56 protein-coding genes and 2 pseudogenes (2 of these 58 running past the window's edge) are annotated in these 55,762 nt (G+C 63.0%); 28 read left to right on the top strand and 30 right to left on the bottom strand.

Features of this window, described 5'->3' with window-relative positions:
- Together QF031_RS10450 and QF031_RS10445 are read right to left on the bottom strand one after the other, a co-directional pair.
- Window positions 1-151, bottom strand: the 5' portion of a protein-coding gene (locus QF031_RS10450; protein ID WP_307427560.1) for an alpha/beta fold hydrolase. 674 nt of this gene lie to the left of the window's left edge; only the first 151 of its 825 coding nucleotides appear in the window; the start codon lies at window positions 149-151; its stop codon lies off the left edge, out of view.
- A gap of 241 nt (window positions 152-392) precedes the next feature.
- Window positions 393-920, bottom strand: coding sequence for a hypothetical protein (locus tag QF031_RS10445; protein WP_307427558.1), 528 nt, complete (start codon window positions 918-920; stop codon window positions 393-395).
- Window positions 921-1,238: 318 nt separating this feature from the next.
- Between QF031_RS10445 and QF031_RS10440 the strand changes: the two genes are divergently transcribed.
- Window positions 1,239-2,447, top strand: coding sequence for an aspartate transaminase (locus QF031_RS10440; RefSeq protein ID WP_307427556.1), 1,209 nt, complete (start codon window positions 1,239-1,241; stop codon window positions 2,445-2,447).
- A gap of 36 nt (window positions 2,448-2,483) precedes the next feature.
- Entirely contained in the window at window positions 2,484-3,179 is a 696-nt protein-coding gene (locus QF031_RS10435) for a 4-carboxy-4-hydroxy-2-oxoadipate aldolase/oxaloacetate decarboxylase (protein WP_307427554.1), read from the top strand.
- A 205-nt stretch (window positions 3,180-3,384) separates the two neighbouring features.
- Here the strand turns inward: QF031_RS10435 and QF031_RS10430 are convergent, their stop codons facing one another.
- Both QF031_RS10430 and QF031_RS10425 read right to left on the bottom strand, forming a co-directional pair.
- A complete protein-coding gene (locus QF031_RS10430; protein ID WP_307427552.1) occupies window positions 3,385-3,627 on the bottom strand; it encodes a hypothetical protein in 243 nt (80 codons plus the stop codon).
- Window positions 3,628-3,769: 142 nt separating this feature from the next.
- Window positions 3,770-4,705 carry a LysR substrate-binding domain-containing protein gene (locus QF031_RS10425; RefSeq protein ID WP_307427550.1) on the bottom strand — a complete coding sequence of 312 codons (936 nt, stop codon included), beginning with the start codon at window positions 4,703-4,705 and terminating at the stop codon, window positions 3,770-3,772.
- A gap of 388 nt (window positions 4,706-5,093) precedes the next feature.
- On the opposite strand from QF031_RS10425, the gene QF031_RS10420 reads away from it, so the two are divergent.
- The 8 genes from QF031_RS10420 (at window position 5,094) to QF031_RS10385 (ending at window position 11,895) form a co-directional block, all read left to right on the top strand.
- The gene (locus QF031_RS10420) at window positions 5,094-5,885 is read left to right on the top strand and encodes a LamB/YcsF family protein (protein ID WP_307427548.1); all 792 of its coding nucleotides are present in this window, start codon (window positions 5,094-5,096) and stop codon (window positions 5,883-5,885) included.
- Window positions 5,882-6,613 carry a 5-oxoprolinase subunit B family protein gene (locus QF031_RS10415; protein ID WP_307427546.1) on the top strand — a complete coding sequence of 244 codons (732 nt, stop codon included), beginning with the start codon at window positions 5,882-5,884 and terminating at the stop codon, window positions 6,611-6,613. Before QF031_RS10420 ends, QF031_RS10415 begins: the two co-directional genes overlap by 4 nt.
- Window positions 6,610-7,623 (top strand): biotin-dependent carboxyltransferase family protein, encoded by a 1,014-nt coding sequence (locus QF031_RS10410; protein ID WP_307427544.1) that lies wholly within the window; start codon window positions 6,610-6,612, stop codon window positions 7,621-7,623. The genes QF031_RS10415 and QF031_RS10410 overlap by 4 nt, the downstream gene beginning before the upstream one ends.
- 143 nt (window positions 7,624-7,766) lie before the next feature.
- Entirely contained in the window at window positions 7,767-8,528 is a 762-nt protein-coding gene (locus QF031_RS10405) for an SDR family oxidoreductase (protein ID WP_307427542.1), read from the top strand.
- 49 nt (window positions 8,529-8,577) lie between these two features.
- The gene (locus tag QF031_RS10400; RefSeq protein WP_307427540.1) at window positions 8,578-9,519 is read left to right on the top strand and encodes a 2-hydroxyacid dehydrogenase; all 942 of its coding nucleotides are present in this window, start codon (window positions 8,578-8,580) and stop codon (window positions 9,517-9,519) included.
- Window positions 9,516-10,286 carry an SDR family oxidoreductase gene (locus tag QF031_RS10395; protein WP_307427538.1) on the top strand — a complete coding sequence of 257 codons (771 nt, stop codon included), beginning with the start codon at window positions 9,516-9,518 and terminating at the stop codon, window positions 10,284-10,286. Before QF031_RS10400 ends, QF031_RS10395 begins: the two co-directional genes overlap by 4 nt.
- Window positions 10,286-11,359, top strand: coding sequence for an L-idonate 5-dehydrogenase (locus QF031_RS10390; RefSeq protein ID WP_307427536.1), 1,074 nt, complete (start codon window positions 10,286-10,288; stop codon window positions 11,357-11,359). The genes QF031_RS10395 and QF031_RS10390 overlap by 1 nt, the downstream gene beginning before the upstream one ends.
- Window positions 11,356-11,895, top strand: a complete 540-nt coding sequence (locus QF031_RS10385; RefSeq protein WP_307427534.1) for a gluconokinase — start codon at window positions 11,356-11,358, stop codon at window positions 11,893-11,895. Before QF031_RS10390 ends, QF031_RS10385 begins: the two co-directional genes overlap by 4 nt.
- 19 nt (window positions 11,896-11,914) lie before the next feature.
- Here QF031_RS10385 and QF031_RS10380 read toward each other — a convergent pair whose 3' ends face one another.
- The 3 genes from QF031_RS10380 to QF031_RS10370 form a co-directional block, all read right to left on the bottom strand.
- Window positions 11,915-12,460 carry an AAA family ATPase gene (locus QF031_RS10380; RefSeq protein WP_307427532.1) on the bottom strand — a complete coding sequence of 182 codons (546 nt, stop codon included), beginning with the start codon at window positions 12,458-12,460 and terminating at the stop codon, window positions 11,915-11,917.
- A 127-nt stretch (window positions 12,461-12,587) separates the two neighbouring features.
- Window positions 12,588-13,298, bottom strand: coding sequence for an SDR family oxidoreductase (locus QF031_RS10375; protein ID WP_307427530.1), 711 nt, complete (start codon window positions 13,296-13,298; stop codon window positions 12,588-12,590).
- A gap of 177 nt (window positions 13,299-13,475) precedes the next feature.
- Window positions 13,476-14,873, bottom strand: coding sequence for an MFS transporter (locus QF031_RS10370; protein WP_307427529.1), 1,398 nt, complete (start codon window positions 14,871-14,873; stop codon window positions 13,476-13,478).
- 2,246 nt (window positions 14,874-17,119) lie between these two features.
- On the opposite strand from QF031_RS10370, the gene QF031_RS10365 reads away from it, so the two are divergent.
- Entirely contained in the window at window positions 17,120-17,326 is a 207-nt protein-coding gene (locus tag QF031_RS10365) for a hypothetical protein (RefSeq protein ID WP_307427527.1), read from the top strand.
- Between the two features lie 64 nt (window positions 17,327-17,390).
- A complete protein-coding gene (locus QF031_RS10360; protein WP_307427525.1) occupies window positions 17,391-18,128 on the top strand; it encodes a GAF and ANTAR domain-containing protein in 738 nt (245 codons plus the stop codon).
- Between the two features lie 181 nt (window positions 18,129-18,309).
- Here QF031_RS10360 and QF031_RS10355 read toward each other — a convergent pair whose 3' ends face one another.
- The 3 genes from QF031_RS10355 to QF031_RS10345 all read right to left on the bottom strand — a co-directional run bounded on the left by QF031_RS10355 (window position 18,310) and on the right by QF031_RS10345 (window position 19,640).
- Window positions 18,310-18,615, bottom strand: a complete 306-nt coding sequence (locus QF031_RS10355) for a hypothetical protein (RefSeq protein WP_307427523.1) — start codon at window positions 18,613-18,615, stop codon at window positions 18,310-18,312.
- 8 nt (window positions 18,616-18,623) lie between these two features.
- Window positions 18,624-19,340 carry a GAF and ANTAR domain-containing protein gene (locus QF031_RS10350; protein ID WP_307427521.1) on the bottom strand — a complete coding sequence of 239 codons (717 nt, stop codon included), beginning with the start codon at window positions 19,338-19,340 and terminating at the stop codon, window positions 18,624-18,626.
- Window positions 19,341-19,427: 87 nt separating this feature from the next.
- On the bottom strand, window positions 19,428-19,640 hold the full coding sequence (locus tag QF031_RS10345) for an ANTAR domain-containing protein (protein WP_307427519.1): 213 nt from the start codon (window positions 19,638-19,640) through the stop codon (window positions 19,428-19,430).
- Window positions 19,641-20,612: 972 nt separating this feature from the next.
- Between QF031_RS10345 and QF031_RS10340 the strand changes: the two genes are divergently transcribed.
- The 4 genes from QF031_RS10340 to QF031_RS10325 all read left to right on the top strand — a co-directional run bounded on the left by QF031_RS10340 (window position 20,613) and on the right by QF031_RS10325 (window position 22,783).
- Window positions 20,613-20,870: a hypothetical protein gene (locus QF031_RS10340; RefSeq protein WP_307427517.1), complete on the top strand. Its 258-nt coding sequence runs from the start codon at window positions 20,613-20,615 to the stop codon at window positions 20,868-20,870.
- Window positions 20,871-20,929: 59 nt separating this feature from the next.
- Window positions 20,930-21,304, top strand: a complete 375-nt coding sequence (locus QF031_RS10335) for a hypothetical protein (RefSeq protein WP_307427515.1) — start codon at window positions 20,930-20,932, stop codon at window positions 21,302-21,304.
- Between the two features lie 136 nt (window positions 21,305-21,440).
- Complete coding sequence (locus QF031_RS10330; RefSeq protein ID WP_307427511.1) at window positions 21,441-22,187, top strand: GAF and ANTAR domain-containing protein; 747 nt, start codon at window positions 21,441-21,443, stop codon at window positions 22,185-22,187.
- A gap of 242 nt (window positions 22,188-22,429) precedes the next feature.
- Window positions 22,430-22,783 carry a hypothetical protein gene (locus QF031_RS10325; protein WP_307427508.1) on the top strand — a complete coding sequence of 118 codons (354 nt, stop codon included), beginning with the start codon at window positions 22,430-22,432 and terminating at the stop codon, window positions 22,781-22,783.
- Window positions 22,784-22,949: 166 nt separating this feature from the next.
- Here the strand turns inward: QF031_RS10325 and QF031_RS10320 are convergent, their stop codons facing one another.
- The gene (locus QF031_RS10320) at window positions 22,950-23,801 is read right to left on the bottom strand and encodes an SAM-dependent methyltransferase (protein ID WP_307427504.1); all 852 of its coding nucleotides are present in this window, start codon (window positions 23,799-23,801) and stop codon (window positions 22,950-22,952) included.
- A 233-nt stretch (window positions 23,802-24,034) separates the two neighbouring features.
- On the opposite strand from QF031_RS10320, the gene QF031_RS10315 reads away from it, so the two are divergent.
- A complete protein-coding gene (locus QF031_RS10315; protein ID WP_307427501.1) occupies window positions 24,035-24,373 on the top strand; it encodes a hypothetical protein in 339 nt (112 codons plus the stop codon).
- Between the two features lie 252 nt (window positions 24,374-24,625).
- Here the strand turns inward: QF031_RS10315 and QF031_RS10310 are convergent, their stop codons facing one another.
- Complete coding sequence (locus tag QF031_RS10310; RefSeq protein ID WP_307427498.1) at window positions 24,626-25,144, bottom strand: IS30 family transposase; 519 nt, start codon at window positions 25,142-25,144, stop codon at window positions 24,626-24,628.
- Between the two features lie 188 nt (window positions 25,145-25,332).
- Here QF031_RS10310 and QF031_RS10305 point away from each other — a divergent pair, with 188 nt between their 5' ends.
- Window positions 25,333-26,535 carry an IS110 family transposase gene (locus QF031_RS10305; RefSeq protein WP_370874506.1) on the top strand — a complete coding sequence of 401 codons (1,203 nt, stop codon included), beginning with the start codon at window positions 25,333-25,335 and terminating at the stop codon, window positions 26,533-26,535.
- On the opposite strand, the gene QF031_RS10300 is transcribed toward QF031_RS10305, so the two are convergent.
- The 4 genes and pseudogenes from QF031_RS10300 to QF031_RS10285 all read right to left on the bottom strand — a co-directional run bounded on the left by QF031_RS10300 (window position 26,523) and on the right by QF031_RS10285 (window position 30,471).
- A complete protein-coding gene (locus QF031_RS10300; protein ID WP_307427495.1) occupies window positions 26,523-27,839 on the bottom strand; it encodes an IS30 family transposase in 1,317 nt (438 codons plus the stop codon). The genes QF031_RS10305 and QF031_RS10300 overlap by 13 nt on opposite strands.
- A 312-nt stretch (window positions 27,840-28,151) precedes the next feature.
- Window positions 28,152-29,135: an aldo/keto reductase gene (locus QF031_RS10295; RefSeq protein ID WP_307427492.1), complete on the bottom strand. Its 984-nt coding sequence runs from the start codon at window positions 29,133-29,135 to the stop codon at window positions 28,152-28,154.
- Window positions 29,136-29,204: 69 nt separating this feature from the next.
- The gene (locus QF031_RS10290; RefSeq protein WP_370874505.1) at window positions 29,205-29,543 is read right to left on the bottom strand and encodes a cupin domain-containing protein; all 339 of its coding nucleotides are present in this window, start codon (window positions 29,541-29,543) and stop codon (window positions 29,205-29,207) included.
- A pseudogene (locus QF031_RS10285) lies at window positions 29,543-30,471 on the bottom strand (helix-turn-helix transcriptional regulator). The gene QF031_RS10290 and the pseudogene QF031_RS10285 overlap by 1 nt, the downstream one beginning before the upstream one ends.
- A 6-nt stretch (window positions 30,472-30,477) precedes the next feature.
- Between QF031_RS10285 and QF031_RS10280 the strand changes: the two are divergent.
- The 5 genes from QF031_RS10280 to QF031_RS10260 all read left to right on the top strand — a co-directional run bounded on the left by QF031_RS10280 (window position 30,478) and on the right by QF031_RS10260 (window position 33,074).
- Window positions 30,478-30,786: a family 1 glycosylhydrolase gene (locus tag QF031_RS10280; RefSeq protein WP_370874504.1), complete on the top strand. Its 309-nt coding sequence runs from the start codon at window positions 30,478-30,480 to the stop codon at window positions 30,784-30,786.
- Between the two features lie 90 nt (window positions 30,787-30,876).
- Window positions 30,877-31,725 carry a PRD domain-containing protein gene (locus QF031_RS10275; protein ID WP_307427489.1) on the top strand — a complete coding sequence of 283 codons (849 nt, stop codon included), beginning with the start codon at window positions 30,877-30,879 and terminating at the stop codon, window positions 31,723-31,725.
- A gap of 74 nt (window positions 31,726-31,799) precedes the next feature.
- The gene (locus QF031_RS10270; protein ID WP_307427486.1) at window positions 31,800-32,078 is read left to right on the top strand and encodes an HPr family phosphocarrier protein; all 279 of its coding nucleotides are present in this window, start codon (window positions 31,800-31,802) and stop codon (window positions 32,076-32,078) included.
- A 424-nt stretch (window positions 32,079-32,502) separates the two neighbouring features.
- Window positions 32,503-32,709 carry a ribbon-helix-helix protein, CopG family gene (locus QF031_RS10265; RefSeq protein WP_229666519.1) on the top strand — a complete coding sequence of 69 codons (207 nt, stop codon included), beginning with the start codon at window positions 32,503-32,505 and terminating at the stop codon, window positions 32,707-32,709.
- A complete protein-coding gene (locus QF031_RS10260; RefSeq protein WP_307427482.1) occupies window positions 32,706-33,074 on the top strand; it encodes a type II toxin-antitoxin system death-on-curing family toxin in 369 nt (122 codons plus the stop codon). The genes QF031_RS10265 and QF031_RS10260 overlap by 4 nt, the downstream gene beginning before the upstream one ends.
- Window positions 33,075-33,658: 584 nt before the next feature.
- Here QF031_RS10260 and glnQ read toward each other — a convergent pair.
- Window positions 33,659-33,882, bottom strand: a pseudogene (gene glnQ, locus QF031_RS10255) (glutamine ABC transporter ATP-binding protein GlnQ); the annotation flags it as partial.
- A 398-nt stretch (window positions 33,883-34,280) separates the two neighbouring features.
- On the opposite strand from glnQ, the gene QF031_RS10250 reads away from it, so the two are divergent.
- Entirely contained in the window at window positions 34,281-35,204 is a 924-nt protein-coding gene (locus QF031_RS10250; protein WP_307427478.1) for an acetamidase/formamidase family protein, read from the top strand.
- A gap of 853 nt (window positions 35,205-36,057) precedes the next feature.
- Here QF031_RS10250 and QF031_RS10245 read toward each other — a convergent pair.
- A complete protein-coding gene (locus QF031_RS10245) occupies window positions 36,058-38,466 on the bottom strand; it encodes an alpha/beta fold hydrolase (protein ID WP_307427474.1) in 2,409 nt (802 codons plus the stop codon).
- 93 nt (window positions 38,467-38,559) lie between these two features.
- Here QF031_RS10245 and QF031_RS10240 point away from each other — a divergent pair, with 93 nt between their 5' ends.
- On the top strand, window positions 38,560-39,168 hold the full coding sequence (locus QF031_RS10240; protein ID WP_307427472.1) for a TetR/AcrR family transcriptional regulator: 609 nt from the start codon (window positions 38,560-38,562) through the stop codon (window positions 39,166-39,168).
- 24 nt (window positions 39,169-39,192) lie between these two features.
- Complete coding sequence (locus QF031_RS10235; protein ID WP_307427470.1) at window positions 39,193-40,047, top strand: 3-hydroxyacyl-CoA dehydrogenase; 855 nt, start codon at window positions 39,193-39,195, stop codon at window positions 40,045-40,047.
- Between the two features lie 217 nt (window positions 40,048-40,264).
- Here QF031_RS10235 and QF031_RS10230 read toward each other — a convergent pair whose 3' ends face one another.
- From QF031_RS10230 to QF031_RS21470, 5 genes are all read right to left on the bottom strand, one after another.
- Window positions 40,265-40,999 carry an SDR family oxidoreductase gene (locus QF031_RS10230; protein WP_307427467.1) on the bottom strand — a complete coding sequence of 245 codons (735 nt, stop codon included), beginning with the start codon at window positions 40,997-40,999 and terminating at the stop codon, window positions 40,265-40,267.
- Between the two features lie 480 nt (window positions 41,000-41,479).
- A complete protein-coding gene (locus tag QF031_RS10225) occupies window positions 41,480-42,178 on the bottom strand; it encodes an NAD(P)H-dependent oxidoreductase (RefSeq protein WP_307427465.1) in 699 nt (232 codons plus the stop codon).
- A gap of 90 nt (window positions 42,179-42,268) precedes the next feature.
- Entirely contained in the window at window positions 42,269-43,102 is an 834-nt protein-coding gene (locus tag QF031_RS10220) for an alpha/beta fold hydrolase (RefSeq protein ID WP_307427462.1), read from the bottom strand.
- 149 nt (window positions 43,103-43,251) lie between these two features.
- Window positions 43,252-43,554: a tautomerase family protein gene (locus QF031_RS10215; RefSeq protein ID WP_307427458.1), complete on the bottom strand. Its 303-nt coding sequence runs from the start codon at window positions 43,552-43,554 to the stop codon at window positions 43,252-43,254.
- 123 nt (window positions 43,555-43,677) lie between these two features.
- Window positions 43,678-44,304 (bottom strand): GlxA family transcriptional regulator, encoded by a 627-nt coding sequence (locus QF031_RS21470; RefSeq protein ID WP_370874503.1) that lies wholly within the window; start codon window positions 44,302-44,304, stop codon window positions 43,678-43,680.
- Between the two features lie 108 nt (window positions 44,305-44,412).
- Here QF031_RS21470 and QF031_RS10200 point away from each other — a divergent pair.
- Window positions 44,413-45,557 (top strand): IS3 family transposase gene (locus QF031_RS10200; RefSeq protein WP_307427455.1). Its coding sequence is split into 2 segments (ribosomal slippage): window positions 44,413-44,689 and window positions 44,689-45,557, totalling 1,146 coding nucleotides; the frame shifts between segments, so codons are not numbered across the junction.
- On the opposite strand, the gene QF031_RS10195 is transcribed toward QF031_RS10200, so the two are convergent.
- From QF031_RS10195 to QF031_RS10185, 3 genes are all read right to left on the bottom strand, one after another.
- Window positions 45,554-45,907 (bottom strand): DJ-1/PfpI family protein, encoded by a 354-nt coding sequence (locus tag QF031_RS10195; RefSeq protein ID WP_307427452.1) that lies wholly within the window; start codon window positions 45,905-45,907, stop codon window positions 45,554-45,556. The two genes, QF031_RS10200 and QF031_RS10195, sit on opposite strands and share 4 nt — an antisense overlap.
- Before the next feature lie 111 nt (window positions 45,908-46,018).
- The gene (locus tag QF031_RS10190; protein ID WP_307427449.1) at window positions 46,019-46,612 is read right to left on the bottom strand and encodes an HD domain-containing protein; all 594 of its coding nucleotides are present in this window, start codon (window positions 46,610-46,612) and stop codon (window positions 46,019-46,021) included.
- 317 nt (window positions 46,613-46,929) lie between these two features.
- The gene (locus tag QF031_RS10185) at window positions 46,930-49,338 is read right to left on the bottom strand and encodes a PKD domain-containing protein (RefSeq protein WP_307427446.1); all 2,409 of its coding nucleotides are present in this window, start codon (window positions 49,336-49,338) and stop codon (window positions 46,930-46,932) included.
- Window positions 49,339-50,459: 1,121 nt separating this feature from the next.
- Here QF031_RS10185 and QF031_RS10180 point away from each other — a divergent pair.
- Window positions 50,460-51,005 carry a glycoside hydrolase family 16 protein gene (locus tag QF031_RS10180; protein ID WP_307427443.1) on the top strand — a complete coding sequence of 182 codons (546 nt, stop codon included), beginning with the start codon at window positions 50,460-50,462 and terminating at the stop codon, window positions 51,003-51,005.
- 98 nt (window positions 51,006-51,103) lie between these two features.
- Here QF031_RS10180 and QF031_RS21465 read toward each other — a convergent pair whose 3' ends face one another.
- From QF031_RS21465 to QF031_RS10155, 4 genes are all read right to left on the bottom strand, one after another.
- Entirely contained in the window at window positions 51,104-51,595 is a 492-nt protein-coding gene (locus tag QF031_RS21465; RefSeq protein ID WP_370874502.1) for a ParB family protein, read from the bottom strand.
- A 249-nt stretch (window positions 51,596-51,844) separates the two neighbouring features.
- The gene (locus QF031_RS10165; protein WP_307427440.1) at window positions 51,845-53,962 is read right to left on the bottom strand and encodes a beta-galactosidase; all 2,118 of its coding nucleotides are present in this window, start codon (window positions 53,960-53,962) and stop codon (window positions 51,845-51,847) included.
- Between the two features lie 31 nt (window positions 53,963-53,993).
- A complete protein-coding gene (locus QF031_RS10160) occupies window positions 53,994-54,902 on the bottom strand; it encodes a carbohydrate ABC transporter permease (protein WP_307427437.1) in 909 nt (302 codons plus the stop codon).
- Window positions 54,899-55,762, bottom strand: partial view of a carbohydrate ABC transporter permease gene (locus QF031_RS10155; RefSeq protein WP_370874501.1) — the 3' portion only. It continues 99 nt past the right edge of the window; 864 of the gene's 963 nt are visible here — the last part of the coding sequence; its start codon lies beyond the right edge, outside the window — the gene reads right to left on this strand; it ends in the stop codon at window positions 54,899-54,901. Before QF031_RS10155 ends, QF031_RS10160 begins: the two co-directional genes overlap by 4 nt.

The raw sequence follows: 55,762 nt of genomic DNA, 5'->3' as shown, positions 1-55,762 counted from the left end.
ACCGGTAGTCATCAACGAAGTAGGGGAGAAACTTGCGCCATATGGTCTGATCGCAGCCGAAGCCGTGGGCAAACATCAACACAGGCCCGTCAGCCTGGCCCAATAGGGTGACATTGTTTCGGGCGATTACCGCAGCGTCGGCTTCGATCACATTCTCACTGAACTTCGCGTAGGGTGGCGTTCTTTCCCAGACTATCCACGGGAAACAGAGAAATCCTAGGGCTCCGGCCACTATGACCTTCAAGGTGACGTCGATCCAGCCCATGGCAGACGATGCGCCATAAGCGATTCCCCGGCCAGGACGATCAAACTGGAGCCCCAGGCTGGAACGCCGATCATGGACGCACCGCCAAAGTGTCCTTGGTGAGCAGCAGCCCAGGCCGATCAACCTGCTAGGCCACCCGCAGACCCACGCCCCTGGTCATCTTGCGGATTTCGTCGGATTTCAGGCCGCTTGCCGCAGCAAGTTGGTAGTCATCAAGGAGCCGGGACTTCCTGGCCATGGCAAGGACTTCGGTGCGCTTCTGCTCCAGGGCGCCGCGTGCGTCAGCGGCTGCGGCCAGGTCCGCGGCCAGTTCTGCGATGAGGCGAAGCTGTTCAGCCCGGCCCTGCCCCGACGGGTACAGTTCCTCACGGGCCAAGGCGACGCTGCGGACGGCGGTGGCAAGCATACCGGAGGCCTTCGCGACTGCGGCGGCTTTCGCGCCGTCGCAGACGGCCTGGGCAACTCGCTCGTGCAGCTCGTTGGCCAGGTCACGCACCCGGCTGGACCGGAGGGCAAGCATCCTCCGCTGCTGGGCCAGCAGGGCCAGGACTTCCCGGGTCCGGGCGGCGGCCGGGTCCGGTTTTGGAGGGCCCTGGTACCGGTAAGCGTGCGGCGCCTCGCCGCCCGTCCTGCTGCGTCCTGAAAGCGGATGCATCCGCTTGTGTGTCTGGCTGCCAGCCAACTCTGCTCCTAGGATCCATAACCGTTCCTATCCGTCCGCTGCCGGATCTTGCATAACGCGCGGGGCCGCCGTCGTACTGTGTGCGGCACCGTTGTCCTCCCTGCACGTTACGCCGCATCAAAGCCGGCCGGGCAATACCGAAAGTGCGTGGAGTTATAGGGGAATGATGTGGCCGGCCCGTCATAAGGACTGCTTATCTGTCCACGCACTTTAGGTCTTATCCAAGCTGCTCCCTCCTTCCCTAGGCTCGAATGAACCACACTCATCCGACCCGGAACCCTGGAAGAGAACATGCCTGAATTCGTGCCCGCCTCACGCGTAACCCGTATCAAGTCCTCGCCGAGCGTTGCTGCGGCGGCCCGAGTGCGGGAGCTCAAAGCCGAAGGCCGGCGGATCCTGGACCTGACGGTCGGCGAACCGGACTTCGATACCCCGCAGCACATCAAGGACGCGGCCATCGACGCCATCGGCCGCGGCGAAACCAAGTACACGTCCGTCACCGGGACGCCCCAACTCCAGAAGGCCATCCTTCAGACGCTGGAGCGCAAAACCGGGCAACAGTACACGCATGCCGAGATCACGATCGGCGGCGGTGGCAAGCAGGTCATCTTCACAGCCTTCATGGCCACCCTCAATGCAGGGGACGAGGTGGTGATCCCCGCACCGTACTGGGTCTCCTATCCGGACATGGTGCTGGCGAACGAAGGCACTCCCGTGATTGTCCCCTGCGGCGAGGACACCGGCTTCAAGCTCACCCCCGACGCCCTGGAACAAGCCCTGACGGGGCATACGAAGTGGGTCATCCTCAATACGCCCTCCAACCCCACTGGCGCGGTCTACTCCCGCCAGGAACTGGCCGGCCTCGCTGCCGTCCTAAAGGGGCACCCATCCGTCTACATCCTCACGGACGAGATCTACGACGAGATCCACTTCGGCACCGAACCCATCACCAGCCTGGTGGCCGTGGCGCCCGAACTCAAGGACCGGGTCCTGGTCACCAACGGGGTTTCCAAGGCATACGCGATGACCGGGTGGCGGCTGGGCTACGCCGGTGGCCCGGCACCGCTGGTTGCTGCCATCAACAAGCTGCAGTCCCAGATGTCCTCCTGCCCGTCCTCGGTCAGCCAGGCAGCCGCTGCCGCGGCGCTCACCGGCGACCAGGCATTTGTCCGCGACAGCGTGGAGGTTTACCAGGAGCGGCGCGACGCCGCAGTTGCCGGCCTGAATAGCATCGAAGGTTTGCAGTGCACGACGCCGGACGGCGCCTTTTACGCGTACGTCAACTGCGCCGGGGTCATCGGTAGGACGACGCCGGAAGGCAGGCGGATCACCAACGACGAGGACTTCACCCTTTACCTGCTGGATGCCGCCTCCGTGGCCGTCATCCAGGGCTCGGCCTACGGCCTCGGCCCGTACTTCCGGATCTCCTACGCCACCGGGCTGCCGGTTATCGAGGAATCCATTGCTGCCATCGAAAAAGCCGTCCAGGCCCTGGCCTGATCCCACACCAACTTTTCCACTCAAAGGAGACATTCCATGATCCACGTTAAAACGAAGTTCGACCGGCCCTCGGAAGACGCCATCGCGCGACTCTCGAAGTTCTCCTCCGCCACTGTGCACGAGGCGCAGGGACGCAAGGGAGCCTTGAGCTCGAAAATCAAGCCGATCGACCGAAGCATGTCCTTCTGCGGCCCCGCCGTAACCGTTGTCTGTGCACCGCGGGACAACCTCATGCTCCAGGTGGCCATCCACTACGCACAGAAGGGCGACGTTGTCCTGGTCTCCGCCGGTGAGTATGCAGAAGCCGGAACGTTCGGCGACGTGCTGGGCAACGCCATGAAGGCGAAAGGGCTGGCCGGCATGGTCACCGACTCCGGCGTCCGCGACACCAAGGACCTGATTGAACTCGGACTTCCGGTGTTTTCGGGCAGCGTTTGCATCAAGGGGACCGTCAAGGAAACCATTGGCCCCATCAACCACCCGCTGGTGTTCGACGACGAAATCGTCTACCCAGGCGACGTCCTGCTGGGTGACGCCGACGGCGTGGTAGTGGTCCGCAAGGACGAAATCGAGGAAGTCATCAAGCTGTCCCAGGCACGCGTGGACGCTGAGGACGACCTCATCCGCCGCTACAAAGACGGCGGCACCACCATTGAACTGTGCAAGCTCACCGATGTGCTGAAGGCCAAGGGCCTGCTGGTCGAGGATGCCGAGCTCGAGCCGGCCCTGTAAGCCGCATCAGCCCCATCGGTTGCTGAGTAAACGTCGTTTTGACCCCTCATAACGGAAGTTGGGCCCACGCCGGCAGGGTTCCCTGGCCGAGCTTGCGAGGAGAGGGGGCCGGTGGGGAGCAATCGATGAGGTTAAGCCAAGAGGCCCGGGTTCCTTTCGGAACTCCGGGCCTTGCCTCTTGCTGCTCTCTACCGCCGGTAGCGGCTTAGTTCATGCCGGGCAGGAGGTAGGCGGGCGGACCCACCTGGGAGTCGTCCAGGTACCACATGGTGGAGCCGCTCTTGCCCGGCGGCATCATGCTTCCCTCGAACACGAACACCGGCTCCGTGGAGGGGCCGTCCTCCGGCCGCCAGAAGCCGTTGGTGGGGCAGTGCGAACCGGTGCTTGCTTTGAGTTGGATTCTTCTTTCTGCCGTTTTCCGGTATTGCAGGCTGGTGATCTTTTTCATGGTGGGCTCCGGGGGTTTTTTATTGCCGAGGTAATACGCCGTTTCAGCGTCCCTTTATGGCTTTTATCCTAGAACTACAGCGGGGCCCTGAATAAGACAAAACAAAGGTGCCCTGATAAGCGGCCCTTATGATGCAGTCCGGTCATTTGGCGGGCAGCGTCGGATACTTGTTGCGCAGCATTTCCTGGAGCATTTCCTTTAGTACCAGCAGGACCGCAGATCCGGCTTCGGACAGGGGCTCATGGTCGGGGGTGCACAGCGCGATCTTGCATTGAAGTGCGGGGTCGGTAATCCGCAGGACACGGAAGTCCTCCTCGTGGAACAGGGCATCCGCGGCCGACTTTGGCAGGATGGTTGCCCCGAGGTCCGTGCGCAGCAGCCGGGTGAGGGAGGGAACCGATTCCACTTCACCTACCAGCTTCAGTTTCATGCCCTTGTTTTCGATGCCTGCCTGCACCACCTGCCGCAGCGTGTGGTTCTGTTCCGGCAGAAAAAGGCCCAGAGTTGCCACCTCCCCAAGGGTGATGGATTCAGCGTCCGCCGCTACCGGCAGTTCCCGATGGGCATTCACGATCAGGTACAGGTCCTCCACGATCAGGGTGGTGAACTGCACCCCGCGGATGGGACCAGGCTCGTAGATGAGCGCCATGTCCAGGCGGCCGTTCTTGATGGCTTCGCTGAGGACGCCGCCGTAGATTTCCGTGACATGGAGGACGATGTCCGGGTAGCGCCGTCCCACCTCGCTGATGATCCGAGGGGTCAGGCTGGACGCCATGCTGTACGGGGCGATGGCGATGGAGACGCGGCCCGAGGGGGCTGCGCCGGAGGCCGCAACGTCGATCCTTGCCTGCTCCACCAGTCGCAGGATGGTCTGTGCATGCCGGTACAGGGTATGGCCGGCAGCCGTGGGCTCCACGCCCTGCTTGCTGCGGATGAGGAGCCTCTGCTTCAGGTCGGTCTCCAGGGCGGACACCTGCTGGCTCAGGGCCGGCTGTGCCACGTGGAGGGCGGCAGCGGCTTTGGTGATGCTTCCTGAATCGACGATCTGGACGAAATACGCCAGTTTCCGGGTGTCCATAGCGCTCCTCTTTCCAGCGGGGACGGCACAGCATGTGGGGGTCATATGGTGGTGCTATGGCGGGACAGGCATTACGTCTTTGTGTGATCCGAGTCCCGGGCATAGATTAATTGCAGATGACTTTTCAGTGACCAGGACATTCTATCCCAGGCCCAGGCATAACTGTTTCCGATGACGGAATAGCTGTTTTGCATATACCCGGAGAGAATCAACTGGCCGCTGGATTTTCAGATTACGGAATGAAGCCCTGAGTAATTCTGCCCGCTACGCCGGCAGAGGTCATAACGGCCCCCTATCCCGTGACACGAATTACGTCTTTGTGTGGCGCGAATCCCGATGCCACACTCATTTATGTCCCGCCGAACACCCAACAGAGGAAGGCCCGAAAATGCCCACAGTCGATCTCGTCGCGGATCTTGGTGAAGGCTTTGGTGCCTACTCGATGGGTGACGACAAAGCGCTCCTGGATATCGTGTCCAGCGCCAACATCGCCTGCGGCTTCCACGCGGGCGATCCGGACATCATGAACGCTACGGTTGCCGAATGCGTCCGCAAGGGTGTGGGCATCGGCGCGCACCCCAGCTTCCCTGACCTGCGCGGCTTCGGCCGCCGGACCATGGACCTCACTGCCGGCGAAGTCCGCAACGATGTCATCTACCAGCTCGGAGCACTGACCGCGTTCGCCGCCTACCACGGCTCGTCCGTCTCCCATGTGGCACCGCATGGCCGGCTGGGAAACCTCGTTGCCACCAGGGCGGACTACGCCCAAGCCGTGGCGGACGCGGCGGTGCGGGTAGACCCCGGCTTGATCATCGTGGCGCAGGACGGAGAACTGGCAAACGCAGCGGCTGAGCGCGGACTTCCGGTTGCCATCGTCGGCATTGCCGACCGCGCCTACCAGGAGGACGGCACCCTGGTGCCGCGCAGCCGGCCCGGCGCCGTCATCCATGACCCCGCCGTCATCGTCGAACGGACCGTCCGGATGGTCCGCGAAGGCCTGATTGAAACCGCCTCCGGCAGCGATATCGCCATCCAGGCAGACACCGTGCTGCTGCACGGGGACAACCCGGGCGCCGTCGAACTGGCCCGCCTGATCCGCAAGGAACTTATCGCCGCAGGCGTCACCATCGCCCCGGTCGCTGAGGTCATCGCCGCCAAGCAGAAGATCTCCTTACCATGACTGCCGCAGCAATAACCGTCCGGCCAACACTGGACATCCACGAGTCCGGTGACGGCGCCCTTCGCGTGGTGGCCCAATCCGGCGACGCGGAAGCGAACTGGGCCACCGTACACTCCCTCGCGGACTGGCTGGCGACCGCCGGCATCGAGGGCATTCACGGTGCAGTTCCCACCTACGATTCCGTCCTCGTCGAATTCGACCCCTACCTCACCTCGGCGCGGCAGGTCAGGGCGTTCGTCCTCCTGGGTATGCGCCAGCTGGAATTAACCGGAACCGCCGCGCGGAAGCCCCGCCGGTTCGAAGTTCCCGTGGTGTACGGCGGCGCCTACGGGCCCGACCTGGAACGCGTGGCAGAACACCAGGGCCTGGACGTTAAAGAGGTCATCGCCCGCCATACCGCAAAGACCTACGTCATCCGCTGCCTCGGTGCGCCCGCCGGCTCACCCATGATGGACGGCCCGGACTTCCCCGTCCCGGTGCCCCGGCTTAAGGACCCCCGCCTGTCCGTTCCCGCCGGCGCCGTGTCCGTTGCCGGACGCCAGGCAGTCATTGCACCGGCCACAGCGCCCGGCGGATGGTGCGTCCTCGGCCAGACGCCCCTGTCTGTCCTGGACGTGTCCCGCCAACCGTTGGTGCCCTACGTTCCCGGCGACGAGCTCCGCTTCTACCAGATCCCGGCCGAGGACTTTGAAAACTTCGCAGGGAAGTTCCTGGAGGCACGGCCATGACAGGATCACTGACCATCCTGCAGCCCGGCCACTCCGTCGTCACCGACCTCGGCAGGACCAAGGGGCCCGCCTACGGGCTCCCCGTCAACGGCGCCCTGGACCAGTTCTCCGCCAAGGCCGCAAACATCCTGGCCGGCAACGAGGACAACGAGCCGCTGCTGGAACTCACGGCGCTGGACTTCCGGATGCGCGCCACCACCGACCTGCTGATCGCGGTCACCGGTGCGCCCCTGGACCTCACCGTGGGCGGGCGCGCGTGCCCACAGTGGGAACCGGTATCTGTCCGCGCAGGAGAAGTTGTAGCGGTGCGGGGAATCCGGACCGGGCTGCGCGCCTACATCGCAGTCCACGGATCCTTCACCGTTCCCAGCCTTCTCGGCAGCTGCGCCCCGGACACAGTAGTGGGTTTCGGGCTGAAGCTTGTGGAAGGCTTCCGCCTTGAAACGCGCAAGACGACGGCCCCCATCACCCAGCCACACTTCGGCCTGCCGCTGTTCCGGCTGGGCCTTACCAAACCAGACTTCACCTCCCACCCGGTCATCGACGTTACCGATGGACCTGATGTGGCGGAATTCGGGGACACGGCGAACCTGCTGTTCACCACGAAGTACACCGTCAGCCCCCGCAGCAACCACATCGGGCTCAGGCTCGGCGGCGCCCTGCCTGAGCGCCAGCTCACGTCCGAAGTGCTGTCCCGCGGTGTTCCTGTGGGCGCCATCGAGGTCCCGTCCCGGGAGGAGCTGCTGGTCCTGCACCGGGGACGGGGCGTCACAGCCGGCTACCCGGTCCTTGGCGTGGTAACCAGCCGCTCCCTGGACCTCCTGGCGCAAGCCAGGCCCGGACACACCGTCACTTTTCGAAAGACATCCGTGGCCGAAGCAACGGCCACGTACCGGGCGGCCTGCCTTGAACTGGACAGGCTCCGGAGCACAGTCCAAACGGTGTTCGCACTGCTCGGCATCGGCGCCGGTGAGCGCTGGCATGAACTCACCCCGGCGTCAGGAGCCTGAACATCATGAACGCCTTTTCCCACCGTCAAGGACCGCGCCCACGAACCGTTCCCTGACGCCTGACCCTACCGACCCTTAGGTTTTTGTTCCGGCCCAGCGTCGGAGGCGAGAGCCCATTCGATTTCCACGATTTTGGAGTACCAATGCCTTTTTCCGATTACACCACCGCCCTTGTCACCGGAGCGTCCACGGGGATGGGTGCCGCGATCGCCGAACGGCTTACCAAGCGCGGCCTCACGGTCCACGCCCTGGCCCGCAACGAAGAACGCCTCGCCGAGCTGGCTGACCGCACCGGAGCAGTCCCGCACGTGCTGGACCTGACCGACACCGCCGCCCTGACCGACGTCGTAACCGGCCTGAAAGTGGACGTCCTGGTCAACTGCGCCGGCGTCTCCCGCCCCGGCAACATCCTGGACTCCACCGAACAGGACATCGACGAACTCGTGGACGTCAACCTCCGCGGCCTGCTGCAACTCACCCGCCTGGTCCTGCCCGGCATGGTCGAACGCGACCTCGGCCACGTGGTGAACATCAGCTCGATCGCCGGCGTCTACAACTTCTACGGCCACACCGTCTACCACGCCACCAAAGCCGCCGTGCACCAGATCTCCCGCCAACTCCGCAACGACACCGTGGGCAAACGCATCCGCGTCACCGAAATCTGCCCCGGCCGGGTCGAAACCGAAATCTTCGGCCGCAACCTCGGCGGCAGCCCCGAAGCCATGGAAGAAGCGTGGCAAACCTACTACGAAGGCTACGAATCCCTCACCACCGATGACATCGTCAACGCCCTCGACTACGCCATCGAAACCCCACGGCACGTCAATGTTGGCATGCTTGAACTCATGCCCACGTTCCAGGTCCCCGGCGGCCTGACCTTCGACCGCCGCGAACCCACCACCTAAACACCCGACCCCCGCACCCCAACCACCACCAACCGACAGGCCCCACCAGATGCAGCACGTGCACACCGTCAGTTTCCCCGAACCCCAGCTCCTGGCCGATCTCTCACCGCTTCCCGGCAGCCTCCGCGGCGTGGTCTGGGACATGAAGGACGCCCCGGAGAAGGACTTGGGCAGCATCGACGGCGTTATCCTGCCGTATATAAATGCCGGGGCAGTGTTGGGTTCCCTGGGCACCGTCCCGAACCTTAAGTTCGTGCAGACGCAATCGACGGGGTACGACGGCGTCTGCGAGGCTGCCGGTCCGGGCGCCGCGGTGGCAAACGCCTCGGGCGTCCACGCTGCTGCCACCGCGGAGCTGGCCGTTGGCCTCATCCTCGCCAAGCTGCGCGGCATCGACCAGGCCGTCAAGGACCAGCAGGTTGAGAGCTGGAAGCCGCAGCGCCGCCAGTCCCTGGCCGACCGCAAGGTCCTGCTACTGGGCATCGGCGGGATCGGCAAGGAACTGGCGCGCCGCCTGGAACCATTCGAGGTGACCATCACCCGGGTGGGAAGCACGGCACGCACCGACTCTGACGGGCAGGTCCACGGCCCGGATGAGCTGGTGGCCCTCGCCGCAGACCACGACATCCTGGTCTCCGTCCTGCCCCTGAACGACAACACCCACCACCTGGTGGGCCGGGACGTCCTGGCCGCCCTGCCCGACGGAGCCCTGGTGGTGAACGTGGGCCGCGGCGCCGTCATCAGCACCGAGGCCCTGACCCGCGAAGTAGTCTCCGGCCGCCTGCAGTGCGCCATCGACGTGGTCGATCCCGAGCCGCTGCCCGTCGGCCACCCGCTGTGGCCGGCGGAGAATGCCCTCATCACCCCGCACGTTGGCGGCAACGCCTCGGCCTTCGAACCCCGGATTCTCAAGCTGCTGAAACGGCAGCTCCAGGCGCTGGCCGACGGCCACATCCCCGCCAACCTCGTCCAGAAAGGCCCCTTTGCATGAGCGCGTTGTTTGATCTCACCGGGCGCGTAGCCCTGGTCACCGGTTCGAGCAGGGGCATCGGTTCGGCCCTTGCCAAGGCGCTGGCAGACGCCGGTGCCACAGTGGTGCTGAACGGCGTCAACGAGGAGCGGCTGAAGGATGCCGCCGCGGCCATGGCGGCTGATTTTCCCCCGGGCCGGATCCACAGCGTTGCCTTCGACGTGACCAATGACGACGCCGCTGCGCGGAGCATCCAGTGGATCGAGGAGAACGTGGGTCCGCTGGAGATCCTGGTCAATAACGCAGGCATCCAGCACCGCGTCCCCATGCTCGACCTGGACGTGGCGGACTGGGAACGCGTCCTCTCCACGGACCTCACCAGTGCGTTCCTGGTGGGCCGCGAGGCCGCCCGGCACATGATCGGCCGGGGCCGGGGCAAGATCATCAACATCTGCTCTGTCCAGACGGACCTGGCCCGCCCCACCATCGCCCCGTACATCGCCGCGAAGGGTGGGCTGCGGAACCTCACCCGTGCCATGACCGCCGAATGGGCAGCGTCGGGGCTGCAGATCAATGCCGTTGCACCGGGCTACATCCACACCGAGATGACCCAGAACCTGGTGGATGACGAGGAGTTCAATTCCTGGATCCTCGGCAGGACGCCGGCCCACCGCTGGGGCACCGTGGAGGACCTGGCCGGACCTGTGGTGTGGCTTGCCTCGGACGGCTCCAACTTCGTGAACGGACAAACCATCTTCATCGATGGCGGAATGACGGTGGTGGTCTGATGGCAACGCCCCTTGATGTCGCATTGCCCGCCACCGGCCCGGCGCTGGTGGCGCACGCCGCCGGTGACCTCCGCATCGACGAGGTCCCGCTGCCCCAGCCGGCGCCCGACGAAGCAGTAGTGGAGGTCCTGTACGGCGGCATCTGCGGTTCCGACCTGCACTACTGGCTGCACGGTGCCGCGGGGGAGTCCATCCTCAAGGCCCCGCTGGTCCTGGGCCATGAAATCTCCGGCGTGGTGGTGCGCCCGGCAGCCAACGGCGCAGGCCCCCAGGCCGGGACCGCCGTCGCCGTCCATCCCGCAACACCCGGCCCCGGCGCGGCGCGCTACCCGGCCGACCGGCCTAACCTCTCGCCAGGGTGCACCTACCTGGGCAGCGCCGCCCGCTACCCCCACACCGACGGCGCCTTCAGCCGGTACGTAAACCTGCCTGTCCGGATGCTCCGGCCCCTTCCGGGGGGCATGGACCTGCGCACCGCCGCCCTAATCGAACCTGCGTCCGTCGCCTGGCACGCCGTCTCCCGCGCCGGCGACGTCCGCGGAAAGACCGCCCTGGTCATCGGCTCCGGCCCCATCGGGGCCCTCGCCGTCGCCGTCCTCAAGCGGGCAGGGGCTGCCCGGATCACCGCCGTCGACCTCCACCCCAAGCCGCTGGAAATCGCCACGGCCGTGGGCGCGGACCAAGTCATCAACGCCGCCGACACTGAAGCCATCGCCGCCGTCGAGGCCGACGTCGTGATCGAATCCTCCGGCAACCACCACGGGCTGGCCTCCGCCATCCAGGGCGCCGTGCGCGGCGGCACCGTAGTGATGGTGGGACTGCTGCCCACCGGCAAGCAACCGGTGCCCATCTCCCTGGCCATCACCCGCGAACTGGACCTCAAAGGCTCCTTCCGCTTCAACGACGAAATCGACCAGGTGATCAACGCCCTCGCCGATGGCTCCCTGCACATCGAGCCCGTCATCACCCACCAGTTCCCGCTGGCGGATGCCCTGCACGCCTTCGAAGTGGCCAAGGATTCCACCAGCTCCGGCAAGGTGCTCCTCAGCTTCGGCGATGGGGAGGCCCGGTGAGCAAGCAGTTTCCGCCCCTTGTGGTGATGGGCGTCTCCGGCTGCGGGAAGTCCACCGTTGGTGCCCTCCTGGGCCGACGCCTGGACAAGCCGTTTTTCGACGGCGACGACTTCCACCCGACCGCCAACAAGGAAAAGATGGGCGCCGGAATTCCGCTAACGGACGCGGACCGGGAGCCATGGCTTGGCAGGTTGGGGGAGTTGCTTGCAGGAAAGGCCGACGGCGGCCCAACAGTTCCGCCGATCGTCGCCTGCTCAGCCTTGAAGCGCCGGTACAGGGACGTGTTGCGCAGCTACGCACCGGACCTTGTCTTTATCCACCTGTCCGGGACTGCAGCCACCATCGGCGCCAGGATGGAGGCCCGCGCCCACGAGTTCATGCCGCGCACCCTGCTGGAGTCCCAATTCGCCGCGCTGGAGGAGCTGGAGGCCGACGAAACCTATCTCGTCGTGGACATCTCGCAGCCCCTGGACGTTCTGGTGGAGTCGGTGGAGTTGAAGCTCCAGAAGGCTGATGCCGGATCAGGATTGAAGTGACTGTCCCTCAGCGGGCAAGTTAGAGTGCCAGCCTGAACCGGCCGCCCGCAAGGGCGTCCGCGACGCGTTGAGCGCTGCTTGCCGTGTCCTCGTCCGACGTGTCCAGCACATGCTGGTCCAACGCTCCGAGATCTGCAAACTGGTCCCACATGGCGAGGATCGGAGCCTCGTCAACGAGCGCAGACACCGCTGTCCGTGCCTGCGCTCTGGCGAGGACGATATCGCGGCGCGGACGGAGGACCACGTAATCGATCAGCACCTCGGGCCGCTCCATCGCCTGCGCGCGGAAGTGTCCGAGCATCCAAGGCCCCACGATTCCATCGACTACAGTCATGAATCCGCCGGCGGCATACGTCCACGCAGCCTTTGCGATCGCTTCCATAACCGTCTGGTTTTGCGCATCAGAGGCAGGCTCGTAGGGCGGGATGACACCAGACACGATGCAGTCCCAGAAGTCATCCGTATGAAGATGCACAGCCTTGGGCTGTCGGCGGGCGAGCTCCCCGGCAATCGTCGACTTGCCCGCGCCTGGAGGGCCGGTCAGGACGACGACGTTGCTGCTCATGCCTTCATCTTAGGTTTGACCGTCCCTGGCTGACTGCGGGCCACAGGACTCCGTCTGCACTGTTGCGTAGGGTCCGGGACGGTGGGGCCTGTCGGTTGGTGGTGGTTGGGGTGCGGGGGTCGGGTGTTTAGGTGGTGGGTTCGCGGCGGTCGAAGGTCAGGCCGCCGGGGACCTGGAACGTGGGCATGAGTTCAAGCATGCCAACATTGACGTGCCGTGGGGTTTCGATGGCGTAGTCGAGGGCGTTGACGATGTCATCGGTGGTGAGGGATTCGTAGCCTTCGTAGTAGGTTTGCCACGCTTCTTCCATGGCTTCGGGGCTGCCGCCGAGGTTGCGGCCGAAGATTTCGGTTTCGACCCGGCCGGGGCAGATTTCGGTGACGCGGATGCGTTTGCCCACGGTGTCGTTGCGGAGTTGGCGGGAGATCTGGTGCACGGCGGCTTTGGTGGCGTGGTAGACGGTGTGGCCGTAGAAGTTGTAGACGCCGGCGATCGAGCTGATGTTCACCACGTGGCCGAGGTCGCGTTCGACCATGCCGGGCAGGACCAGGCGGGTGAGTTGCAGCAGGCCGCGGAGGTTGACGTCCACGAGTTCGTCGATGTCCTGTTCGGTGGAGTCCAGGATGTTGCCGGGGCGGGAGACGCCGGCGCAGTTGACCAGGACGTCCACTTTCAGGCCGGTTACGACGTCGGTCAGGGCGGCGGTGTCGGTCAGGTCCAGCACGTGCGGGACTGCTCCGGTGCGGTCAGCCAGCTCGGCGAGGCGTTCTTCGTTGCGGGCCAGGGCGTGGACCGTGAGGCCGCGCTTGGTAAGCCGTTCGGCGATGGCGGCGCCCATCCCGGTGGACGCTCCGGTGACAAGGGCGGTGGTGTAATCGGAAAAGGCATTGGTACTCCAAAATCGTGGAAATCGAATGGGCTCTTGCCTCCGACGCTGGGCCGGACGAAGACCGTCATCGGTAAGCGGCCGCTGACCTATTGGTCAGCGGCCGTTTACGGTTGACAACTGCAAGGGCTATTTCTCTACGAGGGGTTTAGCGGCGACTACGCTCGTGGCCCTGCTTCGGGACATGGTCGCACCAGTGAGGACGGCCTGCTCCAGGGGACTCTGCTGTACTTCGTCGAGTTCTTCGAGCGTGTACTTTTTGGTCTCCTTGCCGGTGAGAGCTGAGGTCCCTGCCAGGACCATGAAGCCGAGCGCGACCATGGACGGGCCGACCCAATCTTTCAGGTCAGGGCCAGCGAGTGCTGTCGAGAGAACGGGGCCGATGACGCCCGAGATGGCAAAGCCGATCTGGGTGCCAAGGGCGAGTCCGGAGACGCGCAGCCGGCCGGGGAACATCTCTGCGAAGAATGACGGCCAGGACGCGTTCACCATCGAGTAAAAGAGGGAATAGTTGAGAATGCCGAACAGGAAGATCAGCGACCAGTTACCGGTGGTGATCGACCATAGGTAGGGCACCATGGTGATGCCTGCGCCGCCCGTTGCGATGAGGAACATCGTTTTGCGGCCGATCTTGTCCACCAGGAATCCTGCCAGGGGGGTGATCGCGAGGGCGATCACTGCCGAGACTGTGGTCGTCAGGAGCATGGTCGGCTTGTCCAGCTTGTATCCTGCGGTACCGAATGCCACTGAGAACGTCTGCATCATGTAGCTGGTGCCCGCGATGAGCGCACAGAACACGATACGCAGAACCGCGCGCCAGTGGAAGCGCAGGAGATGCCTGAGGGGTGCGACGTTCACCTTGGCGGCCTGGGCCTTTACGAACTCGGGCGGCTCCTGGACGTGCCGGCGAATCAGGTATGCAGCGACGACCACGATTGCGGAGGCCCAGAACGGCAGCCGCCAACCCCAAGACAGCAACTGCTCCGAGGGCATGGCGGCGATCGGGATGAAGACCAGCAGGGTGAGCAGCGTGCCTGAGGAGGAGCCCAACGTGGTGAAGCTCGCGAGGAAGCCACGACGGCCCTCGGAGGCGTGCTCCAGGCTCATGGTGATGGCACTTGGCTGCTCGCCGGACAGGCACAGCCCTTGGATGACGCGGATCGCCACGAGCAGGATCGGAGCAAGAGGACCGATCTGGGCGTACGTGGGCAGGCAGCCGATCAGGAAGGTGCAACCGCCGATACCAAACAGCGTGATCATCATGACGAATTTGCGGCCGCGGCGGTCACCCATCGGTCCGAGGATGAGAGAGCCGAGGGGTCGTACTGCGTAGCCGACCGCGAAGGTGATCATGGCGAGCAGCACGCTGACGCCCTGGGGCAGCTCGGGCGAGAAGAAGAGGACGTTCAGCACCAACGCCGACGAGGTGCCATACACCGCGAAGTCGTAGTACTCCAACGTCGTGCCGATCCAGGCCGCAACTGCGGCCCTGACCGGGGTCTTCCTGGGAAGTGTGGTTTCTGTCATTTCGTCTCCATGGCGATAGGTGAAGAGGGGCCTACCGGTACAAGTGGCTGCGGAAAGAGATCTGGAGTGGAATGTCCGGTTGATCCAGTTTTATGGGCTCTCTCGCCTGAAGTCGTGTGTTTGTACGGCTTTGCGAACTGGCCTAGAAAGAAATTAGCCTTTGAGTTATGGGTCACACAAAGACGGCTTTTGTGTTCCTACATAGCGATTCGTTATGGACAAGCGGAAGCTCGAAGACTGCGGGCAGTGTGTACTCGGACAACCTCACGACGTCACTGGTGTTCGCGGCCTTACCAGCGCTCAACAGGCGGCCTTCGCCCTCGACGTGTCCAAAAGGTATCAGCCCTGCGCGAACGCCGATGGTGCACCTTCTACGAGAAGCTCTTTTGCAACTGTTCCTAAGTCGGGGTCATTGCGGCTGATCTCGTTAGGCAAAAGGGACTGGCTGCTGGGTTGAGGGGGCTGAAGTGGGACTTGGGGAACCGGCGTCGGGATTCGGAAACTTCGTCTGGATGCAGGACTAGTCCCATGCCGCGGGGGGCGAATTGATCTCCTAGAAGACTCCCGACGCAGTTCGAAAATTTAGGCCCATAGGAGGGCGTGGACAATGTCCACACTTTTCGTATCGGAGTGCCTCGTACCGCCTTCGAACCTGGCCGGATTCCGCATGTTTTCGCGGGTTTGCAGTGTTTGCAAGGGCTGGAGTCCGGTTCGAGTCCCACCTCGGGCACAACAGATCGCCTCGTCAGGGGCGATTTTGCTTTGACATGTGTACAAAGCTTGCGGTCGCGTCGTCTGACGGTTTGGGTCGCGGGCTTTAGCCTGGCCGCCGCGGGGCCTGTTCAGGTGTATGGGGTGGCGGTTCAAGTCCCTGGCTGGTGGGCCTTCCGCCTGCTGAAGTGGGCTATATGGTTCCTCGTTCCGGTTCTTTTGGGTTGGCCGGCGTGGCCTACACCTGTTCATGTGTCGGGGAAGCGGGGACGACATGACTTTGGCGATCTCGCTTATGGGCGCCCCTGGGAGGCGGTCTTAGGCGTGCCCGCGAGAGTCGCGGCCCCGAAGTTTGTCCTGCCAAAGAGGGTGTGGACAGTGTCCACACTTACGTCTGCTTTATTGGAGGGCCGTAAGGTGTCAGCGATGGCGGGTTCCACAGCCTTGATTCCGCAGTCCTGCGGCGCCCGCACGTAAGGCGGGGGACTGTCAGCGCTCACTGCTTTCGCGACCGTGTTCCTGGAGATCTACAACCTCAAAGCTATCGATCTCATCGACTCCCCGCGGTCAGATGCAATGGCCCGACAAGCGCCCAATCTTCCGCTGTGATCACCCACCCAATCGTTCGGAACGGGGCCAAATTTTGAGGTCCTATCAGAAAGGCGCGGACTGAGCCCATCGTGATGACAGATGTGCAGGGCCATGGTCCTCTCGCAGTAACGTCCAGGTGCCTATTTTTCGCTGCGAAAGGCCCACCTGCACCAACCGATGCGTCTCGTATGGCTAGGGATTCGAGGCGCAGAGGTTATGAGACACATCGGATGAGATTTGCGATGCAACTTCGGCCGTCCCGTAAGGGGATCCTCCACCGGACGGTGGCCTACGTCGAGTCTCAGCCCGGATGGGCTTGGTATCAGTTCGGTTCCAGTAAAAAGCAGCTGGGGCATTCCGAAGGAGGCGGGATTATGCTTCGGCAATGGGGAACATGGAAGAACGGAAAGTCCAGCCGCGTTGGATGAATTGGTTATGGCTGGTTGCAGCGATCCCGGTTGGTTCGGGTGTCGCATGGATAGTCAGAAACTTCAGCCCGATAGCTCCCGATGCGTTGGCCGTGCCTGTAGCCTGCGTCGTGGTCTTTGCTATGGCGATAGCCGTTTCCTCTCGCAAGAGCCACAAGAGTTTGAACGGCAACGAGCCCTCCCACCCGTCAGGGTCGCGGCTCGAGTGAATCGCTAGACGGCCTATCCGCCTGGTACACAGTGGCGCTCGGTAGAGGATCCTTTACCGGACGTGTGAAGGTTCTACCTTGCCATTAGGGTTGGTCGTGCCCTGCCCAGGCAGCTGTCGGGAGAGTGTCTAGTGGGCCATCCCGCTCAAGGCACAGGAGCTGCACGGCAGGTAACGCCAACGATCAGCCGGGCGGGGCTCTTGTTCCAGTCGGAGGCTCATGAAAAAATCATCAGTATGCTGATTATTTGCCGCGGGGACACGATTTCCCCGGCAAGAGCGGCGGAGGCGTTTTGGAGGTACCAGGCATGGCTAGCACGGATTCTCTGCAGGAAGCCTGTTCTCTGTTGGAAGCAGGTGATGTTTCCCTTCTTCACCTGTGGCTGCTGTATTGGGGCCAGGGAGGCAATGCCGACTTGACGGAGTTGGATGCATTCATCCACGGGGTTCCTCTTCTGGACGACATGGACGCAGCCATTTTGGGGTGGGCGTTGGAGGCGCTGTCCGCACCCTAGGACGGTGGAAAACAGGGTGTAATTGCCTATTGTCCGGTCGGTTGTGCTGCTTTTAATTTGTGCCATGACCGCAGTAGACCATTCCCGGGACTTTGAGCTGCTGCATGCTCTGGTGATCGGCACGGAGAATGTCAAGGGTTTTCTGGATGGCACGACCGGTCTTGCGGCGGCCATGATGACCCAGGCGACCGGGGACCGGATCGAGTGTGCTGTCATGGTGCATCCGCGGCGGCGGGGCGCAATAATCTCTGGCAGCAGTGAGGACGCCGTCCTGTTTGAGGGCACGGGCCAAGGCCGGGGAGGCGGGCCCCGCGCGACCGCCCTGCAGACGCGCACGATTGTCGTTGTCCGTGATGTCTGCAGTGAACCGGGGTGGCGGCAGTATTGCGAGGCGATCACTGATCTGGGGTGCTGCAGCGTTCTGGCTGTGCCCCTTGACCTCGGATCAGGCGGGGAGGCTGTGTTGGATTTCTTTGCCCCGGAAACTGCTCTCTTTACCGCCGAAGTGATAGAGGATGTCCAGGCTTTCGCAGGTATCGCCGGGCAGGCGCTGCGGGTGGAGCTCCGGATCATGTTCGCTGAGCTGCTCACCGGGAACCTCAAAGCGGCTCTGGAATCCAGGACAACGATCGATCTGGCCTGTGGGATGATCATGGCCCTAAACCGATGCTCTCAAAACGAGGCATTCGATATTCTCCGCCGGGCGTCCATTGCCCGGAACCAGAAGCTTCATAGCCTCGCCCAGGAAATCATCTCAAACGTCTCAGGGGCAGAAGAAATAACCACACACTTCGATGCATGATCGCCCTTGAACGCGAAAACGCCATGCCTTTGTCCTTCACCCCGGGAGGGCAGGCCGCGCATTTCTGCGAGATTCGACCCAAACCGAGCCCTTGCACACCACAGGGGCTCCCCGTCAAACACTCCGCCTGGTTCCCTCCGTCACGGGGATGAAGCAAGAAGCGGAAGGGTAGGTTTGGGCCTTACAGGGTCTTGTCGTCCTGGGAGGTTTGGCGTTCTTCGCTCGGGTTGGTTTGGTTGGTGCTGTAGGGCGCCATCCGTGGCGGGGGGAGTTCTTTGATCAGTTCGTTCACTGCGTGGGCGAGGAGGTCACGTTCGTGAGCTGCCAGTTCCATGGATCCGTTGAGGTAGGCGTCGATCTCGTATTCGCCGGCGGCGCCAGTGAAGCTGAAATAGCGCGTCCACACTGCATGGAGCGGCAGCCCGGCTTCTTCCATGGCTTCCCGGGTTGCCTGTGCCTGCTCGTGCGGATCATCGATTGCCTCCACCGGGCCCCCTATTCGTCGGACGTTCCGCTGATGATGTCCCTCGCGACGAGATGTAAAGGCTTATCTTCTCCCCGGGCAGCGGACAGCATGACGATCAGCGCTTCATGCGCCGTGATGTTCATCCGTTCCATGAGGACCCCTTGAGCGTTGGAAATCAGGTCGCGCGTGGTCAGGGCGTCGACCAGCACGGTACTCAGACGCTGGGCTGATTCCCTGTCACGGACGTTGCCAAGCATCACTGCGGCCGGAGTCGCCAGCCGCTCGATCAGGAAAACGGAATGATCGTCAAAGGCTAAGGGCAACGGGGAGTAGACCTTTAAAGCGCCGATGTGCCGTCCCTCCGTTGTGAGCGGCGTGCTGAGTACGGAACGAAGCGGAAGATCCGCGACCGCGGCCGTCCATAGAGGCCAGCGCGTCTCTTCTCTGGTGTCCTGGATGATGATGGGACGTTGTTCGGCCCATGCGCTCAGGCATGGGCCCTGACCCAGTTCGTACTGGAGCCTGTCCGCTTGGAGCACTATCGGGTCGGTGGCGCCGGTGCTTTCCCTCCGGCCGCGGACGTTGATAATTGAAGCGCCGGCTCCTGCCGAGCCCGGCACGGAGTCCTTGAGCACGTAGGCGAGGGACTGCACGGCTTTGGACGCGTTCTCCTCGGTGAGGAAACCACCGCCCATCCGTCCCGTTAGTGCGGCCAGTTCATTGGTCAATGGGAGGGAATTGTCCATAGCTGTTCACCTCCGCCCTTTCCTGCACCGTGTGGGCTGCCGTGCACGGTGGGGGTGTCATTGTGGGCTCCTTCCGCCCGTGGAACCTCATGTCGTTGAGTCGAAGTGGGTGGTAGGGACGGCGCCGTTGAAACGCGCCAGGACGGAGAGCGCTACATCGCGCAACTTCTCGTTGCGGTTACTCGAAGCCTTCATCAGAATGTTGATCGCTTCCTTCTGAGAGCAACCGGTCTGGGCCATGATGATCCCGGCGGCCAGATCAATGGCTGTCCGCGACTCCAAAGCCGCTGCAAGGTCCACGGACTCCTCCGCCCGCGTCTGCAGCTTCAGACTGAGCGTCAGTGCCCGGCCCGCGAGAGTTGCGAACTTCGCCAGGGCATTCCTCAGGTCTTCGGGAACCGGGCCCGGATGAGGGCTGTAGGTGTTGAGCGCGGCTCCCCCCGGCCGTCTTGAGCGGGATGGGAACGGCCAGGACCGACCGCATCGGGCTCCCGGTCATGGCAGTCACATATCGGGCCCACCGCGTTTCGGTCCGGAGGTCCACGACCTCCACCAGTTGTCCCTTCAACGCCGCTTCCATGCAGGGGCCCCGCTTTGAGGCGTACTGCACCTCATCCAGCGCTGCGGTTTCAGGATCACTGCTGCTCACCGTGACCGGCCTGCGGTTCCTGATCACGGTCACGCTGCAGTGCGGCCCCGCCTGGCTTTGCCCTAACTTCTGACTTGAGATCTGAACCAGCCGTTGCAGGAAGACATCCATGTCAGGGCTGTCCAGTAGCACGTCGATCAGCACATCGGTCTGCGCGTCCGTCAATTCGATATCCATCGAAAACCTCCCGTCACCACCACGCGAGCAACACCTTCGCCTGTATCTCCCCTACCCAGGAAAGGCTTAAAGTGTCGGGCGGAAACTGAACACCCAACAAAAGCGAAGTGCGACGCAATTAGACGGGGGCTCCATATGCCCTCACCAGACCAGCTGTCGACTGGCCCATCCACTAAGAATCTTAGTCGCATCACTCCAGCCTGGCCCCGAAAATGCAGGGCATAATTGGCGCGCCTTGGGTTGCGGGTTCTTCCCCTCCCCAGGACGATCCCGAGGGCCCGCTTTTGGCCCCGCCGGCTGGACAGAATTCACCCGATTGCGTACATTCTAAGTGGCAGACGTCACACCGTTGTGGGACGTTCCCCTCGTGGCCGAGTGCAGGGCCTCGAGGAGGTACCGCTAGAGCCTGCCGGCGGACAGATGCACACCGGGGAAAGAGAGCCACCATGGCCGCCTCGCATTTCACAACCTTCCTTGCAGAAGCCACCGTCCCTGAATTCGACACCGACTGCCCTCTCACCGCCGATTGCCTCTACGGCCTGTACGTCAGCTGGTGTGCACTGCACGGGATCGAGGCAGAACCGGACTTCACGTTCCGGGCAGCGATGCACCGCCGTGGCGTGGACGTTCACGACAGCCGGCTGCGGATGGTCGGCCCCGCCGCCGCGGACTACATCCTCTCCAGCTACCCCATGGCTGCCTGATCATGCCCGTACGTGTTGCGGATCCGGACCATCAAACATGGGGGCAGGACTCCCATGCGGTGTCGTTAACGTGCCGCACCTGCGGACACGACCGCGATCTCGTCCTGGGCTCCATCTCCGCGCTGAGCCCACCCTCGACTGTGATGGTGGAAGTGGGCTACTCCTGCAGGGCCTGCCGGCGGCACTACCTGCACCATGCCTATGTGGCAGCCGTTGCCGCAGTCCTGAACAGGGAAAGCACGTCAAACGATGTCTTAACCTTCGCCGGGCACTACATCCACTGCGGCCAGCCAATGCAGAAAACCGGCTCGGAGACCCGCCGGTTCAACACGCCCAGCTTCACGGACCGTGCGGCGGAAAACGCCCTGGATGTCTACCTGACAACCCAGGTACTGCATTGTCCCTGCGGATTCCAAATGGAACTGCCCGAATAGGGCGTTCCTGATACCGCGACATCCGAGCGGTCAGTCACGCACCGATCACCCCCAGGCACCCTGCGCAGCAAGGGCGCTTTGCTCATCATTCAGCTATGCGGCAGCCTCGGTTGCCGGGCAGGACAAGGTGGAACGCATGAACTCTTTCCTTCCCCAGGCCTATGAACTGGCCGGAGTCACAGGGAAAATGATTACCTGCCTCCTCACCGAGGAGGAGATTTCAAAAGCAGTGCAGTCCCTGTCATACGTCTTGAAAGACATGATCCCGAACGCGGCAGGAGTGGGGGCATCAATCATCAGCCCCAGTGGCCGCAGCGAAAGTACCGGTGCCACCGACCCAGTCGTGCTCGTAGCGGACAAACTCCAGTACGAGGCCGGCGAAGGACCGTGCCTGAGTGCCTGGGCGGAACAACGTCCGGTCATTATCCAGGACACTCAGGAAGAAACCCGGTGGCCCACGTGGACGGCGGCGGTGACTGATCTTCCGATTCGTTCCGTGCTCAGCGCACCGCTGAGCACCGGGGGAAGACACCTTGGTGCCCTCAAGGTTTATTCCCCCCTCCCGCTGGCATTTGATGACAACACCGTTTTCCTGATCGAACGGCTCGCCGGCCTCGCCGCGGTCTTGCTCGGCCACACCCGCGACCGGCAAGCAGCACAACGGATGAATGCGGAACTGGCACAAGCCCTGGTCAACAGAGACATGATTTCAAAAGCCCAAGGGATCCTCATTGAGCGCATGAATCTGGACTCACAGGAGGCGCTAGACGTACTGCTGGCCCGCTCCCGCGGAGAGAGCACACCACTGCATGAAGTGGCACGGGACGTTCTCCAACAGCCTCTCCTCCATTTGGGCGGGTTGTACGAGCCAACGAACACCTAACCCGGCCGAATTTAGACACCGGTAGGCAGGTGAAGGCTCCAAAGCGATCAGGTTCTTGGCCCGGGAGGGACCCTGACCGCCAAGACGGAAATCCTCCATCAGCGCGGCCTCGCGTGCCTGGGAGAAGACTGCGCCTTCTTTTGATCCTCTACCGCATAGGTCAAACGGTCAATGAACCATTTCCAACTGACGCACGGTCGACTAGCTAGAGCTCCACTCCGGCATCGGCGAACCCACTCCCCGTGCTGCAGGTCCTGAAGTTCTTGGGCCTGCTGGTACTCGGCCTGCTCATTTTTACATTCAACGTGATCTTCGTGGTCTTCAGCCCTGGATTATTCGTACTGCCCATCGTCCCCTTGGTCCGGCTGGCCTACCCCGAGTACCGTGCCCGGCCGTTCCAGGCCGGCGTGGAGGTTCTGCTGGGGCTCGCGGCGATGGTGCTTGCCTTTGCAATTCCCACCCCGGAAGGATCTTGGTCGTCGTCCTGGATTGAAGCAGGAGGAGCCGCGACAGCCGGGCTCATGATCGCATTCTGGGCCCGGGGGCTCCCGCGCCGCTCCAAGCGCCTACAGCTCAATAACGGAGCCATCGTCTAGCCACTGCCCATCCCCATCGGATCTCATCCGCGCCCGGTAAAGGATCCCTCAGTGGGCGAATTTCGGTCGTCGTGACCGAATGTGCCCTTTGACCGGACGATCAATGGAGATTCGCCGCGCCCGTGCTTTCGACAGAGTTTTCCAGCGGGATCATCGGATCGGACCACTAGCCAGGCTTGTCGAATACGCCCTGGATGAACACCGTGCGCCCGGCGTCGATGTTGCGCCCGGAGTTACTCATCTTGACGGCTGCCTGTTCTCCCAGCACGAGATGCATTCCAAGCGGAGGAGGGGCGCTGGAGCCGCTCGCACCCGACTCTTGCGCCTTCGCCTGCTGTGCCTTGCGCGCCGCCACGATGTCGGCGGTAATGTCGCGCCAGGTGCGCTCGAGGAGACCTGCACCGCGGATCAACCCGCGGAGGGATTCCGCATCGGCCAGGTGGCTCTGGTTGGGGCGGCTCGCCCATGGGACCGGAAGCTCGATCGGCTCACCGTTCCCCGCGCAGATTTCCTGGCAGACGAACAGCCCGCCCGGCCTGAGTACCCGGGCGATTCCGGAATACAGGCGGCGCTTGTCCCGGATGTTCATCTGCATTTGTATCGTCCACACCACGTCGAAGCTGGACGCGGCGAACGGAAGCTCCAGGGCATCACCCGCCTGAAAGCGGGTGCGATCGGACAACCGCGTCATCCGAGAAAGGGCGCTGGCCACCCCGCAGAATTCAGGCGAGAGGTCGACGCCTGTCACGTCGCAACCCAAAGTTGCGGCGAGGTAACGCGCCGGGCCGCCCAACCCGCTGCCCACGTCGAGCACTCGCGATCCTGGCGGAATCATTGCAAGCTCCACCAATGCGCGCGTGGCCGAACGTCCCGCGGAGTGAAACTCGTCGGCCGGCGCGAGATCTTCGTGCGTGACCGAGTCCAGGTCCTTGCCGAGAGCTTGCAACCCCGCCACGATTCGCGGCAGAAGTCCACCCGGCTCGTAGTGGCGAAGCATTTCCTCGTGCGAGGCGCCCATGGACGCAATCTTGAGCGGATTTCGGGGAGCCGTCAAGTAAGCGCTTGCTCCCACCACCCCGTCACCTGCCCTCCTCCGGCAGGAGGGAGGGCCTGGCCTGTGCCCTCACGAGGTCTCCACTCGACGCAGAACGGCATCGCAGACCCCCTGACCAGCAAACGATCTCTGTCCTCCTAAACGACATCGGAAGGGTCGCGGTCGTGCAATTCTCCCTTCGTCCCAAGGGTCCGTGGGTGGCTGACAACCTGGATCAGCGGATAGCTCGCCTCCCCGCAATCGCTTACGGCTTCGTCGTCCGCTGGACCGTTCCCAAGGTGCGATCCATGGCGCAATTCCTACTGGTGCTGTCAGGCGTCTTGCTCGGCACCGCAGCAACGCTTCTTATCGAATTTCTCCTGCCCGGCCGTGCGGCAGAGAAGGCAGAAGCGGCGACGGATGCGTCGCGAGAAATTCAAGAGACGTCGCTAGAACTTCTTCGCGAGACTCAACTCCTGCTCGCCCACGCGCAGGCCGAGTTGCGTCAACGACCCGGGTGGCGACGGCGGCCGAAAGGTTCAAGGCAATACAAATAGGAACCTTATCTACCTCGACCCTGTCGTCTCGCGGAGGCCAACATCGCCGCTCAGCGATCACAGCGAGCCACCAGCGTTCGTAAGCCGGTCCCTAACTGCGACAACCCGGTTCTGACGTGCGGCTTTGCGAGGACGGATTTCGAGGTGTCCCGTATACCCCGCCCGCATAAATGCCCGGTGAAGGTGCGGCGGTTTCTGGGGGTCGACGCAACAGATGCGTGATTTTCGGCTCATTTCCCCGGTGCTTTGAGGCTATCGCAAAGCGGCGGCCAGCGCGGTGCGTTCGGCTTTAAAACGTGCTGCCGGGGTGTCGTAGTCGAGGGTTTTTCGTGGCCGCTCGTTGAGTTCCCGCATCAGGTGGGAGACGTGCTCAACGCTGTGAACGGCGAGGTTGGTGCCTTTGGGGAAGTACTGGCGGGCCAGCCCGTTGAAGTTCTCGTTAGCGCCGCGCTGCCAGGGGCTGGAGCGTGCGGCAAAGTAGATTTGGACCCCGGTTTTCTTTGTTAGTTCCTCGTGGCTGGCCATTTCCACGCCCTGGTCCCAGGTGAGTGTTCGCTTCAGGTGTGCTGGCAGCTTCGCGAACGCTCCGATGGCGGCTGCGTTGACGCTCGCAGCGGTGTGATCCAGAGGCAGATTTATGATGATGCCGTACTGTGTTTTTCTTTCCCTGAGTGTCATCATCGCCGAGACTGACCCGACGCCGACGATGAGGTCGCCCTCCTTACGGTGTTGTTGTGGGTGATTTCGGAGCTGTCGTAGTGTTTCGATCACCCTCGGGTGGCGGGTATGGCACAAGTCTCCCTGCCGCTTGGACGGCTTACTGGGAATGGCCGCCCGCTGCCCGCCGATGACTCGACCGCTGATTGAGAATTACGACATCGATCGTTGGGTAAGGACGTGCCGGCGTAGTTATCGACAGGGCCAACCGAAATTGGAGCTGATCGAAGGGGATACTGAATATGCCGGCATTGTGGGCAGGAATCGACTCGGGCAAAAGAGCTCATCACTGTGTAGTGATCGATCAGACAGGGGCGGTGCTGCTCTCGAAACGGGTCGAGAACGACGAAAACGCACTGCTCGAACTCATAGCAACTGTCGCGGAGATCTCGGCCGGTCGTGAGGTCTGTTGGGCCACGGATTTGAACGCCGGCGGCGCGGCCCTGTTGATCGAGTTGTTGTCCGCGCATTCCCAGCAGCTGCTGTATATCCCCGGACGGATTGTCCATCACGCTGCGGCGACCTACCGCGGAGATGGCAAGACTGACGCAAAAGATGCCAGGATCATCGCTGACCAGGCACGGATGCGCACGGATCTGCAGCCCGTCCGCGGTGCCGATCAAATCAGCGTGGACCTTCGGCTTCTCACCGCCCGCCGTACGGATCTGATCTGCGACCGTGTCCGCTCGATCAACCGGCTTCGCGCCACCTTGCTGGAATACTTCCCTGCCCTTGAGCGCGCATTTGACTACTCCAAAAAAGCGCCCCTGCTCCTCCTAGGCGGCTACCAGACCCCTGAGAGCATCCGGCGGGTAGGACTGACCCGGCTGGCCGGCTGGCTGAGGAAACGCGGCTGCAGGAACAGTGCCAAGATGGCCGAGAAGGCCCTCATAGCCGCCAACTCCCAGCACACCGTCCTGCCTACCCAGGCCACAGGCTCTGCCCTGGTTGTCCGGCTGGCCGAGCAAATCAGCACGCTCGATGCAGAAATCGCTGACGTCGATGCCCAAATCACTGAGCTGTTTCGGCAGCATGACAGCGCCGATGTTCTGCTCACCATGCCTGGGTTCGGGCCCGTGCTCGCGGCAACTTTCCTCGCGAATATCGGCGGCAACCTGGACGCATTCGACTCAGTCGACCGGCTTGCCAGCGTCGCGGGCCTGGCTCCAGTCCCGCGCGATTCCGGACGAATCAGCGGGAACCTGCACCGACCCCGTCGCTTCAACCGCAGGCTCCTTCGAACCTGTTACCTCGCCGCCCTGTCCAGCCTGAAGAACAGCCCGGCCTCAAGAACCTACTACGACCGGAAAAGGGGCGAGGGAAAGTCCCATAAACAGGCCCTCATCGCCCTCGCAAGACGCCGCATCAACGTCCTCTGGGCCATGCTCCGCGACCACACCATCTACCAGGAACCAATGCCACCCATCACCGCTCAGGCGGCTTGACAGAAACATTGAGATTCCCAGTGGCCGGCCTCCAAGCGGGTTTCCACCTCTTCCGGCCGCTGGTCGATCATGGTCATGTTGCGGATCCGGGAGCCTTGACCGGTGCGGGTGCGCCAACGGGTCTTGCGGACCCTACCGCCGGTGCGCAGCTTGGCGGCGTACCGCTGGTGCAGGCCGTGGTCCTCACGCAGCAGCAATGCCCGGTAGATCGTTTCCGGGCACAACCGCATCGTCTGGTCATCGGGGTATGTCTTCTTCATCCACCCGCAGATTTCGTCCGGCGACCAGAAACGGTTGACCTTGCGTTGCACAAGGGTGCGCAGCCGGGTGTTGGCAACGAGCTTATGCACTTTCGGTCGGGCCCGTTGCAGCCGGGCGTCGTGATCGGCAGTGTGGGGCAGGTAGAGGCCTTGAGCGTCCCGGTGACGGTCGAGTTCCCGTTTGATCGTGGAGGCGTGACGGCCCAGTTCCGCCGCAATTCGCCGCATTGAGTGCCCCAGGCGCAGCAGGTCCGCGATCTGCAACCGCTCCCGCGCATCCAGGTAGCGGCCCGCGGTTACTGCCGGCGCTGTGATGGCTGGGATCTGGAAATTGCTGGCTTTACGCAACTGCGTCCCTGTTCTTCGGTGCATACCAAGAAGTCTGCATGCTTCTGCGTTGCTCACCCCGTTGCGCATCAGCTGCCAATACTTTTCGGCCCGTGCAGCACGGCGGTGCTGCGCTTCTGAGAGCACTGCGCCGAGCATCTGGTTTGCGTAACGACCGGAGGAGAGGACAGCGGCGTGCTGCGCGGCCGTGGCCGCGTTTCGCTCTTTCGATAGTCGGGATAAACGGTCGCGTTCGAAGGTCAGCCTGAGGCGGTCCGTCAGGCGCAATTGGTCCTGGCACCGCCTAACGGTCACCTTCGACTGCCGTAGCTGGTCGAAACGACGGTGCATCCACCGAGATGCGGTTGAACGGCTCACGCCCGATGCCTTAGCTGCCTCCCCAAGGCTTTTCCCGCGATCAAACGCCGCCCAAAAGCTGGCCTCCTCGTCAATATTCACCCGAAGATGGTGCCGGTCATTGACCTGGCCGACGTCACCTTCCCACGCGGCCAGCCGGGACGTGGTGAACCCGAGCTCCGCCGTCGTCTCGCTGGGAGTCTTGCCGTTGCGACGCAGACGCAAGTATTCCTCGCGCAGCAAGCGGTAGCCGACCTCTTTATCGATGCCAGCATGTCGGGCGGAGGGTTTGAGACCATGGCCGTGCTTTACCGAGGCAAGAAACCGGATGCCTGCTGCTGACGAAGAACTGAGATACATGTCGACCACCTAGAAAGAAGGTGTTGCTTCGATCAACAGAATCCCGCGTGCCCTAAACGCTACACACCCCGGCTGTCTCGAAACCCTTGGGTTTCAACACAAAGAGGTTTCGAGACACGTTAAACGGGCGAAACGGCTCGTTCCCCATGGGATTCACGACATATGAGCAATGCACCCTGCCTAAGACCTGATTCATCACTTTCGGTGCACCGGGCGAGCATCCGTTTCAGGAGCCGGGCTGCACCTGTGCCAAGAAGTCATCTCCATGGGTGAGCTTGAACGATAGCTCACCCATGGAGTTTGCCCAAAGTCTCAGCGGCCGACGAGTCCGAGGTGGTGTTCGTTGTAGCGTGCGCCTGCAACTCCCACCCGGTCGGCGAGGGCCGAGAGGTCGCCATGTTCGTCGGCCGAGAGCGCCACTTGGGTGGATTCCGCGTTTTCCTGGATCCGCGATGTGCGCCTGGTGCCGGGGATTGGGACTATCCATGGTTGCTGCGCGAGGAGCCAGGCAAGGGCGATCTGCCCGGGCGTCGCTCCTTTGGCCTTGGCGATCGCTGCGACATGCGCGACAAGGGCCTGGTTGGCGGTGCGGTTCTCCTCGCTGAACCGCGGAATCGTGGTCCGCACGTCCCCGGCCGCGAACTGGGTGCTTTGGTCTACGGTGCCGGTGAGGAAGCCTTTGCCAAGCGGGCTGAAGGGAACGAGCCCGATGCGCAGTTCGGCGAGCGTGGGCAGGACCTCGGCTTCGGGGTCTCGGGTCCAGAGAGAGTACTCGCTTTGCAGCGCTGTTACCGGGTGTACGGCGTGGGCGCGGCGGATGGTGTGGGCGGATGCTTCGGAGAGCCCGAAGTGGCGCACTTTGCCTTCGCTGACGAGCTCGGCGACGGTTCCGGCGACGTCTTCGATCGGTACATCGGGATCGACGCGGTGCTGGTAGAACAGGTCGATCGTGTCGGTGCGCAGCCGCTGCAGCGAGTCGTCGGCCACTCGTCGGATCTGCTCCGGGCGGCTGTTGAGTCCGCCCTTGCCGCCGGCGATGTCGAAACCGAACTTGGTGGCGATGACAACCTGGTCGCGCACGGATTTGAGGGCCTCGCCGACGAGTTCCTCGTTGACGTAGGGGCCGTAGACCTCAGCGGTGTCGAAGAACGTCACGCCGTGGTCGACGGCGGAGCGCAGGACGCCGATCATCTCCTCACGGGGCCCGGGGTTGGGTCCGTAGCTCTGGGACATGCCCATGCAGCCAAGACCAATGGCGGACACTTCGAGTCCTTGTCCGAGCGTGCGGGTGTGCATCAGCGGGCTCCCTGCCGGTAGTCCTTGTCCGTGACATGCTCCAGCCAGTCGGTGGTGGTCGACGGGTCGTCAGCGTTGTCGAGCAGCGCAAGGTGTTCCATGAAGTCTTCGGGTGTGGCGCCGTGCCAGTGCTCCTCTCCCGGCCGGGGTGTAGATCGTCTGACCTGGGGTGGCGCGGATGACCTGCCCGTCACGGGTGCCGAGCAGCGCGACGCCTTCGGTCACGTGCAGTGTCTGGCCCAGGGCATGGGAGTGCCATGCAGTGCGCGCGCCGGGCGTGAACCGGACCCGGGCAACGACCATGCGCTGGTCCGGCTCGCGCGGCGCGGCGATCGCATCCACGTATACATCGCCCGTGAAGGTCTCCGCCGGGCCCTTGCTCGTCGCGGTCTTCGGGATGATCTCCATCAGTATTTCTCCTCAATGCTTCTGGTTGCGCTCAATGGGGCGCTTTTCTCTGCGTTCGTTGTGGCGTGACGATGACGGGTGGTGCTCTCCCCGGCGGACGCCTGCTGGGTCGCGGCCCAGCTGGCGAGCAGCTGGAGACGCTCGTGGGAGGGCGAGCCGGGTTCGGCGGTGTAGATCAGGAACGACAATCCCGGCTCGGCGGTGAGTTCGAGGCCTTCGTAGCTGAGGGTCAGTTCTCCCACGACGTGATGGTGGAAGTTCTTCGTCCCTGAGCCGTGCCGACGCACGTTGTGCGCACCCCACCGGGTACGGAACTCATCACTGCGGGTGGACAGTTCCCCGATGAGGTCGTGCAGTTGCTTGTCGCGGGGATCCCGGCCTGCCTCGGTACGGAGGATCGAGACACAGACGTCAGCTGCGGCGTCCCAGTCCGGGTAGAAAATCTGGGAGCGTTCGTCAAGGAAGTTATAGCGTGCCAGGTTTCCCCGGCCCGGTCCGTCCAGGACCTCGTCGTAGAAAGCGGCGCCGAGGGGGTTGACCGCCAGGATGTCCATCCGCCCGTTGCGCACGAACGCCGGACTCGCGGTGATGGCATCCAGCGCGAGCTGTAGCCCCGGCCGGGTGACCCACTGCTTCGGTTTGCGGCGAGGTACGGCAACGGCGGCACCGTTCGCGGCGCGGGCGAGGTCGAACAGGTGTTCGCGCTCAGCATCGTCCAGTTGCAGAGCCGCGCGATGGCGTCCAAAACGGAGTCGGAGACGCCGGCCAGATTCCCGCGCTCGATCTTCGAGTAATACTCGATGCTCGTGTCGGCGAGCATCGCCACCTCGCTACGCCGCAGTCCTGCGACACGGCGATTGCCGCCAGCCGGGAGGCCGGCCTGCGCGGGTGTGAGCTTCGCGCGGCGGACGGGCTGGGCGCCTTCGATGAACTGGTGGACGGCCGCGTGCACGACGACTACAGGATCGAGTTCCTGCGTTTGCACCTGGAACAGATCCAACTGGCCATCACCGACGGGGTCGAGGTCTTCGGCTACTGCCCTTGGACGGCGATCGACCTGGTGTCAACGCACCAAGGCATCTCCAAACGCTACGGCTTTATCTTCGTGGACCGCACCGAGGATGACCTGAAGGACCTTGCCCGGATCCGCAAGGACAGCTACTTCTGGTACCAGGACGTCATCGCATCCCGCGGTGAGCGACTGGAGCATGCGGCCCCAGCGGCAGCTCAGCCCGGACGCTGACTGCCACCGTAGGCTGTAGCGCATTGGTGGTGCGGGGTGGAATCCACCCCGCACCACCGAAATGTAATTTTCTGGAAGGAACGCTAAGACGTGAAGATCAAGCGCGTGCTCAACAACAACGCCGTGCTGGCAGTCGATGATGACGGCAAGGATCTGGTTGCGATCGGCCGGGGCCTTGGGCACGGCCGCAAACCCGGTGATGACATTCACCGCGACACCGCGGACCAAGTGTTTGTCACGGCCGAAAACACCAACATGGACCGCCTGGCGCGGTTCCTGAATGACATCCCGCTGGACTACCTGACCGCCGCAGGCGAAGTGGCCGCGCTGGCGCAGGAACGCCTCGGGCTAAGAGTCAGCCAGGCATTGGTAGTACCACTGGCTGATCACCTGCACTTCGCCGTGCAACGGATCGAAGAAGGAATCCCCGCCCAATTCCCCCTGGCATGGGAAGTGTCCCAGCTCTACCCAAAGGAACTGGACACGGGCCGTGAGGCTCTAGGTCTTGTCGAGACCTCGCTCGGTATCCGGTTGGATGACGACGAAGCCGTCGCCCTGGCCATGCACTTCGTCAACGCTCAGTTCGCCACCCCCGGCATGGAAAAGACCATGCAAATGACAGGGGTGATAAAGCAGGCCTTTCAACTGGTCGACCGGACCTTCGGTATTGACGTGGACCAGCAGTCCATGAACGCCGCCCGGTTCGTCACCCACCTGCGGTACCTGTTCAGCCGGATAGCCTCCGGAAAACAGATCTCCGAGGAGTCATCCCTGCTGGCCGACGCCATCATCGAGAGCCATCCGGACGCAGTCGTGTGCGCAGCGAAAATCCAGTACCTGCTCGAAATGGGCCTGAACACCACCCTCACCCGGGATGAAATGGCCTACCTCGCCCTCCATGTAGCCAGGCTGGTCACCGACGTAAAGGTGCCCGGCTAATTTTCGATACCCCGGGACACGGCCACAGGCCATACCCGACCGGAATTAATCCACACCCCACCAAGGAGACACCCATGCCCGAACGTAAAGCCATCATCGCCAGCGCCGCAGGCCTGCACGCCCGTCCAGCAGCAGTCTTCACCGAAGCCGCCGCAGGATTCGACATTGACGTAACGATCGCCCTGGCCGGCAGCCCAGAGCACGAGGCCGTGGACGCTTCAAGCATTCTTTCCCTCATGGCCCTGGGGGCTGGCAACGGAGACACAGTCGTGCTGCGCGCCGAGGGCCCCGGTGCCGAAGAAGCCCTCGACAAGCTAGCCAGAATGATCGAAACGGACCTCGACGCCGCATAGCCTCCTCGTGTGAATTTCCCGCTCGCAAAACCGCTCGTATGCCCTAAGCGCGACACCCAACTTGTCTCGAAACGCTTGGGTAATGAGATGTCTCATCGAGTGGATGGACGTCTGACCTGCACGGTCGCTGATTTTCTACGGAATCTTTGACGCGCGATGGCAAGGGTGATTCTCGTAACTACGTCGCATAACTTCGAATCCAAAATCTGGTACTCATCCTTGGTTATGAGACAAGTGAGCGGGCGTCGGCTCGAGGGGATTAGAGCGAGGCCGGAAGCAGACACACTTGTGGGTTCAGCAGCCTAGCGTCTTGAAAACCACTAGAGCTTTCCAAGACACCGCGGCCCTGCTCGGGGGAGTCTGGTCGAATTAGCGAGGTGTGCAGTCCAGTCAAGTGCGGGTACCGGTTTGGTACCATGGGGACATGGCTATGAATCTCCGTGTCCCTGAAGACCTTGATCGTCGGCTGGAAAAGTTGGCTGCCGAGGAACACACGTCCAAGTCCGCGCTTCTGTTGCAGGGGGCAGAGTTGGTTCTGCAGCGCCACGCGCGCCGGCGTGAAATCAGCGCAGGTCTTGATTTTGTTATGAGCCATGACGCTGATCTGCTGAAGCGCCTTGAGGACGCGTGACAGCGTACCTGGAGATTGAGGATGCACTTCAGGTAGTCGATCGGTACGGGTTCCATATCCGTGATGTCGGGTTGTTGGCCTCGGCATTGGCCAGGCCGGCTACAACTGTCATGGGCGCGGAGGCTTATCCGGAACTGGCGGTGAAAGCGGCTGCCTTGTTGGAGTCGGTCGCCCGGTTCCATCCGCTAATTGATGGGAACAAGCGGACCGCGTGGACGCTCATGGTGCTGTTGCTGTGGATCAACGGTTACCGTCACGGCTTCTCTGCGGATGAGGGCTTCGACCTCGTTGTCGGAGTGGCGGCGGGCACTATCGACTTACCGGACTCTGCTGCCGAGATTTCCAAGCATTTGGTGCCCCGGTAGTCCTTCAACACCCCCGAAAGGGGGTGTGGACATTGTCCACACTTTTCGGCTCGTACTGCCTCGTAAGGCCTTCGGACTGGCCCGGATTCCGCATGTTTTCGCGGGTTCCCAGTGTTTTCAACGCCTGGAAGACGGTTCGAGTCCCACCTCGGGCACAGTGTTTTCCCTCGTCAGAGGCTAATTTGCTTTGACGCGTGTACAAAGCTTGCACTGGGCGCCTCTGACGCTAGGGTGCGGGCTTTGGCCTGGCTGCCGCGGAGCTTATGCAGGGTGTGAGCGGCGGCGGGTTCAAGTCCCTGGCTGGTGAGACTTCCGCGTGCTGAGCTGGGGTTATGCGATTTCCTCGTTCCGGTTCTGTTTGGTGGGCCAGTGTTGGCCTTCACCTATTCATGGGCCGGGGGAGCGGGGACAACATGACTGTTCCGAACTTGCTCCAGGCGCTGCCGCATGCCGGCTTGGAGGAACGCAGGAAAGGATGGCCTGCGTCATTTGTCCTATCAAAGGCGTGTGTACAGTGCTGCCCCTAAAGGTGGACCTCGCAGCGGCCAGTGAGAGCCCAGGACGGCAGCGGGCGTAAGCCCTGCCTAGAAGGGGTGCAGCAGCCGGTCGACAAATTGCCTAGTGCGCTCCTCGCGCGGGTCGCGCAGCACGGTGTCGGGGTGGCCGCGTTCAACGACGATCCCGCGTCCATGAAAATGACTTCGTTTGCGACTTCGCGTGCGAATGCCAGTTCATGCGTCACGACGACCGTGGTCCAGCCTTCGTCGGCCAGCTCCTTGATGACGGTCAGGACATCGCCTACCAGTTCGGCGGACTCTGGTCTACCAGTGTCCTTGACTCCGACATCATGCTTCGGCGCCGTCAGTCTAATGGGACAGATTTCGCCAGCCCCAGGACGGTCTTGATGCATTGCCTCAGGGCTACCCACATTGCTCTCGATGTGGTCTGCCTTATCCTGGCAAATCAGCGGGCGGTCGATAACGCTGCGGCGGCCGCTGCACACGCGAACACAGAGTAAGGCACATCGAGGCGGGACATCCTGAGTTTGGTGACCCGGAGGCGAGGGCTCCGTCCGCGGCGGCGTGGCCGGAGCGGTTAGGGTACGAGGTGCACCTAAGGATCGGCTCGACGCACTGCCACGCTTCAGCCAGCCAAACGGCGTCCGTGTCACACTGCTGACAATCTAACAGCCCATGAAGGAAACGAATGGCGATCCACAGGCTCCACGCCGCGCCCGAAACCACCGCAGACGCGTATTCGCCGGCCCATGGCCCGGTACTCGTCGTCGATCCGGGGGACACGATAGTCGTGGGTTCCTTGGACGCGTCGGGCTACCTTTCCCGGCAGACGACGCCGGGGGAGCAGCAACCCCGCATGTTCGCTGAGCGGCGGGGACACTGCCTCACCGGACCCATCGCGATCCGGGGAGCGATGCCGGGCGACATCCTCGCGCTGCACCTCGTCGATCTCCGCCCGGGGGAATGGGAATGGACCGTTGCCGGTGCCCGCGAATCCCCGATCACAAAGCGGCTCGAAGTCGGCACGGACGCGCCGTCGTGGCTGCTGTGGGACCTCGACTGCGAGCTCGGTACGGCCACGGAGAGCCGCGGCTTCCGCCGTTCGCTCGCGCCATTCCTCGGGGTGATGGGACTCGCCCCCGCGGAAGAGGGCGAGCATTCGACCATCCCTCCGCGCGCCGCGACCGCCGGCAACATCGACTGCCGCGAGCTCGTGGCAGGCTCTACCCTCTACATCCCGGTCGCGGTGCCCGACGCGCTGCTCTATCTCGGCGACGGTCACGCCGCCCAGGGCGACGGTGAGGTCGGCGGCACAGCCATCGAGTGCCCCATGCGCACCGAGGCCATCGTCGAGATCGTGCAGGACCGGCCAGTCGCGGCGCTCCACGCCGAGTCGCCCGGCGGCAAAATTACCTTCGGCTTCAACGAAGACCTCAACCTCGCGATGGGTGATGCTCTGGATGCCATGGTGACCTGGATGACCACGATCTACTCGGTGGATAAGCCCACGGCACTCGCCCTCGCGGGCACTGTCGTCGATCTGCGGGTAACCCAGGTCGCGAACCAGGTCTGGGGGGTGCACGCCGTGCTGCCGAACGGCGTGCTTACGTGACCGCGGTAGGGCGTGTCGCCACGCGCATGCTGGACGCGTAGCGCTGGTTCAAGGAATCCACCGGTACGAGAAGAGAGAGTGTGGAGGGGCGGAAGGACCGCCGTGACCCGGCGAGATCGGCTGAGAATTCCGCGACTGCAGGTTCCCCCAGGCCATCCCGAACGGCGTGCGGCTAACTGCACATGAAGCGCCCTTCGCGGGGCTCCCAAGACCTTCATGAGGCTGGTAGGGACTCGTTGTCAGCAATGTTCCACCTGATTGCGTAGCGGAGTGGCCGGGAAAGGCAAAAGGCGGGGCCTGGACAGTGACCACACTTTGGGTCTCGGACTGGACCGTACCGGTGCCGGACTGCCCCGATTTCCTATCTTTCGGCGGAAGCCAGGGGTTCTGGGGCGCGGAGTCCGGTTCGAGTCCTACCTCGGGCACAGTGTCTTGCAGGTCAGAGGCTTTTTGGTTTTGTACCGTTGACAAAGCTTGAGATTCTTCGCTTCTGCTGCGGGGTCCTTCATGCTGAATCCGACGCTCATAGATAAGCTCTTGCTTGGACAGAGCCCACCTGCGTCCGTGGGTCCCGCCGCAAACTTGCCAGCGTCCGAGGCTGACGACTGACGTCACCGCCGAAGCGAGAAAGTTGACCGAGCTGTGCCGGGGCATCTTCGGTGATGAGACCCAGTGGATCGCCGCCGATGGCAAACCCCACAGCGTTGGCGTCAGCAACTACATCGAGAATGTACGTGCTTTGGCAGGGAACGTCATTTCTGGGCTGGCGATCAGAGGGCCGTATGTCTACGATCCCCAAAATGTCGGGGGAGCTCCTGCCGAAACAGTGACTTGCCGACGCTGAGAAGCGCCCTTAGATGCTTGCAGCCTGACGGTCTACGGAGACCCTCGTGAGGAAGTCCTCGACTACGGCCGCGAACTCGTCGGGCCGTTCGATCTGCGGCATGTGTCCGGTCTTGGCGAAGACGTGCGACTCGGCGCGGGGCAGCGCCGCGGCGGCCGCTTCAAGGTGACTGAACGGCAGGATGTGGTCGTGGTCGCCCCACACCACCAGCGCCGGAACGTCGGACTTGGCGAGCGCCCCGATCAGCTCGGTGCGCCACTCGGACCGGACACCGGAGATCGTTCCCAGGTCGCGGGCGACGTCGACCAGCGTCCGACGGTGCGCCTCCCGTTGCGACAGGGCGAGCGCGTGGCCGATGCGGTCGTCCGTGACCAGCGTTTTGTCATAGAAGAGCGACTGGACGGTCCGGCGTGATGCTTTCTCGTCGGGCCGCAGGAGCAGGGCCGCGAGCGGGCGGACCGCAAGGAGGCGAAGGACCAGGGCCACTTCCTTGCCGAATCCGGCGCTGTTGGCCAGCACGAGTGCGGAGACGCGGTCCGGATGGTCGGCGGCCAGCTTCATGGCCACGGCACCGCCGAGCGAGTTGCCCATCACGGGCAGCGGCCCGGAAACCCCGACGGCGTCCAGGAAGGCCGGCAGGATCCCGGCCAGCTTCGCGAGCGTCGTCGTGCCGGGGAGCCGTTCGGAGTAGGCGAAGCCGGGAAGGTCTACGCTGTAGACCGTGTGGCGGTCCGAGAGCCGCTCGTGCTGTTCGTTCCAGTCCTCGAGGCTCTGGCCAATGCCGTGCAGCAGCAGGACAGGATCCCCGCTGCCGGTCTTCCGGTAGCGCAGGCGCGTCCCCGCGACGGTGACATGGCCCGTTCCCGGCAGCGCGAGGGGATCCCGTGCCGGGGCCGCGGGTTGCCGAACGGTTTCCCGCACGGGCTGCCCGCGCCGGCCGAACCGGACGTGGTCGGTCAGCCGGCCGGCCCGGAGCAGGGCGAAGTCGCGGAAGTAGTTTTGGTGCAGCCGCCAGGGCGAGCCTGCGCCCTGCCGGGGCAACTGGTCGGCGCCGCGGAAAATGTAGCCGGCCTTCAGGTCGATCAGCGAGGACAGGGTGCCGTTGGCGACGTCGGCGGGTGCCACGGGTACCACCCACTGGAGGTTCCGGCGGTCGAGCTGCTTGATCAGCCTGCAGATGTAGCCGGCGACCAGGTCCGCCTTCAGGGTCCAGGACGCGTTGGTGTAGCCGATGGTTAGGGCGAAATTCGGGACACCCTCCAGCATCATGCCCTTGTAGGTGAGGGTTCTGCCGACGTCCACGGGCTCGCCGTCGACGGAGAGCTTCATGCCGCCGATCACCAGCAAGTTTAGTCCCGTGGCCGTGACAATGACGTCGGCGGGCAGCGATGTGCCCGAGGCCAGGTCAATCCCGTCCTCGGTGATCCGGGAGATCGTGTCGGTCACGATCTCGGCAGTGCCGGCACTGATGGCCCGGTACAGGTCCCCGTTGGGGATCGCGCAGACCCGCTGGTCCCACGGCTGGTACGACGGGGCCAGGTGCGTGTCCACGGGGAAGCCCGCCGGCAGTTTGGCTACTGCCGACTTGCGCAGGATCGCCTTCATCGTCTCGGGCCGCCGTCGGCTGAGCTGGTAGGTGAACATGGAGAAGAGAATGTTCTTTGAGCGTACGACGTCGTACGCCAGTTGCGCGGGCAGCTTGCCCCGGAGTCGGTCGGCCAGGTGGTCCCGCGCGGGCACCGGGGCGATGTAGGTGGCGGAGCGCTGCAGCATCGTCACCTTGGCGGCCGACTTTGCCATGGACGGCACCAGCGTCACGGCCGTGGCGCCGCTGCCGATGACCACCACCTGCTTTCCCTCATAATCGAGGTCGGCCGGCCAGTGCTGCGGGTGGACGATCGTTCCGGCAAAGGTGTCGGCCCCGTCAATGGCCGGGGTGAAGCCCTCGTCATAGCGGTAGTAGCCGGAACAGACGGACAGGAACGAGCAGGTGAAGGTGACCGGCTCGGGGGAGGAGGCGGTGTCGCCGGACCGGAACTCGCCGCCGGAGGTGTGGACCGCCGTCACGGTCCACAGTGCGGTTTCGCTTGACCATGCGGCGGAAATGACCCGGGTGTTCAGCCGGATCCGCGGCGCCAGGCCCTCGTCGGCGACCGTTGCCTCGATGTACTCGCGGATGGACTCGCCGTCCGCGATCGCCTTGGCGCCGGCCCAGGGCCGGAAGGAGTAGCCGAGCGTGTACATGTCGCTGTCGGACCGGATCCCGGGGTACCGGAACAGGTCCCAGGTCCCCCCGACGGCGTTCCGCGACTCCAGTACGGTGAAGGTTTTTCCGGGTACCTCGCGCTTCAGCCGGCTGGCGAAACCCACGCCGCTCAGCCCGGCGCCGACAATCAACACATCTACGTGCTCGCTCATGCCGCCAAGTTATCGACTTAATGTTGAGATAGTCAACACAGTGTTGAGAGCCGGGGCTAGGATGGGCGCATGGCTCAAAGAGGAAGACGCACCGTGAGGGTTTCGGGCGATGAACGGCAGGACGCAATCCTGGTCACCGCGGAGGCCCTCCTGGCCAGCCGTGCCTTTGACGACGTCTCCATCGAGGATCTGGCCCGGGGTGCCGGCATTTCGCGTCCCACGTTCTACTTCTACTTCCCCTCGAAAGATGCCGTGCTGCTGGCCCTGCTGGACCGGGTCATCACCGAGGTCGAGCACCGGGTGGGGCACCTGCCGCGCGATTTCGAGAGCGACCCCGCGGGTGCATGGACCCGTTCCATCGGAATGTTCGTAGAGGTGTTTGTCTCGCACCGCGCTGTGTCGACCGCCGCCATCGGGGCGCGCGCCCGCAACGACGAGGTGCGCGGGCTGTGGTCCAGATCAATGCAGTCCTGGGTCGACTTCTCAAGCGACGTCATCCGTGCCGAGCAGGCCCGCGGGGCCGCGCCGGCGGGCATCGACGCACACGCCCTCGCGGTGAGCCTGAACCTGATGAACGAACGGGTCATTACCGCTGTCCTCAACCGGGAGAGTCCCGCCATCGCGGAGACCGCCGCCCTGGACGTCCTGTCAACCATCTGGATCCGCAGCATTTACGGGTCCGACAACCCCGGCAGCCCCTAAGGCCCGCGCCGAAAGGAAACCATAATGCCCTCCATCAAGACGCTCACCGTGCTCGGCACCGGAGTGCTCGGCTCCCAGATCGCGTTCCAGGCCGCATTCCACGGTTTCGCGGTCACCGCCTACGACGTCGACGAACACGCGCTTGCCAAGGCGCAGGACCGTTTCACCCGCCTCGCCGGCATCTACCGGGCACAGGTAGCCGGCGCCTCCGAGGGCAGGACCGAAGCAGCCCTGGCAAACCTCCGCCTCACCGCAGACCTCGGGGACGCCGTCGTCGACGCGGACCTCGTGATCGAAGCCGTTCCCGAACTGCTGGAACTCAAACGCGACGTCTACCGCAAGCTCGCGGAGCTTGCGCCGGCCAAGGCCATCTTCGCGACCAACTCGTCCACCCTGCTGCCCAGCGACCTGAAAGACTTCACCGGACGTCCGGACCGCTTCCTCGCGCTCCATTACGCCAACAACATCTGGGCGCAGAACATCGTCGAGGTCATGGGCACCGCGGAGACGGACCCGGCGGTGTACGCCGCCGTCGTCGACTTTGCCCGGAACAGCGGACTGGAACCGATTGAGATCAAGAAGGAGAAGGCCGGCTACGTCCTGAACTCGCTGCTGGTTCCGCTGCTGAACGCGGCCGCCGGCCTGCTGCTGCAGGGCGTCGCCGACCCGCACACCATTGACAAGACCTGGCGCATCGCGACGGGGGCCCCGAGCGGACCGTTCCAGATCTACGACGTCGTCGGCCTCACCACGGCGTACAACATCGCCTCGGCCTCGCCGGATGCCGGTTCCCAGGCGTTCGCCCAATACCTGAAGGAGCACTACATCGACCAGGGCAAGCTGGGCGTCGCCTCGGGGGAGGGCTTCTACAAGTACTGAGCCGCGGACCTTTAGTGCTGCTGCTGTTCTTCCCGTTCCACGGCCCCGGCTGAAGGAAAGCCTGGAACGGTCAGGCTGGCACACCTTCTCGCTTAGTGCGCTGGTCTTTGGCCATACGCATACCCCGGTTTCAGAAGCGGCTCGTGGGCCTGGCATAGACAGGCCCACGAGCCGTCAACTCGAGTTATTCCTGTGTCGGCCCCGAAGTGTCGGGGGGCTACTGCTGAAGTGTTGGCCGGACGACGAGCTCATTGATGTCGACATTTGCCGGCTGCGCGACGGCAAAGGCGATAACGTCGGCCACAGCTGTAGCGGGAATCCCGAACTGGTCGGCTGCGGCGTGGGCAGCCGCTTGGACTTCGGGATTGCCGCCCCGGTCCGTTAGTTCGGTCAGCGTGAAGCCGGGCGAAACCACGGTTACGCGCACATCGGTGTTCTCCTGGCGGAGCCCTTCAGAGAAGGCCCGGACGGCGTATTTTGTGGCGCAGTAGATTGCTGCGGTCGGGTCAACGCGCAGGCCAGCGACTGAGGCGACATTGATGATGTGGCCTGCCCGCCGGGACCGCATGCCGGGTAAAGCACTTGCCACACCGTGAAGTACGCCGCGCAGGTTTACATCGATCATGGAGTTCCACTCTTCGATGCGCAGATCATGCACGGGGGACAGCGGCATGACACCGGCGTTGTTCACGAGAACGTCGACCGGACCAAAGCGCTCTTCGGCGGCTTCCACGAAGTCCTCGAAGTCGGCAAGGTCTGTTACGTCGAGTCGGCGGCACTCTGCCTCGCCTCCATCGCGCTGGATGTCAGACACGAGGGTCCGCAGTGCATCCTCACGGCGCGCGCCGAGGAATACCCTGTGGCCCTGGGCCGCCAGCGCGCGTGCGGTGGCTGCCCCGATGCCACTGCTGGCACCTGTGACGATAATGTTCTTTTGGTTTTCATGGTTCATGTTTTGATACTCATTCACTTGAGGATGCGGGAAGGGAGAGGTCTGCCTGGGAGTGCCCCACCTTGTCAGTACTTCCCAATGTTTGGTGGCCGCTTACGGCAAGAATCAGCCTGCCCGTGACGGTCCGTGCTTCCATTTGTGCGTGTGCTTTGGCAGCTTTTTCCAAAGTGAGGACGTTCACCGGGAGGGTGAGCTGCCGAGTCCCGCCACGACCTGGACCGGATCAACGCCGGATGCTTCGAGTGAGACGACCAGCGCGGCCGGGGCGGCCACAACTTCTGCGTAGCCTCCGCTGTTGGGAAGGGCCACCGTTGCGACGTGCTCTCCGATTGAGAGACCGGTGACCCCTTACCCAAGGGCGCGGACCGTCCCGGTGACTTCGAGTCCGGTACGTAGGAGGGCTTGGGGACGTACTCGAGGTCGGCAAACGTTCCTCGACGGATGATGGCATCGATGAGGCCTACGGCTGCGTACTGGACGTCAATGGTTATTTCCCGCCCGCCCGGCCGGCTCGGGGGTGGGAAGGTGGACTTCCTGAATGACTTTGGGGCCGCCGTAGGCCGTGGTCGACATACTTTTCATTGTGGTTGTCCTATCGGTATTGGTTCTCGCCGGCATTGCCTGGACGGGCTCTGGCACGGCGCGTAACGACAGCAGGTTCCTGTAGTCCTGCGCCAGGTACTGAAGCTGTTCGTCCGTCAGGTCCCTTACGCCGTGCAGGATGAAGGGGCTCAACCAATGCATTCCGAGCCGGCGAGCTGTGGCCTGCAGCGGGATGAGGATGTCGTTGTAGTCCCATCCGTGGAAGCCGTCGGGAGAGTAGGCCTCGCCGGCGCCGCCGGTGCTGGTGGCAATCCGGAGTGTTTTGCCTGCAAGTGCTCCGGGTGCTCCGGTGCCGTAGGCCCAGCCGCGGACAAGCACCTCGTCGAGCCAGGTTTTGAGGAATGCCGGAGGGGCGTACCAGTGGGTTGGGTATTGCAGGACGATGTTTTCGGCCGCTTCCACCGCGGCCCTCTCGGCAGCGAGGTCGATGTGGCCGTCGGGGTACAGGCGTCTCAGGTCGTGCACAGTAAGATCCGGCGCATCCCCGAGCGCGGTTGCCAGGGCCCTGTTGATACGGGAAGTGGAAAGGTCCGGATGGTCCAGGAGGACCAGTGTCTTGTGATGTACGGCTGTCATGGTCGTGGTTCCATTTCTTTGGCGGGGAAGCCGCAGCAGGGTGTGGACAGCGGACGGTTCCACACCCCGCTGTCGGGTGGCAGGGCCTGGTTACTTGTTCAGGAAGCGGAGCAGGATTTCGTTGATCTCGGCACTGTGCGTCCAGAGCATGCCGTGCGGGGCGCCGTCTATCTCCACGTACTCAGCGGATGGAACACGCTGGGTGAACTGTCGGCCTGTTGCGCCTATTGGGAGGATGCGGTCCTCCGTTCCATGGACAATCAGGGCCGGGACGGTGATCTTCTCGACGTCGGCACGGAAGTCCGTCAGCCACGAGTCGACGACAGCGAACGAGGCGTACCAGGAGGAGCGGGCCGCAACGTTCCATGCGCTGCGCAGGGCTTCCTCGCTGAGACGACTTCCAAGGAAGGCGTCGGTGTTGAAGAAATCCTCGTAGAAACCGGCAAACCAGGCGTAGCGGTCTTCGATGGCAGCGTTGCGGATGCCGTCGAACACTGAGGAAGGAACGCCGGTGGCGTTGTCCTCGGTTTGCAGGAGGAATGGTTCGAGGGAAGCAAGGAACGCTGCCTTGGCTATCCGTGCCTCGCCGTAGGTGCCGATGTACCGTCCCACTTCGCCGGTGCCCATCGAGAAGCCAACCAGGACGACCTCCTGCAGATCCAAGGTTTCGAGGACGGTGTTGAGGTCTGCGGCGAAGGTGTCGTAGTCGTAGCCGGTGGTCGGTTTGCTTGACTTGCCGAAGCCCCGGCGGTCGTAGGTGACGACGCGGTAGCCGGCGTTAAGGAGGGCTGCGCTTTGCTTCTCCCATGACCCGCCATCCAGCGGGTAGCCATGGATCAGGACAACCGGCTGCCCCGTGCCGTGGTCCTCATAGTAAAGCTCGACGTCCGTGCTGTATTCCGTACCGACTTTGATGAAAGCCATAATTCTGTTTCTTTTCTTGAGGGGAGAACGAACGATGGTTCTCCAGCTGTCTGCACATCGAATTGAGAGATGTGGCTGGTAAGGGCTGGCTGTCCGGTTCGACGAGGGCGCATTGCCCAAGCAGATGCGTCGCTGAACCTTCAGGCCGGTTACTTGTCCCGAACGGGTGCTTTTTCGGCCAGTTCGGTCCGGGTCAGCGGATGGCCATCGATGGACTCGTAGAGGCTCTTGGAACGGGCGAGGCCGTCCATCAGGCTGGCTGGTCCCCGGAAGGGAAGACCGCCGATGTGCCAACCGTCAGTGTGCAGTTCTTCGATGAGGACCCAGACGACCTCACGGAAAGCTTCGGACCCTTCGAACTGCACCATGACGTCGGTCAGTGCTGCCGCCATACGGTGCTTTTCGTCTTCGGTGAATACCCCGTCGACGAGCTTGACGTTTACGAAGGGCATGGCCTTCTCCTTTTGTTGTGGGTGCTCCGGTTTGCCCCGGTACGTCAAGCATCGTTCCTGGAAGGAATCAGCGGACCCGCTGATTCCGTCAGGAAACCCACAATTAGCGTCAGGCTGTAGAAGTTACGTGGGGAGGTGTCCGGTGCCGTCGTGGCGCGGCGTGAGGCGCTCAAGATATAGGGAGGGACTCATTCCGACTTTTTGCGTGAAAACGCGCCTCAATGTCTCTGCACTTCCGAATCCGGTTGCGGCTGCCGTTGTGGCAACAGTGGCTCCGCGTTGGAGCATTGCCTGCGCGGCTTCGATGCGTACCTTTTCGACGTACCGTGCTGGACTGGTCCGGGTTGCCTCTTGGAACCTGCGGGTAAGGCTGCTGGCGCTGAGATTTGTCATGGCGGCCATGGCGTCGATCGAGTAGTCGGCGGCTGGCTCAGCTGTGATGCGGTCCAGCAGTTCCCTTAGGACGTGGTCCCGGGAAGTGCTCGCACCGACGGCCACAGAACGCTGTGATTGGCCGCCGGGTCGTTGGTTGAATATGACCATTTGCCGAACGACGGCGCGGGCTACGTCCGGACCATAGTCGTCCTCAACCATGAACAACGCCAGATCCACGCCGGAACTGATGCCAGCGGAAGTGATGATCGGATCATCCTGCACAAACAACGCATCGGGGACCACGTTAACCAGGGGAAATGACTTTCTGAACCGCTCGACCTGGGTCCAGTGCGTTGTCGCGTTCCGGTAGTTCAACAAACCCGCGTGCGCCAGGAGAAAAGCACCAGTGCAAACGGAGGGACTGCCCCCAGTTTTGTTGACTCCTTAACCTAGCGAGCTTGTGCTCGTGGAAGGATGTTGACCATGCCCACGGCTTATGGGGCGGAGTTCCGCCAGGATGTTATTGATGTGGCCCGCAAGGGCGAGGCGCCGCTGGCGCAGATCGCGAAGGACTTCGGGCTCTCGGTCACGACGTTGAAGCGCTGGATTGCCATCGCCGAACGTAAGGAATCCGGGGCCGGCCCTGCGGCCGCGGAGTCGGCCGAGATGCGGGAGCTGAAGAAGCGGAACCGGTTGTTGGAGCAGGAGAATGAGATTCTGCGCCGGGCGGCTGCCTATCTGGCAAGGGACATCAACCCAAAATGACCTACCCGCTGGTCACGGATCTTGCCGCTGACGGTGTTCCCGTGGCGGTGACCTGCAGGGTGTTGGGATTCAGCAAGCAAGGCTACTACCGGTGGAGGGCCAGCCCGGTGACAGACCGGGACTGGATCGATGCGCACCTCGTCAACGCCGCCCTGGACATCCACACCGACGACCCGGCCTTCGGGTACCGGTTCATCGCCGACGAACTCCCGGAGAAGGGCATCGTGGCGGGCGAGAACAGGGTCCAGCGCCTGTGCAGGGACCACGGCATCTGGTCGGTGTTCTCCAAGAAACGGGGCCTGAACCGTAGACCTGGGCCGCCGGTCCACGACGATCTCGTGGAGCGGGACTTCACCGCCGCAGCGGCGAACCAGCTGTGGCTGACCGACATCACCGAGCACCCCACTGCCGAGGGCAAGCTCTACCTCTGCGCGGTCAAGGACGTCTATTCCGGAAGGATCGTCGGCTACTCGATGGACTCGCGGATGAAGTCCTCACTGGCCGTCGCCGCACTGGAGAACGCCGTGCGGGCACGGCGCCCGGAAGGGACCGTGGTTCACTCCGATCGCGGTTCACAATTCCGGTCACGCCGGTTCGTCGAATCACTCCGTCACCACGGGCTCACCGGCTCGATGGGCAGGGTCGGTGCGTGCGCCGACAACGCCGCAATGGAATCGTTCTTCTCGCTGCTGCAAAAGAACGTCCTGGACCGTCAGCGGTGGCTCACCCGACAGGACCTCCGGCTGGCCATAACAACCTGGATCGAGAGAACCTACCACCGCCGGCGACGGCAAAGACGGCTGGGAAAACTCACGCCCATCGAATATGAAACAATCAACCGGACCGCGCTCACAGCGGCCTAAGACCCCGAGTCAACAAAAGCCGGGGCAGTCCCGGATGCAATCCGTTTGGCATGGTTCGTCAGCAGGGCAACGGCGTCGACCAGTTCCTGCTCAAAAGGCTTGGCTACCATGCCGTAGGCCCCAGGAACGAGCACCGTGTCCAAGGCACCTGCCCGCGCGGCGGTGGTTTCCACCATCAGATAGTGGCCGTTTGCAGCCCGTTTGGCTTGGCCGTCCGCTGAAACCATGACCGTCTTATAGTCGGCGCCAAAGGCATTGGCATGATGGAACACGTCAGCTGGCCCGGCGACGTCCATCATCGTGACATTGTCGTGGACCAGGAACCCGATGGTCCTGCCACGTTCACTCACTTCTCACCGCAGTCCTCGCATCCGGCGCTGCACACGGCTCCAAACACTCGTTTGGGCACCTTTCCCATCATGAATGCTGACACGATAAGTCCGCAACGGCTCGACCAGAGGCTAGAAGGCGGGGTTGATTCCCTGGGCATGGGTTCTACCCGGGTGAGCCTGCAGCAGCCCACCGGGCCAGGAGGAGGGAGGTGCCTTTTCCGGGTTGCGCAGTGCCTGTTCAACGACTGTCTGGCCCAGGCACTGCTCGATCATCAGCCGGGGATACATCGCTTCGACCTCTGAACGGTGCTTCTCCGCGCGAGGCAGCAGGGTGTCATCCCCGAAGTCGGCCCGAACGCCGAGGCGGAGGTACCTGGCCACGGGTCCCCGGCGTTCAGCGATCTGGGGTGAGGTGTGCAGCGCAATCGCCTCCCAGACCGAGTCAACCCGGGGGGCTTCCCATCCGTGGGTGGTCAGGAACGCCGCGGCCGCGTCCGCGCCTTCGACTTCAAAGCGCTGGGGGCCGTCATACTCATCGGCGGTCCCGGCATCGTGGAAAAGCGAAGCGACCCGCAGAGCTGCCACATCAACAGCGCAGTCCTCGTTTGCAGCGATGGCTCGGGCGTACTCGAACACCCGGGCGCAGTGGTTGAAGATGGGCGGCTGCAAGAGCCGAACCAACAAATCCTCGGCAGCAGCAAGTACGGCGTCCTCGGTATTCATGATCTTTATCGTAAAGGAGTCCTCGGCTTGCGCGGCCAAGGACCGCGGAGAGGCACCGCCACCGGCCCAGGGCGAGCGTACATTGGGGAGGTGGCGAATAATCAGGCTTTCAGCCAATACCTGCAGGCCCGTCGGGGCTTGTTAGCCCGGAAGATGTTGGTCTCGGCGGCTTTGGCCGGCGGGTCCGCCGGGCGCAGGTGCGGTCTGGGGCGACTATTTCGAAGTTTGGGAATAGATGCGGCTGGATCCAACCTGGCCGCTAAGCCACTGCCGCAGCGGAGGCGCTTACCGCTCGCCCTGAGAAGGATTGGCCACAGTCAGGTGATCAGGGTACCCGTGACGGGTGACCACGAGATCCGTCCTCCTTGATAGCTTTGGGCGACGCTGCCACCGCCGATGGGGTACTCATTGGTGGTCGGGTAGCCGAGTCCGCCGTTTTCATAGCCGGTGGCGGCCCATGCGGCACGGATTGCGCCGACGCTGACGCGTGCTCCCGTGGCTGGGGACCAGATGATCGCCCCGCCTTGGTAGTTCTGGTAGCAGCCACCGCCTCGCAAGCCGCAGACTTCGTTGGTGGTCGGGTAGCCGAGTCCGCCGTTTTCATAGCCGGTGGCGGCCCATGCGGCACGGATTGCGCCGACGCTGACGCGTGCTCCCGTGGCTGGGGACCAGATGATCGCCCCGCCTTGGTAGTTCTGGTAGCAGCCACCGCCTCGCAAGCCGCAGACTTCGTTGGTGGTCGGGTAGCCGAGTCCGCCGTTTTCATAGCCGGTGGCGGCCCATGCGGCACGGATTGCGCCGACGCTGACGCGTGCTCCCGTGGCTGGGGACCAGATGATCGCCCCGCCTTGGTAGTTCTGGTAGCAGCCACCGCCTCGCAAGCCGCAGACTTCGTTGGTGGTCGGGTAGCCGAGTCCGCCGTTTTCATAGCCGGTGGCGGCCCATGCGGCACGGATTGCGCCGACGCTGACGCGTGCTCCCGTGGCTGGGGACCAGATGATCGCCCCGCCTTGGTAGTTCTGATAGCAACCACCGTCTCGCAAGCCGCAGGTGATGGGCGAGGTGGCTGTCCCGAGACCCGGACTGACATCCGCTGCCGCTTGGATCTGGGTCGTGGCTTCAGGTGGGACGTCCCCGCCGGGGTCAGACGGCGTCGCTGCTGTGGCCGTGATGGTTGTGGTGGCGACAGATTGACCGGACGTGTTCGTGGCAGTGAGTTTGGCGGTGTAATCGCCGGCTGTGGCGTAGCTGTGGGTGGGATTTTGGGCGTTGGAGGTTCCGCCGTCGCCGAAGTCCCATGCCCAGGACGTGGGGGTCCCGGTGGAGGTGTCCGTGAAGGAAACGTCCAGGGGTGCTGTGCCCGAGGATGGGGTGGAGGTGAACGAGGCGACGGGAGCTGTCGCTGTCATCAGGCTTTTGTCGGCGAACCAGTAGTTTTTCGCGACGTTGTCAGTAGCCATGACCACGATCCCGGTGGTGCCGTTGACGTCCTGTTTGGTGGTGGTCAGGTCATTGATGTTCGACGACGACGCGCTTTGCATGATGGGGGTTCCCCGGCCCGGGCCGAACGTCGGGTTGTCCATGGCCGCTGTCTTCTCGTAGATGCTTCCGGCCACGCCCGAATAGGCGCACCCGGTGACCGAGGTCGGTGGTGCGGTCTGGAAGACATGCACCAAGTTGTTTTGAGTGTCGAGCAGGATCTGCGGCCGGGTGACGCAGTCACCTGTTGTGGAAATAGTCGACTTGGTGAATGCCCCTGTGCCTGGTTTGAAGACGAGCAGCAGCAGTTGAGGCAGGGTGGGATCGGTCGAGGTGTCGTTGAGGCTGGTCTTCACGGCGGCGAAGACACGACCGCTGTCATCGGCTTGGACTGATTTCAGGTTGAGGTGGTCATCGGCCTGGCCGCTTCCCCGGCTGGCGTACTGTTGTTTCCAGGATGAGGAGGCTGTTGGGGATGTCCCGTCCGTGCGGGTTGCCCACCACACTGTGCCGGTGACTTGGTCGCTCCACATGACCCCGATCTTGTTCTTCCCGTAGGCAAGGACCGCTGAGATGTCATCCGGCGCAGCAGTCGGGTGGGTGACCGGGATGACAAATGGCTCGGCCCAGTCTGTGCCCCCTGGGGTTGAGTTGTTGACGTAGACGGTGTTGGTGTAGCCGCTGGTGGCGTTGCCTGCTACCTGGGTCCATGTGGCCCAGATGGCACCGGTGCTGTCTTCAGCGATGGTCAGCGACTCACTGCTGTTATCGGTGATGACGCTGGGGAAGCCGGGGTCAAGAGTATATTTCCCGCCAACGTAGCTGTACCGGTAAAGGTACGCCGGGTGCCCGGCCTTGGAAGCCGCCGGGTTGGTGTCGGAGGAAACGCTGACGACGTGGGAGGCAATATACAGATGCGTGCCGTCCCAGAGCGTATCTGCCAGGGTGCTCCCGCGAGCGTCATTCAACACCCCGGTGTCCACCCAGACGTGGGTGCCGCGGTCGAGCCTGTAGATGTGCCAGCCACTTCCGGTCGTCCACATGTCCGCCCACCAGGAGCCGTCATTCCACCAGAGTTTGCTCTGGGGCTTATCGGCCGTTGGCGGGTTTGCGAGCCCCGAGTAAGAGATGCTTTGGGTGCCGTAGACAGGATCAGCAGAGGCGGCAGGAGACCAGACCAAAATGGAACCGGCAACGACAACGGCAGCGACCACCGTCTGGGCCAACCAACTCGCAAATCGCTTCATCTCTAACGCACTCCCCCGACGCGGTACAGCTGTTCATAGTCCGGCACTCGACCCGGGAAGAGCCCGGTGTGGTCCTGTTCGATCGTGCTTTTCTCCGCTGGGCACCGGTGCGGGCCCAAGACCGATCCTCCGAGGTTATTTGTATACTTCGGAGGCCGTCACCAGTAGCGAATACTCGCATCTGACCTCCGAGGAACCCCTGTCTCACCACCGGTACTCGCCCTCGAGGGCCTGCAATCACTCATGGTGACTGCCAGGGGATGTTTGTCGGGTGACTGTGGTGACTCGCTGGAGTCGTTCGAACGAGAGCCCGTTAGGTGTGCAGCCCAGGCGGCAATTCTTGTAAATGCGCGGGAACCCGCGCATTCGCAGTTTGCCACCGTCCCGGACACAGGGGATCACCCCAACATTCGGCCTGCCCACAAGCGGTGTGCAACTCCGGGGACAGGTCACCGCCGCCGTTGGTTTCCGGGCGGGGACACCTTCGCGCCAGCCCACCGGCAGCAGGGATCGGGCATAGGGGGCAAGCCCCCCGAACCTACCGGTGCAATCCGGGGAGACGTAGGGCGTGGATGGGGTACGAGGGACCCTTATGGCTGGCTTTTTGGCGGTGTATGTTGGCTGCTGCCGGAGGCTCTCGCCGCATTTGCCGGGCTTTCGCCTGGTCGAGCCTGAAACTGCGTCAGGTAGCTGAAATGAAGGTTTGGTCGATTAGGACCTCCTTTTGAGCCGTCGCGAGGGGCCCTTTTGGTAGATGCGGGTTTGTGGCGAGTTGATTGGACCTGGGTGCGCACGCCGAGTTTCTGGTGCAAATGAACAGTGTCAAGGACCCGAGGGAGAGTGGGATGGGGATGGCCAGGGCCTGCCTGAGCCTCATGGCGGGGCTCCTCAACCTTCTGCTATGTGTCGGGGCGGGGCCTGCCACCGGCAGCCCGCCAACGCAAATCACCACGCACGTTGTTGCCGCGCGCGCAGTAGCAACGGCTGCCGCTGCATCCTCCGTCAGCATACAGACGCCCCTTGGGGTGCCCGGAAACTGGTCGCTGTTGTTTGAAGACAACTTTGACACGTTGAACCGGAGGATCTGGACACCGTATTGGTTCAAAGACTGCGCGGGTTCCATGATGAACAAGGTCCTGACGTGCTCCAGTAACGTCAGCGTCATGGGCGGAGAGCTGCGGCTTCAGATGTCCTCACCCGGACAGGGTGCGCTGGTAGCGACGAATCCAAACGATGGCGTTGCCGGCCACACCGGGGCCTCATTTGGGCTGGGCTTTTACGAGGCCAGGATTCTCTTTCCCGGTACCTGCACCACGATCCACAACTGGCCCGCCTGGTGGACAACGGGCCAGTCCTGGCCTTTACACGGTGAGAATGACATCGCCGAGCCCCTGTCCGGCACGATGCACTCCAACTACCACTCGCCCTCCCGAAACATTACTGTCAGCATCCCCGGCTGCTGGGCGGGGGAGTTCCACACCTACGGCTTGCACCGGAAGGCTGGCCGGAACGACATCTATTTCGATGGCGTGCTAATCCAGTCATATTCAACCCAAGACGGTGCAGCGCCGCACTTCCTGATCATCAACGTGGGCTCCTGGTCGGGCTCGCAGGTGTTCGGACCCCCTGGTGCCGTCCGGGTCGACTACGCCAGGGTCTGGAAATAGCTGCGGACTCGACACGCTGTTGGCTCCGAGTCGCTTCGCTGGTGCAATCCCTTCGCGCTGCCTGATGCGGGTGCAGCAATGACTTGGCTGTTGCAGGATCACGGCCAGTCCTTCCGCCTTGTAACGTCACCAAGGGTGGGCCGTCCCCTCCGGATCTTCCCCTCAGGGATGCCGGGCCACCTCTGCCCTTTGTTGTATTTGCGCTGCAGTCGTTTGACTTCCTCCATCGTCGCGGCGACCACCAGATCAGACAGCGAGGCATACCCTTCCCCCAGCCCAACGGCCTGAAGTGCTGCACGGACCTGGGCAGCCTGATCGGCGGTGAAATACGGGTTGATGTGAGCAGCCGGTTTCGCCTTTGCAGATCTGCATCTTCCCCTCCCGGTCACCGGGGCGGGGCCAGTTTTAAGCGGGCGTATCTCCTGGCTTTTTTCCGGAAGACGTGCAGCCCGCGGGACCGGTCTGTATTGCAGGACACGTATCGCTTCCCGTACCTTTTCGCGAGTGCCAGGAGAAACAATGTCCGGCTGATTGAGAACATTCGAAACGGTCGCCACAGAGACGCCTGCTGCCACGGCCACATCTGCCATGCGTGCTGTAGTTTGCACTTGGTCTCCGCTGTGAGTTCTTAATCGAGAGCGGCCGTACGACTGCCGTATGCGGGGGGGTGGAGTAACACGATGGGTCAAAGGCGCGGGTCCGTTGCGAGTCCTTATTTCGCCTGTCAATCGAGAGGCTCTGGAGCACCGGGAGGAGGGCCGGACACACCGGACCTCCTCCCTGCCCTTCCTGGTCGCCTGCAATGCTGGCGCTCAGGGTCCGCGGGATGAAAAGAACAGTCAGCTCTTGGCTTCCGGCGAGGTCTCGATGAGGACGCGCACGTCCCAGGCCGTGAGCTCAATCTTGGTGAGATTGGTCTTTTCCGCGTTGAGCAGGTCGTCCACGGAAGCCGGCGCGGCAATCGTGACCGGTTCCCATCCCCAGTTGTGCACGAAGTGAAGGCGGCCACCGTCGGCACTTGTCGCCGAGTGGACGGTAACTGTCTCGGGCAAGTCTTCCCAGCCGGCTTTTTGATCTGGGTTCAGCCAGCGCATCAGGTCTGCTGCAAGTTCCGTATTTGGCAGCGTGCCGATGGTGGTGATCCTGCCGGCGCCCGCCGCCGTCGTGGTGATGGCGGGGTAGCGGCCGAACTGGGGGTGGACGTAGCCGGCAAGGGCAGTGCCATCCTGTTGCTCGAGGTAGTCTACCCAGCGGGTCGCGAGGCTTCCCGGCGAAATCTGGAATCCTTCTGCCGCCTCCAGTTCAAGCGGTTCGGCCAGCTGCGAGAATTCCTGGTAGCTCACCCCTGCTTGTTCCGCGAGGCGGGAAGGTTTGATTTCGAGCCGGGCCCGTGCCTCATGATCCGCGTACGCAGTGCGCATTCCCAGTACGAGGTGGCCGCCTGCTTCCGCGTAGGCCCGCAGCCAGTCCAGGAGTGCGTCGTCCGCTATGTACAGGCCGGCGGCAATCAGGACGGGCAGTTCGTGAGCCACTTGGGCAGGATCCAGGCTATGGCCCTCAGCGCCGATGATCTGGCGGTCGTGCAGGATCCGCACCGGAGTGCCTGCCCGGAAGGCGCCCTGGTAGAAGGCTTCGAAAATCTTCTGATAGGAGCGTTCGTCTCCCGTCATTGGCGCCTCGGACAGGAAGCAAGGCTGGCCGGCCAGGCCCCACTTGGAATCGTTGGAGTAGATCATGCCCACGTTCGCATCCGGTGTGAGGCCCACCAAGGCTTTGTCGGCAGCTTTGAGCTCGGCTCCGAGTTGTGCAAGCTCCCGATAAACGCGTCCGGGTTTCTGGTCGTGTGGAAGGACACCGACCCAGTAGGTTTCAGTGCCGTAGTGGTTGGTGGCCCAATGCCAGTATTCAATCATCTCTGCGCCGCGGGAGATGAAGGCGTAAGCAGCCTGTCGCCACTGCCCGTCAAACGCCGGGTACTGCATCGCTGATCCGCCGATGGCTCCTGCATTGGTCTCGGTAACCAGGAACGGCGCCTGTTTGGATGAGTACATGCGGTCACCACTCTGGAAGAGCGTCCAGGCGCCGCTGGTCGCCCAACCTTGGGGAGTGCTTTTGGACGGCGGGATGGCGAAAGCGTCCTGCATGGCGTAGTAGGGGTTGCCGGCCGTGATGTCGAAATCCCGGGTCATGTCCTGGTCGTGTTGTGAGGGCCGGTCGTACGCGATGCAGGTGGTGACGAACTGCTCCGGGGTCGAGTACTCCCTCACGATGGCGGTCTGCCATTGAAGGAATTCGGTGGTGAGTCGGGCCTGGAACCGGCGCCATGCGAGGTCGTATTGCGGTTGGGCGTTGTTGTCCGGTGTCCAGAGGTCCGCCCACGTGGAGAGCTGATGGGACCAGTAGACCAGGCCCCATTCCTTGTTGAGGTTCTCCACCGTGCCGTACTGGTGCCGAAGTTCGTCGGTAAAACGCTGGAAGACGCCCCGGTTGTGGAAGGCGAGCAGGCCCGGCTCGTTATCGACCTGGTAACCGATCACCGCCGGATGCTTCGCGAAGCGTTGGACGATTTTGCGGATGATCCGTTCGGCGTGGAATTTGAACGCGGGGTGGGTGTAGTCCACTTCCTGCCGGGCACCCCATCCCAGGGGCTGGCCGGTTTTCGGCTCGCCCGCGATTTCGGGGAAGCGGCGGGCAAGCCACATCGGAATGGCGTAGGTCGGGGTACCGAGGATGACGGAGATGCCGCGTTCGTGGGCACCGTCCAGGACCGGGGCCATCCATTCCAGGTCGAATTTGCCGTCCTCGGGCTCCCACTGGGACCAGGTGGATTCGCCAACGCGGATGACGGTCATGTTGGCGGCTGCCATGAGATCCAGGTCCTGGTCGAGTCGGGGGGATGGCTGGTATTCGTGGTAGTAGGCCGCGCCGAAAAGTACTTTGCGGGGTCGTTCAGTCATGGTTCTTACTTTCGTTTAGGGAAGGGTTGGGTCAGGCCTTGACGGCGCCGGTGCCGAGGCCGGACTGCCAGTAGCGCTGCAGAAACAGGAACGCGGCCATGAGGGGGAGTACCGAGACCAGTGACCCGGTGATGACGGTGGAGAACAACGCCTGGGATCCCGAACCCGCTGCCGATGCTGCCTGCCATTGGGCAAGTCCGACCGGAAGTGGGAACAGTTCAGGGCTGTTGAGCATGATCAGGGGGAGGAAGTAGTTGTTCCAGGAGGCGACCAGTGCGAATAGCAGCACCGTGATCGACCCGGGTACGAGGAGCCGGAGAACAATCTGGAGGAAGATGCGCATTTCTCCCGCTCCGTCGACGCGGGCGGCTTCGATGAGTGAGTCCGGGACTGCGTCGGCGGCGTAAACCCTCATGAGGTACACGCCGAACGGGCTCACAAGGGACGGCAGGATTACTGCCCAAGGTGTGTTGGTCAGGTTGGCCCCCGCGAAGAGCAGGTACGTGGGGATGGCCAGGGCCGTCATGGGAATCATTACGGCGCCCAACACAATGGTGAACATCGCGTTGCCACCAGGGAATCTGTATTTGGCGAAGGCGTACCCGGCCGCAGTAGCCAGTGCTGATGCGCCCACGCCACTGACGACGGCATAGATGAGGCTATTGACCATCCAGTGGACGAAGACGCCGTTCTGAAAGGTGAAGACATTTTGCAGGTTTTCGGCCAGGTTCATGTGGGAGAACCAGAGGCCGAAACTGCTGAACAGGTCTTCGTTTGCCTTGGTGGACGCAACGATGAGCCAGAAGATGGGTAGGAGGAAATAGACAAGGCACAGCAGCATGGCGACAGTAAGGAGCGTGCTCCGGCCCGATCGCTTGCGGCGCGGTGCTGCCGTGGTCTGGCTTCGTGCTGCGAGGCGGTCAGCGACTGTAGCGGTCACGATGCCCCTTCCTTTCTGTTCGCGGTCAGTTGGACCCCATAGCTGACGGCCATAATCACGATCCCGAGCAGGAAGGCAATGGCCGCTGCGTAGTTGGCATCCTGGTTGACGAAAGAAAGCTGAAAGGCGTACATGTTCGGCGTGTAATCCTGACTAATGGCTGCCGGCGCGATAACCCGAAGGAGGTTCGGTTCATTGAAGAGTTGGAAGGACCCGATGACCGAGAAGATCGTGGTCAGCAGCAAGGCACCTTTGATGGCAGGTATCTTGATGGACCAAGCCACTCTCCACTCGCCGGCGCCGTCGACCCGTGCCGCTTCGTACAGTTCCGCGGGTATGGACCTGAGTGCCGCGTACATGACGATCATGTTGTAGCCGACGAATCCCCACGTCACGATGTTCATGATCGAGAAGAGGACGTTACCCCCGGCGAGGAAGTCCGGCGCCGGAAGCCCCAGCGACTTGGCAAGTTGCGCGAAAGGGCCGAAGTCTTTCCCGTACAGGTAGCCCCACATCAGTGTGGCGATCACGCTGGGAATCGCGTACGGCAAGAACACCCCGAGACGGATGAACTTCTGCAGGCGCAGCATCCCGCTGTCCAGGATGAGGGCAAAGAGCAGTGACAGGCCAAGCATGACTGGAACCTGGATTACAAGGAACAGGGCCATTCGGCCGACCCCACCCAGGAAGGATGGGTCGGTCAGGGCACGGCCGTAGTTGTCCATGCCGACAAACGAGATGCCGCCGATGAGCTGCTTCTTGAAGAGGGAGAGATAGCCTGCGTAGGCGAGAGGTACGGCGACCATCAGAACGAATGCGACCATGAAGGGCATGGACAGCGCATAGGCTGCCACGTACTG

The sequence above is a fragment of the Pseudarthrobacter defluvii genome (genome assembly GCF_030816725.1).
GTDB classification, from domain to species: domain Bacteria; phylum Actinomycetota; class Actinomycetes; order Actinomycetales; family Micrococcaceae; genus Arthrobacter; species Arthrobacter defluvii_A.
Note: the sequence above shows the minus strand (reverse complement) of the source record. Positions and strands in the feature narration are given on the sequence as shown.

What these genes read in the sequence shown, in the direction of transcription:
- QF031_RS10290 (WP_370874505.1), bottom strand. Translation starts at nt 29,543, where the DNA reads ATGGAGATCATCCCGAAGACCGCGACGAGCAAGGGCCCGGCGGAGACC.
- QF031_RS10270 (WP_307427486.1), top strand. Translation starts at nt 31,800, where the DNA reads ATGCCCGAACGTAAAGCCATCATCGCCAGCGCCGCAGGCCTGCACGCC.
- QF031_RS10295 (WP_307427492.1), bottom strand. Translation starts at nt 29,135, where the DNA reads ATGCACACCCGCACGCTCGGACAAGGACTCGAAGTGTCCGCCATTGGT.
- QF031_RS10440 (WP_307427556.1), top strand. Translation starts at nt 1,239, where the DNA reads ATGCCTGAATTCGTGCCCGCCTCACGCGTAACCCGTATCAAGTCCTCG.
- QF031_RS10380 (WP_307427532.1), bottom strand. Translation starts at nt 12,460, where the DNA reads ATGAGCAGCAACGTCGTCGTCCTGACCGGCCCTCCAGGCGCGGGCAAG.
- QF031_RS10395 (WP_307427538.1), top strand. Translation starts at nt 9,516, where the DNA reads ATGAGCGCGTTGTTTGATCTCACCGGGCGCGTAGCCCTGGTCACCGGT.
- QF031_RS10370 (WP_307427529.1), bottom strand. Translation starts at nt 14,873, where the DNA reads ATGACAGAAACCACACTTCCCAGGAAGACCCCGGTCAGGGCCGCAGTT.
- QF031_RS10225 (WP_307427465.1), bottom strand. Translation starts at nt 42,178, where the DNA reads ATGACAGCCGTACATCACAAGACACTGGTCCTCCTGGACCATCCGGAC.
- QF031_RS10365 (WP_307427527.1), top strand. Translation starts at nt 17,120, where the DNA reads ATGGCTAGCACGGATTCTCTGCAGGAAGCCTGTTCTCTGTTGGAAGCA.
- QF031_RS10430 (WP_307427552.1), bottom strand. Translation starts at nt 3,627, where the DNA reads ATGAAAAAGATCACCAGCCTGCAATACCGGAAAACGGCAGAAAGAAGA.
- QF031_RS10300 (WP_307427495.1), bottom strand. Translation starts at nt 27,839, where the DNA reads ATGTATCTCAGTTCTTCGTCAGCAGCAGGCATCCGGTTTCTTGCCTCG.
- QF031_RS10425 (WP_307427550.1), bottom strand. Translation starts at nt 4,705, where the DNA reads ATGGACACCCGGAAACTGGCGTATTTCGTCCAGATCGTCGATTCAGGA.
- QF031_RS10230 (WP_307427467.1), bottom strand. Translation starts at nt 40,999, where the DNA reads ATGAACCATGAAAACCAAAAGAACATTATCGTCACAGGTGCCAGCAGT.
- QF031_RS10360 (WP_307427525.1), top strand. Translation starts at nt 17,391, where the DNA reads ATGACCGCAGTAGACCATTCCCGGGACTTTGAGCTGCTGCATGCTCTG.
- QF031_RS10435 (WP_307427554.1), top strand. Translation starts at nt 2,484, where the DNA reads ATGATCCACGTTAAAACGAAGTTCGACCGGCCCTCGGAAGACGCCATC.
- QF031_RS10400 (WP_307427540.1), top strand. Translation starts at nt 8,578, where the DNA reads ATGCAGCACGTGCACACCGTCAGTTTCCCCGAACCCCAGCTCCTGGCC.
- QF031_RS10340 (WP_307427517.1), top strand. Translation starts at nt 20,613, where the DNA reads ATGGCCGCCTCGCATTTCACAACCTTCCTTGCAGAAGCCACCGTCCCT.
- QF031_RS10305 (WP_370874506.1), top strand. Translation starts at nt 25,333, where the DNA reads ATGCCGGCATTGTGGGCAGGAATCGACTCGGGCAAAAGAGCTCATCAC.
- QF031_RS10215 (WP_307427458.1), bottom strand. Translation starts at nt 43,554, where the DNA reads ATGCCCTTCGTAAACGTCAAGCTCGTCGACGGGGTATTCACCGAAGAC.
- QF031_RS10185 (WP_307427446.1), bottom strand. Translation starts at nt 49,338, where the DNA reads ATGAAGCGATTTGCGAGTTGGTTGGCCCAGACGGTGGTCGCTGCCGTT.
- QF031_RS10410 (WP_307427544.1), top strand. Translation starts at nt 6,610, where the DNA reads ATGACAGGATCACTGACCATCCTGCAGCCCGGCCACTCCGTCGTCACC.
- QF031_RS10165 (WP_307427440.1), bottom strand. Translation starts at nt 53,962, where the DNA reads ATGACTGAACGACCCCGCAAAGTACTTTTCGGCGCGGCCTACTACCAC.
- QF031_RS10375 (WP_307427530.1), bottom strand. Translation starts at nt 13,298, where the DNA reads ATGGGCGCCGCCATCGCCGAACGGCTTACCAAGCGCGGCCTCACGGTC.
- QF031_RS10415 (WP_307427546.1), top strand. Translation starts at nt 5,882, where the DNA reads ATGACTGCCGCAGCAATAACCGTCCGGCCAACACTGGACATCCACGAG.
- QF031_RS10390 (WP_307427536.1), top strand. Translation starts at nt 10,286, where the DNA reads ATGGCAACGCCCCTTGATGTCGCATTGCCCGCCACCGGCCCGGCGCTG.
- QF031_RS10445 (WP_307427558.1), bottom strand. Translation starts at nt 920, where the DNA reads ATGCATCCGCTTTCAGGACGCAGCAGGACGGGCGGCGAGGCGCCGCAC.
- QF031_RS10190 (WP_307427449.1), bottom strand. Translation starts at nt 46,612, where the DNA reads ATGAATACCGAGGACGCCGTACTTGCTGCTGCCGAGGATTTGTTGGTT.
- QF031_RS10420 (WP_307427548.1), top strand. Translation starts at nt 5,094, where the DNA reads ATGCCCACAGTCGATCTCGTCGCGGATCTTGGTGAAGGCTTTGGTGCC.
- QF031_RS10250 (WP_307427478.1), top strand. Translation starts at nt 34,281, where the DNA reads ATGGCGATCCACAGGCTCCACGCCGCGCCCGAAACCACCGCAGACGCG.
- QF031_RS10180 (WP_307427443.1), top strand. Translation starts at nt 50,460, where the DNA reads ATGATGAACAAGGTCCTGACGTGCTCCAGTAACGTCAGCGTCATGGGC.
- QF031_RS10320 (WP_307427504.1), bottom strand. Translation starts at nt 23,801, where the DNA reads ATGGGCGCCTCGCACGAGGAAATGCTTCGCCACTACGAGCCGGGTGGA.
- QF031_RS10235 (WP_307427470.1), top strand. Translation starts at nt 39,193, where the DNA reads ATGCCCTCCATCAAGACGCTCACCGTGCTCGGCACCGGAGTGCTCGGC.
- QF031_RS10220 (WP_307427462.1), bottom strand. Translation starts at nt 43,102, where the DNA reads ATGGCTTTCATCAAAGTCGGTACGGAATACAGCACGGACGTCGAGCTT.
- QF031_RS10330 (WP_307427511.1), top strand. Translation starts at nt 21,441, where the DNA reads ATGAACTCTTTCCTTCCCCAGGCCTATGAACTGGCCGGAGTCACAGGG.
- QF031_RS10405 (WP_307427542.1), top strand. Translation starts at nt 7,767, where the DNA reads ATGCCTTTTTCCGATTACACCACCGCCCTTGTCACCGGAGCGTCCACG.
- QF031_RS10350 (WP_307427521.1), bottom strand. Translation starts at nt 19,340, where the DNA reads ATGGACAATTCCCTCCCATTGACCAATGAACTGGCCGCACTAACGGGA.
- QF031_RS21465 (WP_370874502.1), bottom strand. Translation starts at nt 51,595, where the DNA reads ATGGCAGATGTGGCCGTGGCAGCAGGCGTCTCTGTGGCGACCGTTTCG.
- QF031_RS10245 (WP_307427474.1), bottom strand. Translation starts at nt 38,466, where the DNA reads ATGAGCGAGCACGTAGATGTGTTGATTGTCGGCGCCGGGCTGAGCGGC.
- QF031_RS10265 (WP_229666519.1), top strand. Translation starts at nt 32,503, where the DNA reads ATGGCTATGAATCTCCGTGTCCCTGAAGACCTTGATCGTCGGCTGGAA.